The sequence below is a fragment of the Prosthecobacter sp. genome, from assembly GCF_044227185.1.
Lineage (GTDB): Bacteria > Verrucomicrobiota > Verrucomicrobiia > Verrucomicrobiales > Verrucomicrobiaceae > Prosthecobacter.
Map to the genome: position 1 here is coordinate 1 of NZ_JBGAFO010000018.1, position 57,287 is coordinate 57,287.

The 57,287-nt window shown below is 63.1% G+C and carries 47 protein-coding genes (1 of these 47 running past the window's edge); 19 read left to right on the top strand and 28 right to left on the bottom strand.

Annotated elements, in window-relative coordinates:
• Positions 1-695 precede the first annotated feature (695 nt).
• Positions 696-1,280, top strand: coding sequence for a hypothetical protein (locus ACILSQ_RS28980; protein WP_395747191.1), 585 nt, complete (start codon positions 696-698; stop codon positions 1,278-1,280).
• 957 nt (positions 1,281-2,237) lie between these two features.
• Here ACILSQ_RS28980 and ACILSQ_RS28985 read toward each other — a convergent pair.
• Positions 2,238-4,868 carry a protein kinase domain-containing protein gene (locus ACILSQ_RS28985; RefSeq protein WP_395747192.1) on the bottom strand — a complete coding sequence of 877 codons (2,631 nt, stop codon included), beginning with the start codon at positions 4,866-4,868 and terminating at the stop codon, positions 2,238-2,240.
• 147 nt (positions 4,869-5,015) lie between these two features.
• On the opposite strand from ACILSQ_RS28985, the gene ACILSQ_RS28990 reads away from it, so the two are divergent.
• From ACILSQ_RS28990 to ACILSQ_RS29010, 5 genes are all read left to right on the top strand, one after another.
• Positions 5,016-6,194 (top strand): Gfo/Idh/MocA family protein, encoded by a 1,179-nt coding sequence (locus tag ACILSQ_RS28990; protein ID WP_395747193.1) that lies wholly within the window; start codon positions 5,016-5,018, stop codon positions 6,192-6,194.
• A 24-nt stretch (positions 6,195-6,218) separates the two neighbouring features.
• Positions 6,219-6,812, top strand: coding sequence for a YfbM family protein (locus ACILSQ_RS28995; protein WP_395747194.1), 594 nt, complete (start codon positions 6,219-6,221; stop codon positions 6,810-6,812).
• A gap of 56 nt (positions 6,813-6,868) precedes the next feature.
• Positions 6,869-7,501 carry an ACP phosphodiesterase gene (locus ACILSQ_RS29000; protein ID WP_395747195.1) on the top strand — a complete coding sequence of 211 codons (633 nt, stop codon included), beginning with the start codon at positions 6,869-6,871 and terminating at the stop codon, positions 7,499-7,501.
• A 290-nt stretch (positions 7,502-7,791) separates the two neighbouring features.
• The gene (locus ACILSQ_RS29005; protein ID WP_395747196.1) at positions 7,792-8,178 is read left to right on the top strand and encodes a BlaI/MecI/CopY family transcriptional regulator; all 387 of its coding nucleotides are present in this window, start codon (positions 7,792-7,794) and stop codon (positions 8,176-8,178) included.
• Positions 8,175-11,438, top strand: coding sequence for a M56 family metallopeptidase (locus ACILSQ_RS29010; protein ID WP_395747197.1), 3,264 nt, complete (start codon positions 8,175-8,177; stop codon positions 11,436-11,438). The genes ACILSQ_RS29005 and ACILSQ_RS29010 overlap by 4 nt, the downstream gene beginning before the upstream one ends.
• A gap of 162 nt (positions 11,439-11,600) precedes the next feature.
• On the opposite strand, the gene ACILSQ_RS29015 is transcribed toward ACILSQ_RS29010, so the two are convergent.
• From ACILSQ_RS29015 to ACILSQ_RS29050, 8 genes are all read right to left on the bottom strand, one after another.
• Positions 11,601-12,743: a 5-(carboxyamino)imidazole ribonucleotide synthase gene (locus ACILSQ_RS29015; protein ID WP_395747198.1), complete on the bottom strand. Its 1,143-nt coding sequence runs from the start codon at positions 12,741-12,743 to the stop codon at positions 11,601-11,603.
• Entirely contained in the window at positions 12,740-13,261 is a 522-nt protein-coding gene (gene purE / locus ACILSQ_RS29020) for a 5-(carboxyamino)imidazole ribonucleotide mutase (RefSeq protein WP_395747199.1), read from the bottom strand. The genes ACILSQ_RS29015 and purE overlap by 4 nt, the downstream gene beginning before the upstream one ends.
• Before the next feature lie 326 nt (positions 13,262-13,587).
• The gene (locus tag ACILSQ_RS29025; protein ID WP_395747200.1) at positions 13,588-14,436 is read right to left on the bottom strand and encodes a transglutaminase domain-containing protein; all 849 of its coding nucleotides are present in this window, start codon (positions 14,434-14,436) and stop codon (positions 13,588-13,590) included.
• A 31-nt stretch (positions 14,437-14,467) separates the two neighbouring features.
• On the bottom strand, positions 14,468-15,523 hold the full coding sequence (locus tag ACILSQ_RS29030; protein WP_395747201.1) for an alpha-E domain-containing protein: 1,056 nt from the start codon (positions 15,521-15,523) through the stop codon (positions 14,468-14,470).
• Positions 15,524-15,532: 9 nt separating this feature from the next.
• Entirely contained in the window at positions 15,533-17,014 is a 1,482-nt protein-coding gene (locus ACILSQ_RS29035) for a circularly permuted type 2 ATP-grasp protein (protein ID WP_395747202.1), read from the bottom strand.
• Positions 17,015-17,175: 161 nt separating this feature from the next.
• Entirely contained in the window at positions 17,176-18,054 is an 879-nt protein-coding gene (locus ACILSQ_RS29040) for a transglutaminase N-terminal domain-containing protein (RefSeq protein WP_395747203.1), read from the bottom strand.
• Entirely contained in the window at positions 18,054-20,732 is a 2,679-nt protein-coding gene (locus tag ACILSQ_RS29045) for a circularly permuted type 2 ATP-grasp protein (protein ID WP_395747204.1), read from the bottom strand. The genes ACILSQ_RS29040 and ACILSQ_RS29045 overlap by 1 nt, the downstream gene beginning before the upstream one ends.
• 387 nt (positions 20,733-21,119) lie before the next feature.
• On the bottom strand, positions 21,120-24,527 hold the full coding sequence (locus tag ACILSQ_RS29050; RefSeq protein WP_395747205.1) for a DUF2126 domain-containing protein: 3,408 nt from the start codon (positions 24,525-24,527) through the stop codon (positions 21,120-21,122).
• A gap of 158 nt (positions 24,528-24,685) precedes the next feature.
• Between ACILSQ_RS29050 and ACILSQ_RS29055 the strand changes: the two genes are divergently transcribed.
• Genes ACILSQ_RS29055 through ACILSQ_RS29065 form a run of 3 tightly spaced genes read left to right on the top strand, consistent with a single transcriptional unit; the run spans position 24,686 to position 28,866 of the window.
• Positions 24,686-28,201 (top strand): pyruvate carboxylase, encoded by a 3,516-nt coding sequence (locus ACILSQ_RS29055; RefSeq protein ID WP_395747206.1) that lies wholly within the window; start codon positions 24,686-24,688, stop codon positions 28,199-28,201.
• Positions 28,202-28,210: 9 nt separating this feature from the next.
• Entirely contained in the window at positions 28,211-28,633 is a 423-nt protein-coding gene (locus tag ACILSQ_RS29060; RefSeq protein WP_395747207.1) for a putative toxin-antitoxin system toxin component, PIN family, read from the top strand.
• Positions 28,630-28,866, top strand: coding sequence for a hypothetical protein (locus ACILSQ_RS29065; RefSeq protein ID WP_395747208.1), 237 nt, complete (start codon positions 28,630-28,632; stop codon positions 28,864-28,866). The genes ACILSQ_RS29060 and ACILSQ_RS29065 overlap by 4 nt, the downstream gene beginning before the upstream one ends.
• Positions 28,867-28,892: 26 nt before the next feature.
• On the opposite strand, the gene ACILSQ_RS29070 is transcribed toward ACILSQ_RS29065, so the two are convergent.
• Together ACILSQ_RS29070 and ACILSQ_RS29075 are read right to left on the bottom strand one after the other, a co-directional pair.
• On the bottom strand, positions 28,893-29,567 hold the full coding sequence (locus tag ACILSQ_RS29070; protein WP_395747209.1) for a hypothetical protein: 675 nt from the start codon (positions 29,565-29,567) through the stop codon (positions 28,893-28,895).
• Positions 29,533-29,745 carry a hypothetical protein gene (locus tag ACILSQ_RS29075; RefSeq protein ID WP_395747210.1) on the bottom strand — a complete coding sequence of 71 codons (213 nt, stop codon included), beginning with the start codon at positions 29,743-29,745 and terminating at the stop codon, positions 29,533-29,535. The genes ACILSQ_RS29070 and ACILSQ_RS29075 overlap by 35 nt, the downstream gene beginning before the upstream one ends.
• Positions 29,746-29,871: 126 nt before the next feature.
• Between ACILSQ_RS29075 and ACILSQ_RS29080 the strand changes: the two genes are divergently transcribed.
• Together ACILSQ_RS29080 and ACILSQ_RS29085 are read left to right on the top strand one after the other, a co-directional pair.
• Positions 29,872-30,477 (top strand): fatty acid desaturase CarF family protein, encoded by a 606-nt coding sequence (locus tag ACILSQ_RS29080; protein WP_395747211.1) that lies wholly within the window; start codon positions 29,872-29,874, stop codon positions 30,475-30,477.
• 44 nt (positions 30,478-30,521) lie between these two features.
• Positions 30,522-31,574: a DUF5685 family protein gene (locus ACILSQ_RS29085; protein ID WP_395747212.1), complete on the top strand. Its 1,053-nt coding sequence runs from the start codon at positions 30,522-30,524 to the stop codon at positions 31,572-31,574.
• Between the two features lie 249 nt (positions 31,575-31,823).
• Here the strand turns inward: ACILSQ_RS29085 and ACILSQ_RS29090 are convergent, their stop codons facing one another.
• A complete protein-coding gene (locus ACILSQ_RS29090) occupies positions 31,824-32,294 on the bottom strand; it encodes a transcription elongation factor GreAB (protein ID WP_395747213.1) in 471 nt (156 codons plus the stop codon).
• A gap of 97 nt (positions 32,295-32,391) precedes the next feature.
• On the opposite strand from ACILSQ_RS29090, the gene ACILSQ_RS29095 reads away from it, so the two are divergent.
• Both ACILSQ_RS29095 and ACILSQ_RS29100 read left to right on the top strand, forming a co-directional pair.
• Entirely contained in the window at positions 32,392-32,592 is a 201-nt protein-coding gene (locus ACILSQ_RS29095) for a hypothetical protein (protein WP_395747214.1), read from the top strand.
• Positions 32,593-32,601: 9 nt separating this feature from the next.
• The gene (locus tag ACILSQ_RS29100) at positions 32,602-33,222 is read left to right on the top strand and encodes a type II secretion system protein (RefSeq protein ID WP_395747215.1); all 621 of its coding nucleotides are present in this window, start codon (positions 32,602-32,604) and stop codon (positions 33,220-33,222) included.
• 21 nt (positions 33,223-33,243) lie between these two features.
• On the opposite strand, the gene ACILSQ_RS29105 is transcribed toward ACILSQ_RS29100, so the two are convergent.
• From ACILSQ_RS29105 to ACILSQ_RS29135, 7 genes are all read right to left on the bottom strand, one after another.
• Positions 33,244-34,107 (bottom strand): hypothetical protein, encoded by an 864-nt coding sequence (locus ACILSQ_RS29105; RefSeq protein WP_395747216.1) that lies wholly within the window; start codon positions 34,105-34,107, stop codon positions 33,244-33,246.
• Positions 34,104-34,640, bottom strand: a complete 537-nt coding sequence (locus tag ACILSQ_RS29110; protein WP_395747217.1) for a hypothetical protein — start codon at positions 34,638-34,640, stop codon at positions 34,104-34,106. Before ACILSQ_RS29110 ends, ACILSQ_RS29105 begins: the two co-directional genes overlap by 4 nt.
• A 7-nt stretch (positions 34,641-34,647) precedes the next feature.
• Complete coding sequence (locus ACILSQ_RS29115; RefSeq protein ID WP_395747218.1) at positions 34,648-35,589, bottom strand: substrate-binding domain-containing protein; 942 nt, start codon at positions 35,587-35,589, stop codon at positions 34,648-34,650.
• A gap of 77 nt (positions 35,590-35,666) precedes the next feature.
• A complete protein-coding gene (locus ACILSQ_RS29120; RefSeq protein WP_395747219.1) occupies positions 35,667-36,074 on the bottom strand; it encodes a hypothetical protein in 408 nt (135 codons plus the stop codon).
• The gene (locus ACILSQ_RS29125; RefSeq protein WP_395747220.1) at positions 36,049-36,270 is read right to left on the bottom strand and encodes a hypothetical protein; all 222 of its coding nucleotides are present in this window, start codon (positions 36,268-36,270) and stop codon (positions 36,049-36,051) included. Before ACILSQ_RS29125 ends, ACILSQ_RS29120 begins: the two co-directional genes overlap by 26 nt.
• A 39-nt stretch (positions 36,271-36,309) precedes the next feature.
• Positions 36,310-38,565, bottom strand: coding sequence for an exo-beta-N-acetylmuramidase NamZ domain-containing protein (locus ACILSQ_RS29130; protein WP_395747221.1), 2,256 nt, complete (start codon positions 38,563-38,565; stop codon positions 36,310-36,312).
• A 37-nt stretch (positions 38,566-38,602) separates the two neighbouring features.
• Positions 38,603-39,964: a sulfatase gene (locus tag ACILSQ_RS29135; RefSeq protein WP_395747222.1), complete on the bottom strand. Its 1,362-nt coding sequence runs from the start codon at positions 39,962-39,964 to the stop codon at positions 38,603-38,605.
• Positions 39,965-40,089: 125 nt separating this feature from the next.
• On the opposite strand from ACILSQ_RS29135, the gene ACILSQ_RS29140 reads away from it, so the two are divergent.
• Together ACILSQ_RS29140 and ACILSQ_RS29145 are read left to right on the top strand one after the other, a co-directional pair.
• On the top strand, positions 40,090-41,004 hold the full coding sequence (locus ACILSQ_RS29140) for a hypothetical protein (RefSeq protein ID WP_395747223.1): 915 nt from the start codon (positions 40,090-40,092) through the stop codon (positions 41,002-41,004).
• 54 nt (positions 41,005-41,058) lie between these two features.
• Positions 41,059-41,661 carry a cyclic nucleotide-binding domain-containing protein gene (locus tag ACILSQ_RS29145; protein ID WP_395747224.1) on the top strand — a complete coding sequence of 201 codons (603 nt, stop codon included), beginning with the start codon at positions 41,059-41,061 and terminating at the stop codon, positions 41,659-41,661.
• A 142-nt stretch (positions 41,662-41,803) separates the two neighbouring features.
• On the opposite strand, the gene rlmN is transcribed toward ACILSQ_RS29145, so the two are convergent.
• Positions 41,804-42,928: a 23S rRNA (adenine(2503)-C(2))-methyltransferase RlmN gene (gene rlmN, locus ACILSQ_RS29150; RefSeq protein WP_395747225.1), complete on the bottom strand. Its 1,125-nt coding sequence runs from the start codon at positions 42,926-42,928 to the stop codon at positions 41,804-41,806.
• Positions 42,929-42,991: 63 nt separating this feature from the next.
• On the opposite strand from rlmN, the gene ACILSQ_RS29155 reads away from it, so the two are divergent.
• Positions 42,992-43,393, top strand: coding sequence for a hypothetical protein (locus ACILSQ_RS29155; protein WP_395747226.1), 402 nt, complete (start codon positions 42,992-42,994; stop codon positions 43,391-43,393).
• A 129-nt stretch (positions 43,394-43,522) separates the two neighbouring features.
• On the opposite strand, the gene ACILSQ_RS29160 is transcribed toward ACILSQ_RS29155, so the two are convergent.
• A complete protein-coding gene (locus tag ACILSQ_RS29160; protein WP_395747227.1) occupies positions 43,523-44,383 on the bottom strand; it encodes a helix-turn-helix domain-containing protein in 861 nt (286 codons plus the stop codon).
• A gap of 172 nt (positions 44,384-44,555) precedes the next feature.
• Between ACILSQ_RS29160 and ACILSQ_RS29165 the strand changes: the two genes are divergently transcribed.
• From ACILSQ_RS29165 to ACILSQ_RS29175, 3 genes are read left to right on the top strand one after another with little or no spacing between them, the layout of a single operon-like run.
• On the top strand, positions 44,556-44,876 hold the full coding sequence (locus tag ACILSQ_RS29165) for an FmdB family zinc ribbon protein (protein WP_395747228.1): 321 nt from the start codon (positions 44,556-44,558) through the stop codon (positions 44,874-44,876).
• A 32-nt stretch (positions 44,877-44,908) separates the two neighbouring features.
• Positions 44,909-45,481 carry a hypothetical protein gene (locus ACILSQ_RS29170; protein ID WP_395747229.1) on the top strand — a complete coding sequence of 191 codons (573 nt, stop codon included), beginning with the start codon at positions 44,909-44,911 and terminating at the stop codon, positions 45,479-45,481.
• Positions 45,478-48,075, top strand: a complete 2,598-nt coding sequence (locus ACILSQ_RS29175; RefSeq protein WP_395747230.1) for a hypothetical protein — start codon at positions 45,478-45,480, stop codon at positions 48,073-48,075. The genes ACILSQ_RS29170 and ACILSQ_RS29175 overlap by 4 nt, the downstream gene beginning before the upstream one ends.
• Positions 48,076-48,131: 56 nt before the next feature.
• Here the strand turns inward: ACILSQ_RS29175 and ACILSQ_RS29180 are convergent, their stop codons facing one another.
• From ACILSQ_RS29180 to ACILSQ_RS29210, 7 genes are all read right to left on the bottom strand, one after another.
• Positions 48,132-48,695 (bottom strand): YqgE/AlgH family protein, encoded by a 564-nt coding sequence (locus tag ACILSQ_RS29180; RefSeq protein ID WP_395747231.1) that lies wholly within the window; start codon positions 48,693-48,695, stop codon positions 48,132-48,134.
• A gap of 114 nt (positions 48,696-48,809) precedes the next feature.
• Positions 48,810-50,171 (bottom strand): Gfo/Idh/MocA family protein, encoded by a 1,362-nt coding sequence (locus ACILSQ_RS29185; protein ID WP_395747232.1) that lies wholly within the window; start codon positions 50,169-50,171, stop codon positions 48,810-48,812.
• 163 nt (positions 50,172-50,334) lie between these two features.
• Complete coding sequence (locus ACILSQ_RS29190) at positions 50,335-50,907, bottom strand: Uma2 family endonuclease (RefSeq protein WP_395747233.1); 573 nt, start codon at positions 50,905-50,907, stop codon at positions 50,335-50,337.
• A 61-nt stretch (positions 50,908-50,968) separates the two neighbouring features.
• Positions 50,969-53,683, bottom strand: coding sequence for a VWA domain-containing protein (locus ACILSQ_RS29195; RefSeq protein ID WP_395747234.1), 2,715 nt, complete (start codon positions 53,681-53,683; stop codon positions 50,969-50,971).
• Complete coding sequence (locus tag ACILSQ_RS29200) at positions 53,680-55,449, bottom strand: BatA and WFA domain-containing protein (protein WP_395747235.1); 1,770 nt, start codon at positions 55,447-55,449, stop codon at positions 53,680-53,682. The genes ACILSQ_RS29195 and ACILSQ_RS29200 overlap by 4 nt, the downstream gene beginning before the upstream one ends.
• The gene (locus ACILSQ_RS29205; RefSeq protein ID WP_395747236.1) at positions 55,446-56,330 is read right to left on the bottom strand and encodes a DUF58 domain-containing protein; all 885 of its coding nucleotides are present in this window, start codon (positions 56,328-56,330) and stop codon (positions 55,446-55,448) included. The genes ACILSQ_RS29200 and ACILSQ_RS29205 overlap by 4 nt, the downstream gene beginning before the upstream one ends.
• Positions 56,327-57,287, bottom strand: the 3' portion of a protein-coding gene (locus ACILSQ_RS29210; protein ID WP_395747237.1) for a hypothetical protein. 518 nt of this gene lie beyond the right edge of the window; the window shows 961 of its 1,479 coding nt (coding positions 519-1,479); its start codon lies beyond the right edge, outside the window; the stop codon is at positions 56,327-56,329. The genes ACILSQ_RS29205 and ACILSQ_RS29210 overlap by 4 nt, the downstream gene beginning before the upstream one ends.

A 57,287-nucleotide genomic window follows, 5' to 3' on the forward strand; every position in this document is an offset into this window, starting at 1 on the left:
GCTGTCTGGATGGGAACAACCTCAAAATGCGGAGCACGCAGTGTAACCTATGTTCCCGGTCAGAGTGTAACCCATGTTCCAGTTCAAACCCCTCGGGTGAATCTGCGGGGGAAATGGGGTCAGGGTGCAAATAATTGACAGAACTTCCGCGCAGGCCATCCCCCGAGAACACATCCAAAATCTCATCTCTGCGTTCTCCGAATCTCTGCCTGCCCTCCGTCATGTCCTACGTAGCTCGTAGAGCGAAGGGAGGAAGCTTTAGCGAAGGATGGGCGGTGCAAAACTCCGGCAGCACACCGCATGCAGAACAATCCTTCCATCTTCCATCCGTGCTGATCGTGTCATCCGTGGTTTATGTTCTTCTTCACTCAGCTCCTTGGCTGATCAACTCAGGTGCCTTGATCAGCGTCTCCTCAGCGTCCTATCAGCGGTTTAAAAATCTCCTCTCCCCGCACCCACTCACTCCTCCCCCCACGTCCCCAGGATCACCTCCCACCCCTCCGGGTTCCGTGTATTCCGTGTTTTCCGTGGTTAATCCGCTCGGGTGAATCTGCGGTGAACCCAAAGACGGATTGATACCGCATCAGTGTCAGTCAGGGGTTTCAAATCCTCCCGCCACGAGCTTCGTCCGGATCAGCCCCGCCCATGAGCATTTCGGCACTTCCAAAATGGCCGGCAACGATTACCCTTTCGCCATGAAAATTTTCAAAATGAGCCACACGCTTGGATGGCCTAGAGTCTTCGCGACACCCAGCCATGAATTGTTTGTGGAGGAATTTTTGGATCAAATACCTGCTGTTTCTCGTGATGCCAAAGTGCCGGCTTTTCAGCTTGCCGATATTGAGAAAAAAGGGCTGCCCTTTTATCAAATCAGTCCCTCCATTTTGTGTTTCAACAAAACGGTTTACCTTGGACCCCTGGGGCGCATTTTGAGCTTTTGCGGGGATGTCTTCGAAACAAGACTTAATGACACGGGAGAAGAAATTTTTCTCCTGAATGTCACTGCGATGTACAATTGCATTGATCACGCCAATACGATCTACAATGCCCGTCCTCCTCTGAGGCAGGAGCGCGGGGTGGACCATCAGATGGGCATCAAGGTTCCAGCCTTTTTCCCGGGCCTGATTGGCGATTCGAGTGTGTTTCGAATTCCTCAGCATCAACAATCGGCCATCTATGTCGCCAGCAGAGGACACGAAGATTCGGACGATTTTTATTACATGTACCAGCAGTCCGGCTTGAAGGGACTTGAGTTCCGGCAAGTCTGGGACGGTGACTGAAGCAGCAGGAAAAGCAAAGATGCCGCTCATGAATGGCACTTGATTAAGACGGGGCATCGTCCGCTTAGCATCCCGGTTTTGAGCACCAAAGGTGCGGCCTGTCGCAGCCCAGGGCAAGCGAGCCTCAGCGAGCGCCGCCCTGGGTATAGGCAAAGCAATCCGGGGCAGCAAACCCAGAGCCTTCTTCACACACCGCGATTACCAGCAGCGTTTACCCGTCACCCCTTTGCTGCCTGCGTGTCTCAGCTATCCCAAGACCCACGATCCCCTGCCTTAACCGAGTGCCATTCATGCCAGGCATTTTTTAAGCACCTCAACCCAAACTGTTGATTGGCAAACCCTGAGGTTCACCTGCCTGATCCGGCCCTGGTGCGCGATTGCCAAACCCGAGGTTGATTCACTCAGTTGCCTTGATCAGCGTCTCATCAGCGTCCTATCAGCAGTTAAAAACTCCTCTCCCCGCTGCCAGCTCCCCCACCCCAGGAGAACACATTCAAAATCCCATCTCTGCGTTCTCCGAATCTGCGGTGCAAATCTCCGGACCTTCCGCGTCTTCCGCTTGTTCCGTAGGCCATCTCTGAGATGCAAATCTCCGGCCATTCCTTTGCCCCTTCATTCCTTTGCCAAAAAACAGCGCTCCCTTTTTCGCACGGGCTTTCGACGTTACCCCCCGTCCCACAATCAAGCCCCCTTGAGTTCAGGTGCTTCGTAGCTTTAGCGAAGAATGGGCGGCAAAACCGAACATCCCATCATCCCCTCACTCGCCCAGCCCCTCTCTCCAACAACTTTAACTTTAAACTTTAAACCTTAAACTTAAAACCCTCCCCTCAACCGCAACCAGCTTGCAGAATTGCCGAATCCGACACACAAGTACTCATCTTTATCCTTAATCCACGAAATTCAAACAGCGCGCCAATAAACAAGCCTATTTCTTAAGATCCATCGCCCGCCAGCCGCTCACCCCTTCCCCTTCACCGCCGCCTCCCAGGCCCCCACTTCCTCCGGCACCGCCGCCATCGGGTCCGCCGCCTGGACGGCCTTCCAGGTCTTGAGCCCAAACTCGGCCATGTATTCCAGGTAGTCCGGCTCCAGCCGGGAGGAAGGCTCCGCCAGCGTCTGCCGCCAGGCGTCCCTGGCATGCGCCAGGGCGTCCTCAAAACGCTTCTGGCGCAGCCGGAGGCGGGCCATTTCCCGCAGATCATCCAGCCGGTTCTTGTAGCTGGCGTTGTGCTGGGCATGCTCCTCGTAAATCTGGTGATGAAGCTGCCAGGCCTCCTGCAGGTGGCCGGCCGACTCCTCCGCCCCCGCCAGGGCCGCCAGCGCCCGCGTCATGAGAATGTCGTTCCCGCCCTGCTGGGCCACCCGCAGGCCCTCCCGGGCCGCGCAGAGGGCGGCATCCGGCTGCTTCAGGCTGCGGTGGGCCGCAGCCTGCGCCTCATAGGCCTTGAACAGGTCCTCCCGCAGGGTGTTGGCACGCGCCTCGTCCGTGGCGATGGCCGCGGTGTGGGCCTGGACGAGGGACACCGTCTCCGCCGCGTGGGCGATGGCCTGGGCCGGCAGTCCGGCGCGGTTTTCGATCTCCGCCAGCCAGATGAGCTCATGGGGCAGAATCAGGGTGTCCGCCTGCGCTTTAATGCGCTGAACCACAGCCGCCTGCATCTCCGCCGCACGGGCAAACTTCCCCGCATGGACCTGCAGCTCCACCCGCCGCCGGTCAAGCTCCTGCTGGTACCGGGGCAGCTCCCCGCGCTCCGCCGCCATGGCGGCGCATTCCTCCATCTGCCTCTCCGCGCGCTCAAATTCCCGCGCTGACTCCAGCGCCGCCGCGTTGTCCATGAGGATGATGTGCAGCGCCAGGCCGCTGAGCTGCCTCCGGCGCGCCTCCGCCACGCTTTCCGCCGCCGCCTGCGCCGCCTCCCCGCCCCGGCGCAGCTTCATCCACACCCGCACCAGCAGGCTCTGCGCCCGGAACCAGTTCTCGCTGCCGCGCCCCTCATGCTGCTCGATGTGCTGGCGCAGCGCCTTGAGCTGCTCCACCGCCTGGATGCGGGTGCCGTGATCCACCTCCATGATGAGGTGCAAAAAAGCCGCCTCACGTGCCACCGGATGCTCCGCCCCGCGCCGTGCTGCCGCCATTTGCGCGCACCTGCGCAGCGCCACCAGGGAGAGCTTGCGGTCGCTCATCGCATCATACAGCCCCGCCACCTGGCGCATGAGGTCGATCTGCAAATCCGGGTCCTGCCGCATCTCCTCAATCCGCTGCTGGCTGGTGATGAGCGCCAGCCTCAATGCCTCCGGATTCCTCCCGTTGCGCACCTCATCCGCCACCTCCCCCAGCAGGCTGGTCAGAAAGCTGGACGTCTCACGGCTGCGCAGGGCCTCCGACTCCGCCCGCGCCCGCGCCTCCCAGGCGATCTTCGCCTGCCAGACCGCCACCCCCGCGCCCGTGACCAGTGCCAGCACGCTGACGCAAGCCGCAGCAAATGCCACCCGGTGCCGCCTGACCCAGCGGGAGGCGATGTAAGCGGCGCTGGGCGGGTGCGCGGAGACCGGCGCGCCCTCCAGAAAGCATTGAAGATCAGCGGCAAACTCCGCCGCGCTCTGGTACCGGCGCTGCGGCTCCTTTTCCAGCGCCCGCAGGGCGATCCAGTCGAGATCCGCCGGCAGCCTGGACACATCCATGCGCCTTTCCGGCACCGGGACGGACGCGGCAACGGTCCGGGTGGTGAAGCGGGTGGAGGGGCGCGGGGGATTTTTATCCCGGATGACGCGCCACAGCTCCTGGCGGGTGTGGCAGTGCTGGGTCTCCTTCGCAAAGGGCGGGCTGCCGGTGAGGAGCTCGTACATCACGGTCCCCAGGGCATAGACATCGCTGCGGGTGTCCACACTGCCGATGTCCTCCATCTGCTCCGGGGACATGTAATGCGGGGTGCCGAGGACGAAGTTTGCCTGGGTGGCGATGGTGAGGGCCTGGATGCCCCCGGGAGCGAGGACCTTGGCGATGCCGAAGTCGATGATCTTGGGCACCGGGCGGCCGTCCACCTCGGTGACGAGGATGTTGGAGGGCTTCAGATCCCGGTGGATGACGCCTTTCTGGTGCGCGTGCTGCACGGCGCCGCAGACCTCCCGAAACAACCGGATGCGCTCAAACAGCCCCAGATGCTGCTCCTCGCAAAACGCCGTGATCGGCCTGCCGCGCAGCAGCTCCATCACAAAGAAGGGCCGGCCGTCCGGCGACATCCCCGCATCCAGCATGGTGGCGATGGCGGGGTGCTCCATGGCGGCGAGCAGGCGGCGCTCCTGCTCGAACCGCCCCAGGACCTGGCGCGAGTCCATGCCGCGCTTCAGCAGCTTCAGCGCCACCTCCCGCCGCACCGGCTGGGACTGCTCCGCCCGCCAGACCACCCCAAAGCCGCCCTCGCCGAGCTTTTCAAGGAGGCGGTAGGGACCGAGGAGGTCCCCCGGTTTTTCATCGCCGGGTTCCAGCGGGCCCCCGGCGTCTTCCAGAGCGGCGGCGCTGCCGTCCATCCCACCCTCCAGGGGGGCCGCGGGGGCGGTGGGAAAGAAGGAGGGGGAGTCGGGAGGCATGGACTGGGGCCCAATATCCTTAAGAACCCACAGTAATCCAATGAATCGTCTCCGGAATGGCCCCCTTTGAGACCCTCGAAAGCGGCGCTAAAGACGCCGCAGTCCTGGATTGACCGGCGGGTTCCTCACGCTTCACTGGGGGGGCTCATGACTCCCCTACACCACCTTCGCGCCGGCGTGATCGGCACCGGCTTTATCGGACCCGTTCATATTGAGGCACTTAAGCGGCTGGGCGTGACGGTAAACGGCATCTGCGGCTCGACCAAAAGCGCGCGGCAGGTGGGGAACCTGTGGGGGATTCCGGAGATCTACGGGGACTACGATTATGAGGCGATGTATGCGAGCCCGAACATCGACGTGGTGCATATCACGTCCCCGAACAAGGTGCATGTGGAGCAATGCCTGCATGCGCTGGAGATGGGGAAGCATGTGATCTGCGAGAAGCCACTGGGGATGACGGCGAAGGACACGCAGCTGGTGGTGGATGCGGTGCGCAAGGGCGGGAAGAAGGGCCCGGTGTTTGCGGTGAACTACATGTGCCGCTTTTTCCCGGCGATTCTGCAGATGCGGGCGATGGTGGCGCGGGGTGATCTGGGCAAGATCATGCACGTGCAGGGCCATTTTTTCCAAGACTGGCTGATGTATGAGACGGACTACAACTGGCGGGTGCTGGCGAGCGAGGGCGGCAAGCTGCGCGCGGTGGGGGATGTAGGGACGCACTGGATCGATGCGGTGGGATTCGTGCTGGGGGCGAAGACGCAGAGCGTGTTTGCGCACGTCGAGACGTTTCACAAGACGCGCAAGCGGCCGAAGGGCGAGGTGCAGACGTTTGCGAAGGTGGACCCCAAAAAGATGGTGGACTACAAGGTGGACACGGAGGACTTCGGGAGCGTGCTGCTCAAGTTTGGCAAGGCGAAGCATGGCTTTGCAGACGGGGTGCATGCGAATGCGTTCATCTCACAGGTGGCGGCGGGGTGGAAGTGCAGCCTGAGCTTTGGCGTGTATGGGACGAAGGGGAGCGTGCGCTGGAGCCTGGATCAGCCGAATGAGCTTCTGGTGGGACGACGTGATGAGCCGAACCAGATCATGCACCGCGGGACGCCGGGGTTTCTGGAGGATGTGGCGAACTACACGGACTATCCGCCGGGACATGCGGAGGGCTTCAGCGATGCGCACAAGATGCAGTATCGCGCGGTGTATGAGCACATCGCCAGCGGGAAGCAGACGCCGGTGCTGTTTGCGACGGCGGAGGACGGGCACCACGAGATCCGGCTGTGCGAGGCGATGCTGGAGAGTACGGAGACGGGGAAGTGGGTGAAGGTGTAGAAACTGACGAAAGCACCTTCTGTTATGAGCATGATCGGGCATCTCGCGCGCATCCCGGACGATGTCCGGGTGCTGCTGCATGAGGAGCCCGAGAGAATTTATGAGCTGCTGTATCCTGACTGGGGAAAGATGACGGAGGAGAAGCCGGGGTTCTTTGCCCGCTTGTTCGGACGGAAGAATGCCGAGGATACGAAGGCAGAAAAAATAGCGATCAAGCTCATCGCTGAAGAGGACACTCTCGACATCGACAAGACCTGGCATGCCTTGCATTTTCTCTTCACGGGCTTTGCCTGGGAGGGAGGCTTTCCCGCAGGTTTTTTGGTATCGTGCGGAGAACCGGTGGGAGATGCTGACATGGGATACGGTCCTGCCAGATCGTTTACCGCGGCGGAGGTGAAACAGATCGCGGGATTTTTAGCGAACCTGGACAGGGCTGCTCTGCGAGGGCGGTTTAAGCCGGCGCTGATGGAGAAGATGGAGATCTATCCAAGCATCTGGGGAGACGGCGCGCACCTTGAGGACGAATGGGCTTACTTTGCGGAAGGGCTGAACAACACGATCGAGTTCGTTACGGAGGCGGCGGGGAAAAATCTGTCGCTGCTGGTTTATATTAGCTGAGGGGATGGAGAGGACTCAGATCAGACCCCTAACGGAAGCTCGATTTTGGGGGAGAAATGAGGCACTGTTTTGGCATGAACTGGCTGGCGCATCTTTATTTGTCGGAGGCGGAGGTGGAGTTTCGGGTGGGGAATTTGCTGCCGGACTGGTTGAGGCCGTGGGAGATGGCGGGGCTGGGGGAGGGGTTTCAGAGGGGGATTGAGCGGCATCGGAGGATTGATGCGTTTACGGATGCGCATCCGGTGGTGAGAAGGAGTGTGCGGAGGTTTGAGAGGCCGTTCCGAAGGTATGGGGCGGTGCTGACGGATGTGTTTTATGATCACTTCCTGGCAGCGGGGTGGTGCGGGCACTGTGCGGAGGCACTGCCGCTGGGGGAGTTCATCGGAGGGTTTTATGAGTCGGTGGAAGCGGTGCGGGAGAGCGTGCCGGCGCAGGCGTGGGAGGTGCTGGAACACATGCGGGCGGGAGACTGGCTGGGGTCTTATGCAACGCTGCCGGGGATTGAGACGACGCTGAGGCGGATGAGCAGGAGGCTGCGGAGGCCGTTTGATCTGGCAGCGGCGGTGGCAGTGCTGGAGGAGCAGTATGAGGGGTTCCGGGAGGACTTTGAGGCGTTTTTTCCGGAGGTGAGGCGGGAGTGTTTGTTTGGTCAGGGGGGATGGGGAGGCGCTGGGGAACCGGAGGATTGACGATTGAAGAGCAATCGATTTTTGATTTTCGAGGGGCCGATCCTGCGGGTGAGGAGGCGTGGCAGACATGGCGTCGTTTGAGGAGGAAAGAAGTGAGGGAGGCCGGATTTTGAACCACTAATCGGACACTAATGGAACACTAATGACGGAGGTGGGATCTGATAGTTATGGGAGGGCTTTGATGCGCTTTTGGAGCTGAGGAGGGAGGATTGGCGGTGGGATTTTATGTGTTGATATTTCAACACATAATGGTTGACGGGAGGCGGATGTGTTGAATTATCAGCACATCTATGTGGGACAATCTTGCTTCCAAAAATGTGAGCCGACGTGAGCGGCAGGTGCTGGAAATTGTGATGCGGCGGGGCCGGGCGACGGCGCGGGAGATCGAGGAGGACATGGCTGATGCGCCGACGTATTCGGCGGTGAGGTCGATCCTGAGGCTGCTGGTGGAGAAGGGGCTGCTGGTGAAGACGCTGCAGGGACGCACGGATGAGTTTACGCTGCCGCTGGCGCCGGAGAAGGCGCGGGCGCGGGCGCTGCACCAGATGGTGCGGGACTTTTTCTCGAACTCGGTGGGGGCGGCGGCGATGGCGCTGCTGGGGGACCGGAGGTCGAAGCTGTCGAAAGAGGATGCGGACCAGCTCATGAAACTCATCCAGGAGGCGCGTGAGAAATGAAGACGATTCTCGACTCCTGGCTGCTGGGCGGACTTTCTTATCCGGCGCTGACGTTTCTCATGATCACAGCGCTGAAGAGCAGCGGGATCGTGCTGCTGGCGGGTGCGCTGACGATGTGTCTGCGGCAGCGTGCGGCGCTGTTCCGGCTGTGGGCGTGGCGTGCGTGCCTGGTAGGGCTGGTGAGCCTGCTGGTGTGGCCGTTTGTGCCGATGGCGCTGGACTCGTGGCGGGTGCAGGTGGCGGCGGGCGGTGGCGCGGAAATGCAGGCGGTGGTGGCGACGGCCACGCGGCTGAATGTGGTGCAGGAGTGGCCGAGAGAGGTGGCACCGGAGGTGTTCCGCCCGGAGCGGAGTGCGGGCTTTACGCTGGCGGCGACGCCGGCGGTGCCGCTGGCGCGGATGCGGACGCCTTGGCTTTCTCGTGTGGAGCACTGGGTGTTCCGTGGCTGGTGGGGTGTGGCGGGGCTGCTGTTGGGGCTGCGGGTGCTGCGTGCGCTGTGCGGTCACTGGTGGCTGCGGCACCATGCGGAAGGTGTGCGTGGGGAGCAGGGCTGGCGGCTGGTGCGGGGGCTGAAGTCTCCGGTGGTGACGGGCTGGCGCAGGGCGCAAATCTGGCTGCCAAGCGAGGCGGAGGAGTGGCCGGAGACGAAGATCCGCGCTGTGTGCCTGCATGAGATGGCGCACCATGAGAGGAGAGACGGGGCATGGCAGTGGCTGGGGTGGGCGAGCGCCTGCATGCTGTGGTGGAATCCGCTGTGCTGGGTGGCGCTGAAACAGATGACGGCGGAAGCTGAGCGCAGCGCGGACGAGACGGCGCTGGGACATGACATTGCGGCGACAGATTATGCACAGGTGCTGGTGGAGATCGCTTCGGGTGGTGGGGTGAGGCGGCCTTCTGCGGGAGTGCCGATGCTGGGACGCAGCGACATCCGGCAGCGGGTGGAGTCGATTCTGAGCGGGGTGGGAATGCGCAGCCGGTTTGGCAAGAAGGGCCGCTGGGGGATCGCGATGCTGGGCCTGGCGGCGGTGGTGGCGGCAGGGGTGGAGGTGCGGCAGGTGCAGATGCCTGAACCGACAGGCCCGCTGACGCCGACGGAAAAGGAATGGGTGGAGCGCGGCCTGAATCTGCTGGAGGACCGGCTGGCGAAGCAGACCGGCGTGCACCTGAAAATGAAGCAGTCATGGACGATCGCGGGGCCGGGGCCGAAGACGGTGAGCAGTCCGCAGCCGAGCGTGATCGAGGCCTGGGTGAATGAGATGGGGCAGAGATCCCGCGTGGAATACCGGCCGCATGTGACGCCGTGGACGAATGGAGCTTCACCGTGGTACATCGAAAATGAAACCGAAGCCACCAACGGTCAGAAAGGCTGGAGGTATGACGGGGACGACGTGAAGACGCTTCGCGAGAGCCGGGATCCGAATGCGATGTTCTTTTCACCGTGGAAGCAAAACCAGGAAAGCCTGCTCATGGTGTGCCTGCGCCGGATGCGTGAGAGCGGTTTCAAAAACTTCGGTTTTGACCAAAGCACGGTGGAAGAGAAGGAGGGGCGGCTGATTGTGGAACGGCGGAGCACGCATTCGGGCGAGCTGGCGCGGTGGGAGATCGATCTGGCGCGTGGCTGGATAGCGCTGTACCGCATGGGGTTTCCAGGGCGTACGGATACTGTTTCACTCGTGTGGGAAGCGAAGGTGTGGCAGCAGATGGAGGATGGCATGAACTTCCCGATAATCTGGAGCTGGAGCTACACTTCAGGCAGCGAGGGCAAGACGACCGCGTATGAGAATGAGATCAGCCTGCTGGAGACGACTCGAGGAGTTGGGTATCAGCTGACAGATGCACCGGAGCCGAGCGCGGCCGCGTATGTGGCGGCTGACGGGAGGGCGGCGCATGGTGAGACGCTGGAGCTGAGGTTTGTCGAGGCGAAGGGGAGAAAGCCCATTCCCGATGTGGAAGTGCACTATGAGATCAATGGCGGCAAGCGGCAGAAGGTGATGAGCTCCCATGGGGGCGTGCTGAGCCTGCCGCTGCCGAAGGAGGAGGTGAAAAGCCTGCGGCTATGGGGCCTGAAGGCCGGCTATGTGATGCAGATGGTGCAGTGGCGGCGCTATGGTGACCCGCTGAAGCTGCCGGAGTCGTATGAGGTGAAGCTGACTCCGCAGGGCAAAGCGCTTGGAGGAATCGTGGTGAATGAGAAGGATGAGCCGCTGGAGGGCGTGGAGGTGATGGTGCTGCACCGGGGAGGTGCGACGAGCTGGAATGTGTTTGCGGATGTACATGACAGCGGCTACCGAACAAAGACCGACGCAAGCGGGCGCTGGAAGCTGAAGGGCTATGAGGATGACCTGAGCGGGGCGATGATCTTTGTGGAGCATCCGGACCACAAACGGGTGGCGATGGACTACCGCAGCGCCACGGGCCAGAACTATGAGGCGCTGCATGATGGCAAGAGCAAGGTGGTGCTGAAGGACAGTGAACTGATCGAGATGCGAGGGCTCGTGACTGATGAAGCTGGGAAACCGGTGGCGGGGTGCGGAGTGACGATTGGCGACGACCGCTGGGGACGTTTTGAGGAGCCGAATGCGAAGACGGATGCGGAGGGGCGCTACCGGGTGCGGCTGCAAAAGTCTCCCACCGATTGGATGACCTTTGAGGCGGCTGGTTTCCAACCGCAGATGCACTCAGTGACGGTGACGACGGGCAAGACGGGAATGCAGGACGTGAAGCTGGCCCGGAGCCGCCCGCTGCGACTGCGCCTGGTGGACGAGAAAGGAGCGCCCCTGCCGGACGCGCGGCTGTCCGCGAACCGCTGGCAGGACAAGCGGACGCTGTGGTTCGAGGCGGTCACGGATGCGGAAGGGCGCTGCGAATGGAACGGGGCGCCGGTGGACGAGGTGCAGTGGGACATCGTAGGCGGGATGGGAGCGCTGCGGGATGTGCGCATCTCCGCGAGTGATGAGGAGCAGACGATTGTGTTCCGGCCGGCGGTGCGGTTTGTGGGCAAGGTGCTGGATGCCCGAAGTGGCGAGCCTGTGAAGGCGTTTCAAGTGACACGAGGCGACACGCGGAGTCCGGACATCTACTGGGACAAGGCAGGCAGGCGAAGTTTCAGCGACGGGGTGTTCACCTCTGAAGCGTGGTGGATGCGCTATGACCACAAGCTGCGGATTGAGGCGGAGGGGTATGAGCCGTTTGAGACGGCGCTTTATCCGGCGAAGCAGCAGGAAGAGAGTGTGGTGATCAAGCTGGAGCGGAAGGGGTAGAAGATGCGCCGGAGAAGCCGGAGGTTTGGAGTGAGGGAAGACGACTCCAAGGACGTTCGGCTTTGCCGCAGAGGGGCGGAGAGGCAGAGGGGGCAGAGTTTTTGATTCAACAACTCTGGCTGCTGCTTTGGATTTATCGGACGCCGAGTGATTTCAAACGCTCTAGCCGATCCCCAACGCTTTGCGGATGGCGAGGGCGTCTTCGAGCGCTTTCTCGATGGTATCTCCGAGGACGGTGAAGTGGCCCATTTTTCGGCGGGGGCGGGCTTCGCGTTTGCCGTAGAGGTGGAGCTTGGCGCGGGGGTGATTGAGGACGGGGGACCAGTCGGGGTGGACGAGGGGGGCGGGCCAGATGTCTCCGAGGAGATTGATCATCACCGCCGGGGTGTGCTGGGTGGCATCGCCGAGGGGGAGGCCGCAGATGGCGCGGTGCTGCTGCTGGAACTGATTGGTGCGGCAGGCGTCGATGGTGTAGTGGCCGCTGTTGTGAGGGCGGGGGGCGATCTCGTTGACGATGACTTTGCCGTCAGTGGTGACGAACATTTCGACGGCCATGGTGCCGACGTAGTCGAGACCTTCGGCGACGGCCTGCCAGAGGGCGATGGCTTGTTCGGTGATTTTGGGATCGACGCGGGCGGGGGCGATGGTGACGTCGAGGATGTGATGGGTGTGCTGGTTTTCGACGCAGCCGTGGGTGGCCATGGTGCCATCGATGCCGCGGGCGCCGACGACGGAGACTTCGCAGTCGAAGGTGACCCACTGCTCGACGACGGCGCGCTGGCCGGTGAAGGTGCTCCAGGCAGTGGCGAGATCGGTTTCGGCGGTGACTTTGCACTGGCCTTTGCCGTCGTAGCCGAAGGCGGCGGTTTTGATGACGCAGGGGCGCCCGAGTTCGGCGACGGCGGCTTCGAGTCCTGGGAGGTCGTCGATGACGCGGAAGGGGGCGCAGGCGATGCCTTGATCGCGGAGGAAGTTTTTTTCGCGCTCGCGGTGCTGGGTGGTGATGAGGGCGCGGGAGCCGGGGCGGAGGGGTTTTACTGATTCGACGGCGGCGAGGCAGGAGCCGGGGATGTTTTCGAACTCGGCGGTGACGACATCGACCTGCTGGAGGAAGCTATCTAAAGAGGCGGTGTCGGAGTAGGGGGCGTTGATTTCGAGGTCGGCGAACTGGCCGGCGGGACAGCCGCGGGGTTCATCGGTGAAGATGGCGATGCGGTGGCCGGCGCGGCGGGCCTCGAGGGCGAGCATGCGGCCGAGCTGGCCGCCGCCGAGGACGCCGATGGTGGAGGGTGGGGGGAACTTCATGCCTTGGGTTCGGCTTCGAGTTCCTTCTGGCTTTCGAGTACTTTCTGGGTCTGGCGCTCGCGGAAGGCCTGGAGCTTGGCGGTGAGGCCGGGGCTGTCGCCTGCGAGCATGGAGACGGCGAAGAGTCCGGCATTGAGGGCGCCGGCATTGCCGATGGCGAAGGTGGCGACGGGGATGCCGCCGGGCATCTGGACGATGGAGTAGAGGCTGTCCACGCCGCTGAGGGCGCGGCTTTGCACTGGGACGCCGAGGACGGGGATGGTGGTCATGCTGGCGGTCATGCCGGGGAGATGGGCGGCGCCGCCGGCGCCGGCGATGATGCATTTGAGGCCGCGCTGGGAGGCGGTGGTGGCGTAGTCGTAGAGGAGCTGGGGGGTGCGGTGAGCGCTGACGACTTTCTTTTCAAAGGGGACACCAAATTCCTGCAGCACCTGGGCGGCATTTTGGAGGGTGGGCCAGTCGGAACTGGAGCCCATGATGATGCCCACGAGGGGCTTGGCAGAGGCGGAAGTGCTCATCGGGAAAAGGAGGGGTCACGATGGCGGGGGGTGGGACGGGGACAAATTTTTTCTGGATGAGATTTGGGCTTTATGGGCGTTCCGAAACGTGGGCCGGAACGGAGAGTTTTAACCGTTCATTTCATGCGAGGCTCTGGCCCCTTGAGCGCGATGTGCCTGATGAAGCTGGCACCCGCAACGTTGTTCTCGAACAAGGTGGCGCTCCAGCCGGTGATGAATTCGATGCGGAGACTCAGCCCTGTTTTCAACCGATCACGGCATGCGAGGCGGCAGGCTCATTGAATGGGGAAAGGGGAACTGCGGCGAGGGTGGGATGGAGGCGGTGGTCAGTCGAGGCGTTTGACCTCGAGCTCGACGTGGAGGGCGGAGGTGGCGCCGGGGGGGCCGTCGAAGTGGCCGGAGACGGGGGCGGCGTCCTGGTAGTCACGGCCGGTGGCGATCTTGATGTGGCGCTCGTCGGCGAGGGTGGCGTTGGTGGGATCGAGGCCGAACCAGCCTTTGCCGGGGATGTGTACCTCACACCAGGCGTGTGAGGCCTGGGCGCCGCGGAGGTGGGAGTCGGGGCCGTTGTAGAGATAGCCGCTGACGTAGCGGGCGGGAATGCGGAGGGAACGGCAGATGCCGATCATGAGGTGGGCGAAGTCCTGGCAGACGCCGTGTTTCTTTTCCAGGACCTCGCTCATGTGGGTGGAGGCGGTGGTGCTGTTGGGCAGGTAGGTCCACTCGCGGTAGATGTGCTGCATGACGGCCTCGGCGGTGGCGAAGATGTCGTCGCTGTCGTTGCGGATGTCGATGCCGAGGCGCCAGACTTCGGGGGTGACGGAGACGTAGTGGCTGTCTCCGAGGAAGGGTGAGACCATTTCGTCCGTCTCGGTTTTGAGGGCCTCAAAACGGACGCCGAGGGGGCGGCCGTCCTTGTAGGGGTTGGTGGTGTTGATGGTCGATTGCGACTCGATGACGAGGTCGGTGTGGGGCTCGGTGACGTCGAAGTAGTGGACGTAGTTGAGCCAGTTGTCGCGGAAGTGCTGGAGCCGCGCCGGGGGCTTGACGTTGAGGAGGAAGAACTCGAGGCGTGACTTGTCGTCCGTGACGGGACGGAGGCGCACTTCATTGTAGCTGTCGCGTACCGCGGCGCGGTACACGTAACGCGTGCGGTGGAAAACTCGGAAACGCATGGCTGGAACGGCAGGAGACGACTACGCGTGATTACTGCTGCTGTTGTTGCTGCTGCTGAATGTGCATGTCTTCGCCGGCATGCGCATGATACGCTCCTGGAGCGCTGTCCGGCGATGAATCGTCCGGAGGCATGGTGAGGTCCGCATGAAGCACGAAGGTCTGGAAGATGGCCTCGCCGATCTGATTGAGGCGGGTCTGGAGGTCATCGATGTACTCGTGGAGGCCGGTGGCGAGGACCTCCTCGACGGTGGTGTAGGCGAGATCCGCGCGGAGGCGGCCGACATGGCGGAGGGGGGCGGGCATGCCCTGGAGACCAGCGCCGGCGCAGAGGGCCTGGAGCGCGGTCTGCGCCTCCGCCACGCAGCAGGCGATGGAGCGGGGGAAGGTTTCGTCCAAAAGGAGGTACTCGATGATCTGGGTGGGATCGAGCTTGCTGCACTGGGCCTGAAAGGCGTGCCAGGCGGAGCAGGAGCGGAGGAGGGCGGCCCAGCGGAGAGGACGCGCCTGCGCGTGCGGCGGGAGCTCCAGGGAGAGGCTGGAGCAGGTGTCCAGCAGGCGGGACATTTTGTCCGCCCGCTCCAGGCAGGTGCCGAGGCGGAGGAAGTGCCAGATTTCACCGCGGGGGGTGGTGGAGTCCGCGATGCCCTGGAACTGATAGGAGCCGCGCAGGACGCGCTCGTAGTAGGCAGCGCTCTGGGTGCGGTGCATGGTCTTGCCCTCTGCGGACTCGACGAAGAGGCGCAGGGAGTTCAAGGACTCCCAGATTTCGTCGGAGATCTGGTCCCGCACGGTGCGCGCGTTTTCACGGGCGGCGCGGATGCTGTTGAGCATGGAGTTGGGATTGTCCGCGCGGAGGGCGAGGAACTCGGTGACGTCCTTGCCTTTGATTTTTTTGTGGTGGGTGAAGTAGGCCTCTTCATCGCCCGTGGTGGCGAGGAGGGGCTGCCAGAACTGGGCCTCATCGACACCGTCGGAACCGGCATCAAGGAGGAGATCCTGGGTGGAAAGCAGGAGGCGTGAGAGGTTTTCCGCACGCTCGACGTAGCGTGCCATCCAGTAAATGCTGTCTGCGACTCGGCTAAGCATGGCGTGTGATCAGGCGGCGGGTGAGGTTTCGTCTGCAGGCATGTCGAGGGGATCATCCCACAGCACCCAGGTGTCCTTGCTGCCGCCGCCCTGGGAGGAGTTCACGACGAGGGAGCCTTTTTTCAACGCGACGCGGGTGAGACCGCCGGGGACGACGCGCACGCGGTCGCCACAGAGCACGTAGGGCCGGAGGTCGATGTGACGGCCTTCGAAATGGTCGTCCACAAAGACGGGGTGGCGGGAGAGCTGCAAGACGGGCTGGGCGATGTAGTTGCGCGGGTTCTTCTTGATGCGCTCGCCAAATTCGGCGCGCTCCTTTTTGGAAGCGTGCGGACCCATGAGCATGCCGTAGCCGCCGGATTCGTTGACGGCTTTGACGACGAGCTTGTCGAGGTTGTCGAGGATGTAGGCGCACTCCTTTTCATCGACGCCGAGGTGAGTGGGCACATTCGGCAGGATGGGGTCCTGATCGAGGTAGTATTTGATCATCTTCGGGACGAGGGCGTAAACGGCCTTGTCGTCTGCGACGCCGGTGCCGATGGAGTTGGCGAGGGCGACGTTGCCTTTGCGATAGGCATTGATGATGCCGGGGACGCCGAGGAGGGAGTCTTTGCGGAAGACGAGGGGGTCGAGGAAGTCGTCGTCGATGCGGCGGTAAATGACGTGGACCTGCTCCAGGCCCTTCGTCGTGCGCATGAAGACGCGATCGTTGCGGATGATGAGGTCACGGCCTTCGACGATGGGGACGCCCATCTGCTTGGCGAGGTAGCAGTGCTCAAAGTAGGCGCTGTTGTAGATGCCGGGAGTGAGGACGACGATGGTCGGATCAATGACACTGCCCGGGGCGAGGTGGGCGAGGGTCTCCCGCAGCATGGAGCCGTAGGCGTCCACGGGGCGGACGGGCAGGGACTGGAGAAGGCCGGGAAAGGCGCGCTTCATGGCGTTGCGGTTCTCCAGCATGTAGGAGGCGCCGGAGGGGCAGCGGCCGTTGTCTTCGAGCACGTAGTAGTCGCCCTTGCCATCGCGCACGAGGTCGGTGCCGCAGATGTGGATGTAGATGCCGTGGGGCACCTTGATGCCGCGGAACTCGGGGCGGTAGTGGGAGGCGGAGAGGACGAGCTCGGCGGGGACGGCTTTGTCAGAGATGATCTTCTGGCCGTGGTAGATGTCGTTGAGGAAGAGATTCAGCGCGGTGATGCGCTGGATGAGGCCGGCCTCCACGGTCTCCCATTCACGCTGCGGGATGATGCGCGGCATGAGATCGAAGGGGAAGATGCGCTCGGTGCCCTGATCATCGCCATAGACGGTGAAGGTGACGCCCTGGCGGAGGAAGGCGGCGTCCACGGCCTTCTGGCGCGCGGAGTATTCGGAGGGGGTGAGGGAGCCTACACTATCAAGCATGGCTCCGTAGTGAGGACGTGCCTTTCCGTTTTTGGAAAACACCTCGTCGAAGAAGCTCTCTGGTTGGTAGTCGTTAAACAGTGACGACATGGGATAATGAGGCTAAGCAGGGGGTGTGCCAGGGTTGGGAAGTTTACGGTTGTTGACGGTGGTTGACCGTTGTTGACGGTGGTTTTGGGAGAGGCACCGGGGTCATGGCCGGTGAGTACTTTTTATCGAACGGTCGGGGAGATGCCGGATGTGTGCGGTTGCTAAGAGCCAACAGGTTCAACGTCCACCCCGACGCCGACGGTGTGTCTGCCGCCGCCGGTGATGATGCCGCGGACGGGGCTGACATCGGAGAAGTCGCGGCCGGTGGCGACGGTGATGTGATCCAGCGAAGTGAAGCAGTTGTTGGTGGGATCAAAATCCACCCAGCCAAAGCCGGGGACGAAGGAGGAGGCCCAGGCGTGGGAGGCATCCACGCCCTGCAGGCGCGGTTTGCCGGCAGGCGGATGGGTGCGCAGGTAGCCGCTGATGTAGCGGGCGGGCAGGCCCATGGCGCGGAGGCTGGCGATGGCGAGGTGGGCGAAGTCCTGGCAGACACCGCGCTTTTTTTCCAGCACCTCATTGAGCGGGGTGCTGATGGTGGTGGCCTTCGGATCGAAGGCAAACTCGCGGTGGATGCGACGGCAGAGATCCGCGGTGGCGGCGAGAATGGGACGGCCTTTGGTAAAGCTGGGCAGGGCAAAGTCACGCAGAGGCATTTCCGGGACCAGCAGGGGGCTGCCGAAGGCGAACTGGCAGGGATCGAGCAGGTCCACGGGGACGGGGTCGCGGAACATGGCGGCGACGGCTTCCCAGGGCGGTGTTTGCAAAGGATCCGGCTGCAGCACGGGCATGAGGGAGACGAAGCTGCGGGAGATGACCTCAAAGTGAGTGTGCAGCTTCTGCACGGAGAAGCAGGAGACCTGGTTGCCAAAGGAGTCGGTGTGCTCGGTGAGCAGATCGGGCTCCGGATCGAAGCTGAGGCTGAACTCAAGGCAGCGCTGGGTGTCGGTGTCGCGCGGACGCAGGCGCGCGGCATGGTGGGAGACCGCCACGGGCGAGCTGTAATGATAGGTGGTGCGATGGGTGATGCGGTAGTTCATCACGTGGTCGCTGATTCAGCAGGCGCGCCCTCGCTGCTGCTGATGGTGGAGTGGGCGAAGTAACCGGCGGTGAGGGCGTCATTGAGCACGGGCATGGCCTCGATGAGCTGGGTGAGCAGCCGGGCCACCTGGGTCTGCGCCCAGGTGCCGGGCTCGACGCGGGCGAGCTCGGTGGGATCGCAGAGCTGGAGGCGGGTGCTGTTTTCCAGGAACACGCGCATGGCGGGCGTGAGGAGGGCGGAGGTTTGCTCGTGGGGCAGGTGCTCGAACTGCTGGCGGATGCGCTCGAACTGGAAGCGCAGGCCGCGGGGGTTGAGCTCGTCAAGCATGAGCAGATCATACACGGCGGCGAGCTGGGGGAGGAGGCTGTAACGGTTGCGGTAAGTGATGGTGCTGTCTCCGACTTCGAGGATGGCTTCGAGCAGGCTGGGGTTTTCGGCATCAGCGCTGCGGAGGCCGGCGCGGAGGAGCTCGCAGATGTAAACGGTGCGCTCGATGCGGTGGCCCATGTCGAGGAACATCCAGCCCTGGGCGCGGGTCATGTTTTCCTTGGCGAGACCGTGGAAGGAGGCGAGCTCGAGAATGATGCGGGTGAGGACGTTCAGCGCGTCCGACATGGGAGTGACGCTGGGAGTGTTGTCGTAGGCGTCGAGGGCATCTCCAAGCTGGCTGATGACGCGCCAGGTATCGACGGAAATGCGGTCGCGCAGGAGGACACCGATGCGCTGGATGTGGGCGACGCAGGAGCGGATGCTGGTGGGGTGATCGGCGTCGAAGACGGCTTCAAGGAGGCGGGCTTCGAGCTGCTCCTGCTGGGAGGCGAGGGCGGCGGCATCAGGGACGTCATCGAGAACGGTGAGGCTCTTGAGGGCCTCAAGCAGCGGGAGCAGGAGGGGTGTTTCGCTCATGCCGCTTTCCGGGGAGCAGCGCAGGAGGGTGGAGCGCAGCAGGCGGGCGCTGGACTCCGCGCGCTCAGCGTAGCGGCCGAGCCAGTAGAGGTGATTGGCGACACGGCTGCCGAGATTGTGCCCGGTGCGGCGGAGCTCCACCGGGGTGCTGGTGTTGGAAAGGAGGGTGACGTTTTCCACCGGCCCCTCGCTGAGGACCCAGGTGTCCTTGCTGGTGCCGCCTTTCTGCATGGAGACCTGGGGGGAATCCAGCGTGGCGGCGACGCGGGTGAGGGCGCCGGGCATGACCATGTAGCCGTCCGCGGTGGCGACGAGATAGACGCGCACGCTGACGGGCTTGTGCACGAGGCGGCCATCGTCCCAGACGGGGGCGGTGGAGAAGGTGATCTTTTCCTGCGCCACCCAGCGGTCTGGCGCAAAACGCATGCGTTCGGCGAGGGCGGCGCGCTCCGCGCCGCTGAGGCGGCTGCCGAAGAACACCTCGCGCCGGCGCACGCGGAAGGCGTTTTTGATGACGAGGCGGCCGAGGTTCTGCTCCACCTCGTGACGAGGGCGCTCCTGGCCGCACCACCAGGTGGCCACGGAGGGCATGAGGAGGTCTGAGCCGAGGAGTTTGCGGCAGAGGCCGGGGAGGAAGGCCATGAGCGCGGGGGCTTCGGCGAGGCCGGAGCCGAGGGCGTTTCCGAGCGCCACGTTTCCAGCACGGACGGCGCGCACGAGGCCGGGAACGCCGAGCATGGAGTCGTTGCGGAGTTCCAGGGGATCGCAGAAATCGTCATCCACACGGCGCAGAATGACGTCCACGGGCTCAAGGCCGCTGAGGGTCTTCAGATAGACGCGGTCATCGCGCACGGTGAGGTCTTCACCCTCCACCAAGGTGTAGCCGAGATAGCGGGCGAGGTAGGCCTGCTCAAAGTAGGTTTCGTTGTAGGGGCCGGGGGTGAGAAGGACGACGCGGGGCTCCTCCACCCGGCGTGGGGCGAGCGCCGCGAGAGACTGCTGCATCTGGCGGAAGAAGCCGGCGAGACGGCGTACGCGCGCATCGCGAAACACCTCGGGCAGGAGGCGGGAGGTGATGAGGCGGTTTTCCAGGGCGTAACCGGCGCCGGTGGGGATCTGGGTGCGGTCTGAAACGACCCACCACTGGCCGTCTGGAGAGCGGGCGAGATCCGCGCCATAGACCTGGAGGGGCTTGGCATCCGGCACCTTGATGCCATGACAGGGGCGGAGGTAGGAGGACTGCGCCAGGACGAGCGCGGCCGGCATGCTGCCATCGCGGATGAGCTGCTGCGGGCCGTAGCTGTCGGTGAGGATGGCGTTGAGCAGGGTGGCACGCTGGATGAGGGCTTTTTCAATGCCCTCCCATTCGGCGGCGGAGATGACAAAGGGCACGGGGTCCATGTGCCAGGGGGTGTCGAGGCCCTTTTCATCGTAGATGTTGAAGGTGACGCCGCGCTCCGCGAGGAGGCGGCGGGCGGTGTCCGCGAGACGTTTGACGCCGGCGGTGTCACGGCGCAGGAGATCGGCCATGACGGGCTCGTAGTGCGGGCGCACCTTGCCGGAGGCGTCATGCAGCTCGTCATAGTGGCCGCCGCCGGGTGCGGCACCGTCCAAATGCGGACCCACGGCCCGCTGGGGGACGGGAGAGGCGGCGACGGTGGAGGATCTTTGAGATTGGAAAATCAATGCGTGGTCGGAGGTGGCTGGACGGATGGTGCCGACAGTAGGAACCGATCCCGCCAGTGCATCCGATTTGTCGGGTGGACGCAAGGTTTATGCCATGAATTGGGGATGGGGATTGCGGGCGCTGGGTGGTGCGTCCGGAACCTGCTAAAGCAGGTACTACAATACTTATGCTGCGGTGCTTGGGGTGCGTGCGGTGCGCTGGGCGACCGGATGCGCTGGGATGATGCGTGGGGACGCGTGCTGGTTGGGCGACGATATGTCACCCCGGGCGGCTACAATGTGTGGCAGACGGCGCGATGAGTGGCAAAGACGTTTTTAGAGCCTGCGAAAGCGGTAGCTGCGATGCAAGACTTGCGTCTTGCATCTTCGCGACCGCATTGATTCGCTTCGCTCACCCTTCGGGCAGCCTGCGGCTGTCTACCTCCGCTTCGCTTCGGTTCCAGGACGCTGGCGCGCATGCGGTGGCTCTATTCAGGCGTGGCGGAGGTCGAGGGTGAAGGGGAATTCGGGGTTGGGGGTGGCGGGGGCGGCTTTGATTTTTCCGGGGGTGTGTCCGTGGCGGAAGAAGCGGGCGTAGCGGCGGCTTTCGGCTTCGTAGGAATTGACGGGGAAGGTTTCGTAACTGAGGCCGCCGGGGTGGGCGACATGGTAGGTGCAGCCGCCGAGGGAGCGCTGGTTCCACTGGTCCACGAGATCAATCACCAGCGGTGAATGAACGCCGACGGTGGGCTGCAGGCAGTTTGGCGGCTGCCAGGCGCGATAGCGCACGCCGGCGACATATTCGCCATTGGTGCCGGTGGGGTGCATGGGTACGGTGCGGCCGTTGCAGGTGATGGCGTAGCGGCCTTCGATGAGGCCCTGGGCTTTGATCTGGATGCGCTCGAGGGAGGAGTCCACGTAGCGGACGGCGCCGCCGGCACCGGCGTCTTCGCCGAGGACGTGCCAGGGCTCGAGGGCCTGGCGGATTTCGACGTTCACATTGCGCGTGGCCCAGTCGCCGCTGAGGGGATAGCGGAACTCGTAGTGCGGGGCGAACCACTCGGGCTTGAGTTCGTAGCCGGCCTGCCGGGTGTCTTCACAGATGTCTTCGATGTCGCTCCAATTGAAGTGCGGGAGCATCCAGCGGTCGTGAATGTCGGTGCCCCAGCGCACGAGGGGGGCCTCGTAGGGCTCCTTCCAGAAGCGGGCGATGAGGGTGCGGAGCATGAGGGCCTGGGCGAGGCTCATGTGGGGATGCGGGGGCATTTCAAAGCCGCGCATTTCCAGAAGGCCGAGGCGGCCGGTGCTGCTGTCTGGAGAGAAGAGTTTATCAATGCAGAACTCGGCGCGGTGGGTGTTGCCGGTGGAGTCGATGAGGAGATTGCGGTAGAGGCGGTCCACGAGCCATGGGGGCACCTCACCGCCTTTGAGGACGGAATCTGAGGCGGCCTTGAAGGCGACTTCGAGCTCGTAGAGGGAGTCGTTGCGGGCTTCGTCGATGCGCGGGCTCTGGCTGGTGGGGCCGATGAAGAGGCCGGCAAACATGAAGGAGAGCGAGGGGTGATTCTGCCAGTAGGAGATGAGGCTGCGCAGGAGATCCGGGCGGCGGAGGAAGGGGCTGTCCTTGGGAGCTTCCGCGCCCATGACGATGTGATTGCCACCGCCGGTGCCGGTGTGGCGGCCATCGACCATGAACTTCTCGGTGCCCAGACGGGTCTGACGGGCTACTTCATAGAGCGACTCGGTGATATTCACCATTTCATCCCAGCTCTTGGCGGGATGCACGTTCACCTCGATGACGCCGGGGTCGGGAGTGACCTTGAGGACATGGAGGCGCGGGTCGAAGGGCGGCGGGTAGCCTTCGATGACGACGGGTTGATCCAGCGCTACGGCCACATCCTCCACGGCACCGAGGGCGGAGAGGTACTCCTCCAGCGTCTTGGTGGGGGGCATGAAGATAAAGAGCTTGCCGTCGCGCGGCTGCACGCAGAGGGCGGTGCGGACGATCTGATCGGCGGACTGGCCGAGAGCGGGCGGCTGCGCGGCGGGGTCGATGCCGAATTTGTGCTCTTCCTTCTCCAGATCTTCGTTTTCTGCGCCAAGTCCTTCGGCGCCCGAGGGGTCCGGGCGATGAGCGAACCTTTTCCAGAAAGAGGGCGGGATGCCGGCGATGCCGCGCACAAACTGCTGGCGCGAGGGGAGCGGATCGCGGTCCTCCATGGGGTCCTGCTCGTGGTGATAGGGGAAGTCAGTGGCCTTGACCCAGGGGTGGGAATCAAGCGGGAGACGCAGTCCGATGGGCGAATCTCCGGGCACGAGGTAGCAGCGCTCGGCGCGCAGAAACCAGGGGCCGGTGGCCCAGCCACTGTCCACAGGTTTGAGGGGCAGGACGTGGCCGATGATTTTGTCGAGCCCTTCCTCGAAGACTTTGGCGAGGCGGGTGCGCTCTTCTTTGTCTTTGAGGTTGGATTTATGGGGGTCCACGTTCACGGGCAGTTTGCGCTCGCGCCAGAGGTAGTAGAAGGCGTCTTCGTACGTGGGCATCACCCACTTGCCGCCGCAGCCGAGTCGCTCGGCCAGGGCGTGAATGAAGCGGGCGGAGTGGGTCTCATTGACGCCGTAGTCTGTCTGCATGTCGGCGTAGAGATGCGGGTGCGCCCAGAGGGGCTGGCCGTCTTTGCGCCAGTGGCAGCCGTAGGACCAGCGGGGGAGCGACTCACCGGGATACCATTTGCCCTGGCCGTAATGGAGGAAGGCACCGGGGGCGAAGCGGTCTTTGAGGCGCTTGATGAGCTCGTCTGAGAGCAGGGCCTTTTTGGGGCCGACGGCGGTGGTGTTCCACTCGGGGGCCTCGGGATCGTCGATGGAGACGAAGGTCGGCTCTCCGCCCATGGTCAGGCGGACATCATTGGCCTCGAGTTCCCGGTCCAGGGCGTGGCCGAGGGCCTCGATCTCCGCCCACTGCTCCGGGGTGTAGGGCTTGGTGACACGGGGGGACTCGAAGATGCGAGTAACCTTCATGTCGAAGTCGAACTTGGTTTCGCATTTCTCCCCGATCGTGCCGCTGATGGGCGCGGCGCTCTGGGGGTCTGGCGTGGCGGCGAGGGGGATGTGACCCTCTCCGGCGAAGAGGCCGGAGGTGGGGTCCAGGCCGACCCAGCCTGCGCCGGGGAGATAAACTTCGCACCAGGCATGGAGGTCGGTGAAATCGACCTCGGTGCCGCTGGGGCCGTCGAGAGACTTCACGTCCGGCTTGAGTTGAATGAGGTAGCCGCTGACGAAACGCGCGGCGATGCCGAGGCGGCGCATGAGCTGGACCATGAGCCAGGAGGTGTCTCGACAGGAGCCGGTGCGGGTGGTGAGGGTCTCCTCGGGCGTCTGGACGCCGGGCTCCATGCGGATGGTGTAGCCGATGTCCTTCCAGAGGCGCTGATTGATGGCCACGAGGACATCGATGGTGCGCGGGGGCCAGGGCGTCATGGCGAGGAGCTCACCCTCCAAAGCCGTGAAGTATTCGGTGAACTTCGGGGTGAGCGCGGCGCGCTTCAGGAAGGGGGCGAGCTCGTGATCGAGGGCGTGATCGTAGCTGAAGGGGAAGTTTTCGCCCTCGGGCTCCAGGAAGAAGTCGAAGGGATTGAAGACGGTCATTTCCGCCACGACGTCCACCTCGATGGAGAACTCGGTGGTCTTTTCCGGGAAGACGAGGCGGGCGAGGTAGTTTGACTGAGGGTCCTGCTGCCAGTTCAGGAAATGCTTCTGGGGGGTGACTTTGAGCGAGTAGCTGAGGATGCGCGTGCGGGAATGAGGGGCGGGACGCAGCCGTACGATCTGGGGGCCCAGCTCGACGGGGCGCTCATAGCGGTAGCTGGTGCGGTGGTGAAGGGCGACGTGGATGGACATGCGGGTGGCTGGGAAATCGGCCGGGACTCTAAGTCTGGCGGGATGGGATTTAGCAGGTTCACGGCCAATCTTGGTTCCGGGCACCGGAAAACTGCGCTCGCACCTTGCCTCGCTACGATTTCGCGGGACTATGGGCGCGCATTTCAACCAACCCAGCCATGCCCAAGAAAGCCCCAGCCCCCTCCACGATCCGCCCCATCAAGAAGCTGATGGTGGCGAACCGCTCTGAAATCGCCATCCGCGTGATGCGGGCGGCCACGGAACTGGGGCTGAAAACGGTGGGCATCTATGCGCAGGAGGACCGCTTCTGCCCGCACCGCTTCAAGGCGGACGAGGCGTATGAGCTGAACAAGGACAAGGGGCCGCTGGGCGCGTACCTGGACATCGAGGGCATCGTGGCGCTGGCGAAGGAGAAGGGCGTGGACGCGATCCACCCGGGCTACGGCTTCCTGTCCGAGAATCCCAAGTTCTCCCAGGCCTGCGAAGAGGCGGGGATCATCTTCATCGGCCCTGAGGCGAAAATTCTGGACATGATGGGGGACAAGACGGCGGCCCGCAATGTGGCGCGGAAGCTGAAGGTGCCGATCCTGGAGGGGACGGACGAACCGGTGAGCGACCGCAAGGAAGCGCTGGCCACGGCGAAGAAGATCGGCTTCCCGCTGATCATCAAGGCGGCCTTTGGCGGCGGCGGGCGCGGCATGCGCGTGGTGCGTGAGGCGAAGGACCTGGAGAAGCTGCTGGATGAGGCGCAGACGGAGGCGGAGCGCGCGTTTGGCAACGGGGCGGTGTTCCTGGAGAAATTTGTGGGCAAGGCCAAGCACATCGAAGTGCAGATCCTGGCGGACAAGCATGGCAACGTGCTGCATCTGCATGAGCGCGACTGCTCCGTGCAGCGCCGGCACCAGAAGGTGATCGAGCAGGCGCCGAGCTACGGCATCAAGCAGGAGATCATCGACGGGCTGTGCGAAGCGGCAGTGAAGCTGGCGCAGGCGGTGAACTACACGCACGCGGGCACGGTGGAGTTCCTGGTGGATCACGAAACGGGCGAGTGGTACTTCATCGAGATGAATCCACGCATCCAGGTGGAGCACACGGTGACGGAGGAGATCACGAGCATCGACATCGTGCGCTGCCAGATCCTCATTGCGCAGGGCTACAAGATTCATGAGGAGCCGCTGGCGCTGCCGCCGCAGCACAAGATCGAAAAGAGCGGCTTTGCGATTCAGTGCCGCATCACGACGGAAGATCCGGAGAACGGGTTCACGCCGGATTTTGGCAAAATTTTGACCTACCGCAGCGCGGGTGGCTTTGGCATCCGCCTGGACGGTGCGCTGGGAGCGACGAACGCGGTGATCACGCCTTATTATGACTCGATGCTGGTGAAGATGACGGTTTATGCGCGCACGTACCAGCAGGCGCTGGACCGCATGGACCGCGGGCTGCGCGAGTTCCGCATCCGCGGGGTGAAGACGAACATCCCCTTCCTCATGAACGTGGTGCACCACCCGGACTTCATGGCGGGGCAGGCGACGACGCGCTTCATCGACAACAACCCTGATCTGCTGAAGTTTGTGGCGCGCAAGGACCGTGCCTCCAAGCTGCTGAGCTACCTGGCGGACACGATTGTGAACGGGAATCCGCACTCGAAGGGGCACAAGATCAGCAAGGCCTTCAGCGCGCCGCCGATTCCGAAGTTTGACCACCGCGTGGCACCGGCCAAGGGCACGAAGCAGCTCCTGACGGAGATGGGGCCGGAGAAATTCTGCCAGAACTGGGTGGCGAAGCAGAAGAAGCTGCTGCTGACGGACACGACGATGCGCGACGCGCACCAGTCCCTGCTGGCCACACGCATGCGCACCTATGACATGCTGGCCGTGGCGGACAGCGTGGCACGCCGCACGCCGAACCTCTTCTCCCTGGAGATGTGGGGCGGCGCGACCTTTGACGTGACGATGCGCTTCCTGCGCGAAGATCCGTGGGAACGCCTGCGCGACATCCGCGCCAAGGTGCCAAACATTCTGCTGCAGATGCTGTTCCGCGGCTCGAACGCGGTGGGCTACACGAACTACCCGGACAACGTGGTGAAGGGCTTCATCAAGCATGCGGCCCAGAACGGGATGGATATCTTCCGCATTTTCGATTCGCTCAATTATCTGCCGAACCTGAAGGCGGCGATGGATGCGGTGCGCGAGGAGACGGACTCTATCTGCGAAGGCACGCTGTGCTACACCGGGGATATTCTGGACCCGAAGCGCGACAAGTATGACCTGAAGTACTATGTGCGTCTGGCGAAGGAGCTGGAGAAAATGGGTGCGCACATGCTGTGCATCAAGGACATGGCGGGCCTGGTGCGCCCCTTTGCGGCGAAGAAACTTGTCAAAGCGCTGAAGGATGAAGTGGGCCTGCCGATTCATTTCCACACGCATGACACGAGCGGCCTGAACGCCTCCAGCATTCTGGAAGCGGCGACGGCGGGCGTGGATGTGGTGGATGCGGCGATTTCCTCGCTCTCCGGCGGCACCTCGCAGCCGAACTTGAACTCCATCGTGGCGGCGATGCAGAACACGCCGCGTGACACCGGACTGGACAGCGAGGCGCTGCAGGAGTTCAGCGACTACTGGGCGGCAGTGCGCACCTACTACAAGCCCTTTGACACGGCGGAGCCGTATGGCACGGCGGAGGTGTATCTGCATGAGATGCCCGGCGGGCAGTACACGAACCTGAAGGAGCAGGCCATCGGCATGGGCCTGGGGCCACGCTGGCCGGAGATCGCGCATGCGTATGCGGAAGTGAACCAGCTCTGCGGCGATATCGTCAAGGTCACTCCCTCCAGCAAGGTCGTCGGCGACCTGGCGATCGAGTGCGTGGCGCGCGGCGTGAAGCCGAGCGATGTCTTCAACCTGACCGGGACAAAGTGGAGCAAGGACGTGACCAGCATGTTTGAAGGCTGGCTGGGCGAACCCTTCTATGGCATGGAGCCGGCGAAGGCGGCGGATTCCCGCAAGAAGTGGAACAAGCTGGCCGATGCCATCGTGGGCAAGGACGGAAAGCGCATCAAGGGCCGCCCCGGCACGCATGCGGCGAAGGTGAACCTGACTGAAGTGCGCGCCGAGCTGAAGGGCAAGCTGAAGAAGGAGCCGACCGACGATGATGTGTGGAGCTACCTGATGTATCCGGATGTGTTCCTGAAGTTTGCGGATTTCCGCAAGACGTATGGGGATGTGTCCGCGCTGCCGACGCCGGCGTACTACTACGGCCTGCAGGACAAGGAGGAAATCCACATCAACCTGGAGGAAGGCAAGACGCTCTTCGTGCGCCTGCTGAACATGACCGAGGCCGATGCCACGGGCCAGCAGACGGCGATCTTTGAACTCAACGGCTACCCGCGCCACACGACGGTGACAAACAAGGCGCTGGCGAAAAACGCGGTGACCAAGACGAAGGCCGATCCGGCGGACTCCACGCAGGTGGGCGCGCCTATGCCCGGCATGGTGGCGAGCATCGCCGTGAGCGTGGGGCAGAAGGTGAAGGAGGGGGAGACTCTGCTGACGCTGGAGGCGATGAAGATGTTCGCGGCCGTGGCATCGCCGATCGCAGGAACGGTGAAGGAGATCTGCGTGAAGATCAGCGAGAGTGTGGAGAGCAAGGATCTGATGGTGCGGCTGGTGAAATAACCGCGTGCCATGATTCGAGCTGTTCTTGATACGAACGTCATTCTGTCCGCCCTGCGGTCTCGGAATGGCGCTTCGTTCGAGATTGTCGCTCGTTACCGTCAGGGAGAGTTTCTGCTCTATCTGAGCCAGACCGTTCTCGCCGAGTATGAAGAAATTTTGAAGCGTGAGATGCTGCCACAAGGCTTGCCGCTGATGGCCATCGACCGCTTTCTGGACGCCATCTCTTCAAATGCGGTGCAATTTCGGACCTCGGCGCTCTGGAAACCGTCATTGCCTGATTCCGATGACGAAGCCCTGGCCCAGCTCGCCATGGAATCGAAGATCGACTATCTTGTGACCCACAACCTGCGCGATTTTCCAGCCGGGCGAATGGCTGCCGTGCGAGTGGTTGATCCGAAGACTTTTCTGGACATACTCCGCCAGTCACCATGACCACCATCACTGCCAGCATCCCGGATTTCCTGGCCCGCATTCTTTCCGATGCGGCTGAGAAAGAGCGCACATCAGTCGATCACATGGTCGCCCTGGCTTTGCAGGCGCAAGTGACTGCCTGGGAAGTGGGTGACACGCTGGAAGCCCGTGCCAAGCGGGGCCGGATTGAGGACCTGGACGAGATTCTCGCCATGGTTCCCGACGTGCCCCCGATGCCGGGGGATGAGAAGTAATACGCGGGAAGCGCCTGCGGCCCGCATTACTCCGGCATCGTCCACACGATCAGATCGATGGGGTACAACTGGCCGTCCACATCGCTCTTGATGAAGTTGGTTTCGTTGGCGTCAAAGGCGCCGATGCTGCCGCGGCGCCAGGCATGCTGGCGCAGGGTGACGACAATATCGGTCGTCTTCTCCAAGGATTCCCAGCCATGCTGAGTCATCCATGCACGGATTTCTTGTTCGGTGGGCGCGGAGCCGCTGATGAATGCCTGCGCGAGGAGCAGGCCTGAAACATCAGCGCCGATCACATCTTCGTACACGCAGCCGAAGCCGAGATGTTCCCAACTCAGGCTCTCGCGTTCCATCGCCTGTTCGAGAGTGCCGGGGCCGTAGTCGATCATGCCACGCTCATTGCGCAGGAGGATGCAGCCGAAGCCGGCGGTGCCGTAGCCGTTTTCTTCGCGTCCACGGAGTTTCACGATGCGATTTTTCAGATGACTATCCCAAAACAAAACCGCCTCGCCGCGGCTTCCCACGATTTGATAGCGTGAGCCTGCCGGGCCAAGCTCCTCCCAATCCAATGTGCCATTGACCCTGCGACTGAGAATCTGCGCCGCCTGCAGCCAGCCCCCGCCTTTTTTCGTGAGACGATCGACCTCACGATCCACCGACGGGCCATCAACGAGCCGTGCAAACTCGCGCTGGGTGAGCATGGGTGCCGTTGATCTGAGCTTTCATCTGCACTGACATGGCACCGCCTTCATCGTCCTTCAAATGACGGCGCACTTGCTGATAAACCTCCTCATAAGACGGCTCGCGCCGGTTCTTGGGGGGCATGCGGGTCGCAACTCCGGGGGGAGGAAGCTGGATCGATGCGGGATCAAATGACATGGGGGAAGATACGGGAATCCACGGAGGGCGCAAGCCGGAGTGCGGGCGATCCATTGACGGGCTCAATCGAAGCTTCAAGAGTATCAATGTCATGATCTGGCCTGGGTGAGGCAGAGGTGCGGGGTCATGAAAGACCTTATCTTACTCTCGATGCAGGTGGCGGGCGTGGTTCTCGCTGCGGATTTTGCGGCCGGGCTGGTTCATTGGTTTGAGGATGCGTACATCCGCGAAGATACGCCGGTGCTGGGGCGGCTGGTGGGGCGGCCGAACATGGTGCATCATCACCTGCCGCGGCACATGACGCACAACACGTGGTGGGAGAGCAACAAGGAGCTGATGATGGCGATGGGGCTGCTCGTCATGGGCGCGGCGTGGCTGGGATGCCTGAGGTGGCAGGTGTGGCTGTTTGCGCTGGTGGGTGGGAACGCGAACGAGGTGCACAAGTGGGCGCACCGCACGCGGCGGAAGAATGGGCGGGTGATTTCGTGGCTGCAGGATGTGCGAATTTTACAGACGCCGCAGCATCATGCGGTGCACCACACGAATCCGAAGGAGGTGCACTACTGCCCGGTGACGAACGTGCTGAACCCGGTGCTGGATGGACTGCGTTTCTGGGAGGGGCTGGAGTGGATGCTGGCGCATGCGGTGGGGCTGAAGCGGCAGCCGGATACGTCTGTGCCTGGGCAAGGGACGGCGCCGGGGTGGATCGCGGAGATGCGGCGGGCGGGGTGAGCGAAAATCATTCGTCGCCGCGAGTGTTTGCGCCATCTTCGGCGATGTTCGGCCATCTCCCGGGTCCCACGATGTGCTGCCAGAAGGCGGCGTCTTTGTATCGAGCGCACTTCTGCGGTCTCGGCACGAGCTTGCACCGACACTATGGCGCGTGGGCGCGCTGGCTGGTGAACAGGGACAGCGCTTTTCTGACGCTGCTGGGCTCCGCCCTGGGGGAAGCACCGCCGGAGCTGTGCCAGACAACCTGCTGCAATGCGTTCGGCACGCCGCGTGATCTGGTGGCGGACAGCCCGGTGCTGCAATACACCGCCGCTGTGACGGTCTGCGGCCTGAGCGCGAAGCTGGATGACGATGCTCAGGATGAACGGGGCTGGCGACGCCATGCGGCGCGTGTGGGATCTAGAGCGCTCGACAGACCCATCGGCGACGCGCTGGGCCTGCTGCACGCGATGCGCTTTCCTGTGCAAGACGTGCGCGCCTGGATGGCCGGGCAGGCTGACATTGAGCATTCATCCGCCAGTCTCCATGAATGCGCCGGGCCGACGTGTGCGGCGTATGGTGAGATCGTGGGGCACCTGGCGCAGGTGTCTGGTGCACCGGGTGCCAAACCGCTGCTGCATCAACTCGGTGAAAGCCTGGGCTTTCTGATCTACGCGCAGGATGCGTGGGAGGACTGGGCGCGGGACAAGAAGCGTGGCCAGTTCAACCCGCTGCATGCCTTTCCTGATCTCGCGGGACGTCGTGCCGCGTTCCTGCCTGCGCTTGAGCAAGCACTGGCCAGCCTGCGGCGTGCTTTTGATGCCCTGCCGCTGCGGCGACATCGCGATCTGCTGCAGACGGTGCTGATCGCAGGGGCGGAAGAGCGGGTGGTGCAGGTGGCGGGAGGAAGATGGAAAGGCACGAAGCATGCGCAGCCACCCATGGAAGGCACCGAGCGCAAACGCTCCTGCTGCGGTAAATGCGATGGGCGCTGTTGCTGCGAATGCTGTGACGTGGCGGGCTGCTGCCGCCCTGGATGGACCCGAGGCGGGAGTTCCACGGTGGACTGCAATCCCTGCGACGGCGACGGCTGTGGATGCTGCGGCTGTGACTGCTAGCGCAGGCTGTCATTGATTTGGCAAACCTCCAGGCATCCGTACAGCCTGAACGATGAGATGATGGGGCGAAAGCCCTGTTCCCGGGCCCATTCAGGGCCCTTCCTGAAGAGACGGTGCGAGTGGACCGGGTGACCCAGGGCTTGTCGCTGCGCTCCGGCGCCCTGGGCTGGCTCCGGGGGTCCTTCAGACCCCATGCAGTGCGACGCCTTGAGTCGTTGCGTTCCTCGTGGCGGGCTACATTCGCCGTGATCAGGCCACTGCGCACACCTTTGCGGAAAGGCCGGGCCGCAGTGCGATGGTGTCCCCTGCCCGCCTGGCGATGAGTTTCTGCCCCAATGCGGATGCGGGGGTGATGACGACGACTTCCTGGCCTTCATGCACAATCTCTGTACCGCCTGCGAATGGGCCGAGGAAATAGTGTGTTTGTTCGCCGGAGGTCTCCAAGGTCACGAGGGCTCCCAGTGTGAGGGCGGCACCTGGCGCCAGGGCATTTCCTGACAATGCGCCAAAGACACGCACGGCCTCCTGCAACTCTGCCACGCGCTGGGCCTGGCCGCGGGCCACGTAGGAGGCCTCCAGAGTGCGGGTGTCGTACTTGTTCTCCGCCTTGCTGTCCGGATCCGTGGCGGCGGCGAAGGCGCCCTGCGCGGCACGGGTGAGGGTGGCGAGCTCGGCGCTGAGCACGGAGACGATTTGATCAAGGACGGCTTGTTTGTTCACGGAAAAAGGAAGGGCAAGCGGTGCGCTGATCTGGGGGTGGATCAAGGAGGAAAAGACGGCATTGACCTGCGGCGGTGGTTTTTGATAAGCTTCCTTCGTGAACAAGCGCCGGTGTCAGCGTCCTCTGGTTTTCATCAGCTTTCCGTATCTTGCGGTGATCGTGCTTGTGGCGCTGCTGGCCAGCGGGACCCTGGCGGTGTTTAGCAAGATTCTTCAACGAAGCCGGCAGAACCCAAATACCGTCCGTGGTGCCGGCGTGGAAAAAGCAGCATTGACCCTCGGGCGCGATTTCAGGTAGAATTCAATTATGAAAACGCAACGGCGCCAGGCTCAGCGCGGGTTCACCCTGATTGAGCTGCTTATCGTGATCACCATCATCGCGATTCTCGCCAGCCTGACGGCAGCGGGAGTCGGCTACGCCATCGACCAGGCCAATCGTGTGAAAGTACGAACGGTGCTGATGGATTTGAGGAACGGCATCGACCAGTACCAGACGGACTACATCCGCTTCCCCCTCGACTCCAACGTGGCGGGGGCCAATGGCGAGGATGCGCCCGAGCTGCTGACGGATGGCAGCAACTTGCTGGTGGATGCGCTGCTGGGTGTTCCGCCGGCATCGAGCGGAACGACGGATCTGAATCCGAAGCGCACGCCTTACGCCAGCTTTCCGCCTGCAAACAATGGTCGCCATGGCCTGGTGGGCGCCACGCGTCCGTATAAGCTGACGGACATGTATGGGCAGCCCTACCACATCCTGCTGGACACGAATGGTGACAACCAGGTGAAGAACCCTGATGCCGGCAATGCGGACGCCAAAATTTCGGCGAACCAGCCGGCGCACCTGGCCTACAAGGTGATCGTTTACAGCAGCGGGAAGGACCAGATACCGCTGACGAGCGACGACATCACCTCGTGGCGGCCGAAATGAAAACAGCTGCGGGCTTGCGCTTTATTTATCCGCCGACTTGAAGACTTCGGGGTGGTCGAGGACCATTTTCCGCATGCGTTCCACCTGCGTGGAGGGACAGTCGGGGGGCATCCAGGTGGCGTGTTCGACGGCGTCGCGTCCGGCGATGGTGCCGGCAATGACGTAGGCGGCGAGCAGGGTGCCGAGGACGTCGGCATGGGTGCCGTCCTCGGCATAGAGCGAGAGGGCGGGATAGAGATCGTGCACCAGCCACCAGAAGTCGCCCACGGGGCTGACGAGGATCTGCGCGCCCGGCTCTTTTTCCAGCACTGCTTTCACGGCCTTTGCGTTTGCGACGTGAATGCGGGCGCGCGCCTCCGCGGGTGAAGCACCGGTGAGAAGAGCATCGGCGTCTTTTTCCTTCCAGAGCTTCTCATGCCGTGACCAGACCTGGAAAACGATGATGAGTGCTTTCGGATTCTGCTCGCGGGCGAGTTTGACGAGCTTGGAGAGGCCGTTTTCCATCAACTGTCTGGCGTCTGCATCCACGGCGGCGGCCGCGGAGATGACGCTCTGCTCCTGCACGACGACGATGTCCCAGGGCTTGCCATCATCCGCGCCTTTTTTCAGGAGCTCGAGGCCTTCGGTGTTGGTGGAGTGCCGTTCGAGCGAGTAGCTGCCCTGCAGGCTGCTGCCGATGTGCGGGGAGAGCATGCCGGAGGAGAGCAGCAGCTCCCCCACCATGCCGGGAAGGCGGTTGAAGGCGGTGTAGCTGTTGCCGAAAAACAGAATGCGGGCGTGCGGGGCTTCATCGGCTGCACGCGCGTGCGCATGACAGCCGCAGGCGGCGAGGCCCGCCAGGAGCAGCCTGCGTCTGGACCATGAGAGAAGCGTGAAAGGACTCATGGCTTGCACAGCTTGTCCGCGAGCGCCTCGGCCTTTTCATTGCCCTCCCTGGCGGCCAGATGGCCGACCACGCGCGACTTGTCCTTGTCGAGCCGGATGATGACGAGCGTCTCCAGGGGGGTCTGCTTTTCGTCATCGGCGCTGGAACGCATGCGGTAGATGATGGCGTAGGGCACGAACCTGCCGCCCTGACGGAAGCCGCGCCACTGCACGACGTTGTTCGCCTTGGCGGGGAACTGGCCGGGGCAGGCGGTGAGGGTGTCATTCATGAGGTCGGTCTTCTGGCCGTCGTAGATGAGATTGATCCAACTGCGCAGATCGCCGCCTTCATGAATGACCTGATAGCCTGCCAGGCCGGGACAGAGGTGCTTGAAATGGTCGATCTCAGGCTCTTTCTCGCGCGCGGAGTCCTCGAGGATTTTGACCTTCTTGGGGTCGGTGGTGGTGAACTCGGAATCAGGCTGGGGCTCCGCGGCGGGGGCGGAAGCGAGCAGGCAGGCAAAGGCGAGGAGAAACAAAGGGAGAGATTTCATGGCGAGATCATTTGAGCGCGGGGTCTGCCGCGCCATCGGCTTTGCGATAGAGACTGGTGGGGATGAGCATCTGCGGCGGGAGTTCCTCGCCTTTCGAATAACGCATGAAGGCGCGCACGACTTCCACGCCCATCTTGTCGGGGAACTGGATGGGGTCGGCGTAGATTTTGCCGTCTTTGATGGCCTGCTTGCCCTCCGGCTGGCCGTCAAAGCCGATGATGACGACCTTGTCTGTGCGTCCGGCTTTTTCCACGGCACCACGCGCGCCAAGTGCGCCGGGATCATTGATGGCGAAGATGCCGATGAGATCCGGCTGGGCCTGGAGCATGTCTTCGGTGGCCTTGTAGCCTTTGTCATTGGCGCCGCCGCAGTCGAGTTCGCTGACGATTTCGATCTTGCCGGCGGCGGTGGCATTGTGGGCGGCGAGCACTTCCTTGAAGCCTCTCACGCGGAGGATGCAGGACTCCACCTGCTTCATGTCGAGCACGCCGATTTTTCCACCGCGGCCTTTCAAGGCTTCGATCATGGCGTCGGCAGCCATCTTGCCGCCGCCAAAGTTATCCGTGGCGACCTGGGTGGCGATCTTCACGCCGGGTTCGTTGCAGGGAACGTCCACGGTGAAGACGGGAATGGTGGCTTCGTTTGCTTCCTGGATGACGGTGACGATGGCCTTTGAATTCGTGGGGCTCAGCACGATGGCTGCGACGTCCTTGACGATGAAGTCTTTGATCTGGTTGCTCTGGCGCGCCACGTCGCCGTCCGCGCTGACGATGAGGGTGTCGTAGCCGTGCTTCCTGGCCTCGGCCTCGATGTTGTCGGCGATGACCTTGAAGAAGGGATTTTGCAGGGAGAGCAGTGACACGCCGATGGTGCCCCGGGATGATGCCGCAGGTTTGCCGCAGGCGGCAAGCAGGAGGGTGCAGGCAAGAAGGAGGCGGCGGAGAGTCATTGGGGACATGCTAGCATAGGAACAACCGGAGGGTGCAAGTCTGGAGATGCTGTTATTGTGCAGCGCAGCATTCAACTTCATGCCCCAGGCAAGCGCTGCTCCATCGAACGAATCGCATCTCTTAACTCCTCAATGCCCTCCGTTCCTGCGACGAAATGGCCAATGACCGAGCGAAATTGCGCGGCCAGATTGGGATCGTCCGGAGCCACCTGCGCCAGAATTGGTTCGATCATCTGCCGCGCCACCGCCACGAATGTATTGCCATTGAAAAAACAGAATGGAGCCAGGCAATGGCATTCGTAGGCAATCAACAATGCACGCTCTAGGGTAAGGTCCTGGCCGCGATGCAGCTCCCATAAACTGCGTGCGGGTTCATAGCCGTCGGAAGTGGGCTTATGCACCACATTTTGACGCTGGCAGAGAGCGGCGTTCAGCCGTTCCACCATCTCCCAGGGGAAGTTATCGAGCCAGTTTCGTTTCCACACGGTGGTTGGAATATTTGGCCGCCAGTTCCGCCGCGTCCTGCTTCAAGCCATCCACACCACGGCTTTTCAGATGACCCGTTCCGGTCGTTTTGAGCTTTGGCTCAGCGACAAATCGGTCCTGGATTGCCAGCGCATCCGCCAGCAAATTTTGAAACACATCCGCTTCGCCATGCAGCCTTGGAGCATTGGAGGTCATAAAGTAAAATAATCGAAAGCTGTCCCGTTGCCAGACTATTTATTCCTCGGCATACCGCAAGAATACCTTCCGCCTTGTCGCAAATGCCTGCGTCTCTGCATTCCAGTCTGTCACGATCTTTTTCCACGAGTCGCCGCCGCGCATTTCTTTCACGCTGGCGGCGCGATTGAGGAGGGTGTTCACCAGATCGAGCTTGAACTGCTTTGGATAAAGACGGTGCAGGGTGCTGGCGATGGCGATGCCGGCATCGACGGCATTCAATGCGGTGCGGTCGGTGATGGCGATGCGCACGCCGCCACAGGGCTCGCCTTTGAAAATGCTGGTGGTGGGGGTGAAGCGGATGGGGGTGAACTGGACGCCGGAGAGGCCGAGCTTGTTCAACTCATAGGAGAGGCGCAGATCATCCACATAAGGTGCGCCGAGGATTTCGAAGGGGGTGTCGGTGCCGCGGCCGACGGTGATGCTGAACTCGAGCAGGCCAACGCCAGGATAGAGCAACGCGGCGTTTAAGGAGCGCATGTTCGGAGAGGGATTGATCCAGGGGAGGCCGGTTTGATCGAAGAGCATGTGGCGCTGCCAGCCTTCGACGGGGATCACCTTCAACACACAGCCGATGTGGCGCTCAAAGTTCATCATGGTGGCGAGTTCGCCGGCGGTCATGCCGTGGCGCAGAGGGATGGCGTGGGTGGCGGTGGGTTTTTCGGCGTCGATGACGGCGGGGCCCTCCACTTCGATGCCGCCGATGGGATTGACGCGGTCGAGGACATAGAAGGCTTTTTTGGCTTTTGCCGCGGCCTCCATGCAGAGGCGCATGGTGCCGATGTAGGTGTAGAAGCGGCAGCCGATGTCCTGGATGTCGAAGACGAGGGCGTCGAGGTCGGCGAGCTGTTCCGCTGTGGGCGCGCGCTGCTCGCCGAAGAGGCTGAGCACGGGGAGGCCGGTTTTTTTGTCGGTGGAGTTGCTGATCTTTTCCTGGTCGAGTTCGCCGCGGATGCCGTGCTCTGGGCTGAAGAGTTTTTTCAGTTTTACGTCGGATGCATTGGCGAGGAGATCGATGGTGCTGTGGCGCTGGGCGTCGATGCCGGTTTGATTGGTGATGAGGCCGATGCGGAGGCCTTTCAAATCGGAGAACTTCCGGCGGACGAGGACGTCGATGCCATTGAGCACGGTGGGCACTTCTTTTTCGGCACGGGGCCAGGGCGGGCCGCTGGCGGGGGTGAGGGTCAGGCATTTCGCGGCGGTGGTGCCGATCTCTTCATACAGTTCACGCACGCTGCCTTTGCCGTGGGGATGCAGGCGTGAGCTCATGAAGATGACGAAGGTCTTTGAGGGCGGATCGATCCACAGGCTGGTGCCGGTGAAGCCGGTGTGGCCGAAGGAACCGATGGGGAAGACTTTGCCACGCGGGCGGCTGAAGGCGGAGTCGATGTCCCAGCCGAGACCGCGGCGCTCATAGACGGTGGCGATGGTCTGCGGTGAGGTCATGAGCGTCACCGTTTCGGGTTTGAGGACGCCTGCGCCGCCCGCGAGGATCATGCGCGCGTATTTGGCGAGATCGCCAGCGGTGGTGAAGAGGCCTGCGTGGCCGGTGACACCGCCCATCTTGCGCGAGGTAGGATCGTGCACGACGCCGCGGAGCATGACACCGCTCTCGTCGTTTTCGGTGGGGGCGATGCGTGCTTTCCATTCCTCGGGCGGAAGGAAGCGGGTGGAGTCCATGTGAAGAGGCGCGAAGACATGCTGCGCGGCAAACTCATTGAGCTTCATGCCGCTGACGCGCTGCACGATCTCGCCGAGGAGGATGAAGTTGATGTCTGAGTAGCGGAAGAAGCGATCGGGCGGGCCGTCGGGTTCGGAGGCGATGGCGCGTGCAAGGCCGGTGGCGTAGCCGGTCCATTCGGGCTCCTTGGGGATGCCGGGCTTGAAGCCGGAGGTGTGGGTGAGCAGATGGCGGACGGTGATGCCTGGACGGAACTCGGGGAGGTAGCGGCGGACCTCGGCCTCGATGTCGATTTTACCCTGCTCCATGAGGATGAGCACGCTTGGCAATGTGGCGACGACTTTGGTGAGGGAGGCGGCATCGAAGACGGTGTCCTCGGTCATCGCTTCTTGGGCGGGCAGGAGGGCGCGCTGGCCTTCGACCAGCGTGAGCTTTTTATCTCCGCTTTCAAGCCAGAGCACGGCACCGGGCGGAGTGCCTTTGGCGACGGCTTTGCTCACGACCGCGCGCAGCGGATCGAACTCGTCTGCGTGTGAGAAGGAGAAGAGGAGAAGGAAGAGAAGCAGGCGCGGCATGAGAAATGGCATCCTGCCAGAAACGCGGCGCGGCCGCCTATTTCTTTTTCTTCTTGGGCGCGGGTTTGCCGGCACGGGGGCTTTCGAAAATGGGAGCGATGGTGCCTTTCTCCCAGTCGGCGATGGCGGCGACGAGCTCCTGAACCACGGCGGGTTTTTCGGCGGCGATGTTCTTGGATTCGCCGATGTCGGTGGAGAGATCGTAGAGCTCAGGCTGCGCGGTGCCGAGGCGCACGAGCTTCATGCTGCCGCGGCGCACGGCGTTGTTTCCGCCGGGGCCGCCGGTGCGCCAGAAGAGGGTGTCGTGCGGTGCACCGGTTTTTTCGCCGCTGAGGAAGGGCAGGAGGTTCACGCCATCGAGATTCTGGGGAGCGAGGCCGGCGGAGTCTGCGGCTGCGAGAGCGGTGGGCAGGAAGTCGAGCGCGATGACGGGCTGCTCGTATTTGCCGGGTTTGATTTTGGCGGGCCAACTCACGAGAAAGGGCACGCGCATGCCGCCTTCATAGACCATGCCCTTCGCGCCACGCAGGGGGGCGTTGTTGGTGAAGTTGCTGCCGCTCTTGGCCTGGAGATTGGGGCCGCCGTTGTCGCTGACGAAATAGACGAGCGTGTTGTCGCGCTGCTTTGACTCGTCCAGTTTGACAAGCACCGCGCCGATGGCCTCGTCCATGGCGCAGACCATGGCACAGTAGGTCTGGCGGCTTTTGTCCGGAATCTGGGAGAATTTGTCGAGCCACTTCTGCGGGGCCTGAAGGGGTGTGTGAGGTGCGTTGAAGGCCAGATAAAGCATCCAGGGTTTGGCCTCGCCGGCGTGATGGCCGATGAATGAGGAGGCTTCGTCGCCGAACTGCTCGGTGAGGTACTTGGTCTGGGCCTCGTCCTTGCCGTTGCGGTTCAGCGGGATGGTGTATTCCACGCCGCCCTTGTCCCCAGGGAAGTACTGATGCCCGCCGCCGAGGGCTCCGAAGTATTCGTCAAAGCCGCGCTTGTTTGGGTGGAACTGCGGGTGCGCGCCGAGATGCCATTTGCCAACCGCGCCGGTGGTGTAGCCGGCTTTTTGCATGAGCTGGGGGAAGGTCGTCTCGGTAAGGGGCAGTCCGGCCACGGTATCCTGCGGCAGCCAGGCGGGGTTGTTTTCATGGCCAAAGCGCTGCTGGTAGCGGCCGGTCATGATGCCTGCACGGGTGGGGCTGCAAAAAGGGTGCGAGACGTAGCCATTCGTGCAGACGAGGCTCTGCGCTGCGAGCTTGTCGAGGTTTGGCGTGGGGATCTCCGTGGAGCCCTGGAAACCGACGTCGTTGTAGCCGAGATCGTCCGCGACGATGAGCAGGACGTTGGGTTTGGCGGCAAAGGCGGATGCGGCGAGCAGCAGGGAGGCGAGGAGGAGGAACGGGCGCATGGTGGTGGCGCGAAAACGTCCATTTGCCGTTCTTGTTTCAGTTCAAGCTTGCAACTCAGGCTGAAATCCGGCATGCCCAGGGGATGAAGCCCAGCCTGCTCCTATCCCTTGTTTTGCCTCTTTTGATGACTCAGTGCGGCGATGAGTCCAAGAAACCTGCCGCGGCGGCGAAGCCGGTGGAGGAAAAGCCTGCGGTGGCGGCGGCTCCTGCTGCTGCTGCGCCAGCACCCGCAGCAACCGCGCCAGCACCCGCCAAGGACGCGCCGAAGAAGGTGTACTGGACGGAGCAGATGATGCACACGGAGATCAAGTACCACAACCCGGCCTACACAGGCGACGGGCAGTTCAGCATCGAGGCGGGGAACGTGGTGGCGCTGAGCTTGCGCGGGGCAAAGATCGAGAACGTGAAGTTTTTGGAACACATCGAGCCGATGGCGCTGGATCTGAGCGAGACGCCGGTCACCGATCTGAGGCCGATGCAGGGGAAGAAGGTGGTGGAGCTGTATCTTGAGGACACGAAGGTGAAGGATCTCTCCCCGCTGCGCGGCATGCCACTGCAAAAACTGTACCTGAGCCGCACGCCGGTGGAGAACCTGGCGGCGCTGGAAAACATGCCGCTGGTGGAGCTGAACGCGGTGGGCTGCCCGATTGGCGACATTTCGGGCATAGGCAAATGTCCGATCCAGATGCTGTGGCTGACGGACTGCCCGGTGGAGGACATCCGGCCGCTGAAAACGGTGCCTCTGGTGAGCGTGACGCTGCACCGCACGAAGGTGAAGGACCTGACGCCGCTGAGCGGCACGGCGCTGCAGCGGCTGCACATTGGCGAGACGCCGGTGACGGATCTGACACCTCTCAAGGGCATGAAGCTGACGCGTCTGGTCTTCACGCCGGCGAACATCACGGCGGGAATCGACGTGGCGAAGGCGCTGCCGCTGGAGAAGATAGGCACGCGTTTTGACGACGGCGGCAATGATCTGATGTCACCGGCGGACTTCTGGGCCGCGTATGATGCAGCGATGAAGGCGGCTGGAAAATGACGGAAATTTGTCTTGTCGCCGCCACCATCCTCCTGACAGAATCACCGCAATTCCATGAAAGAATTCGCTTATATCCACGACGAGAAGCACAGCCCGTCGCCTCTGCGAGCGGTGCCTGCGCTCGCCAGTTTCAGCGATGACCAGCTCGATGATGTGCTCAATTCCAGCAGCCTGCTGCAATGCGAGCCGGGCGACCACATCATCAAAGAGGGCAGCATCGACTCCCGCATCTACGTCCTGCTCAGCGGAGAGCTGGAGGTGCGGGTGGGCACCAAGAAAGTGGCTGCCATCACCCGCATCGGAGAAGTGTTTGGGGAGCTGGCGCTGGTGAATCATGACAAGCGGCTGGCGTCCGTGATCGCGTCCAGCAAGGCGGTGTGCCTGGCAGTGGACCAGAAGTTCCTGCAGGACATCCACCCGCGTGAGGAGGATCCGGATTTTCATGCGGCGCTGTATGAATTTGTGGCGCGGCTGGTGGTGCGGAAGCTGGAGGCCACCTCCAAGCGGCTGGCGGCGGTGGAGAAGGAACTGCGCGAGCTGAAGGAGGCCCAGGCCCACGCCTCCGCTGCGGCGAAACCGGCGGCTGTGCCGAAGCTGAAGCGGCCGGTGAAGCGTGCGCCTGCCGCGGCGGCGAGGAAGCCGGCGCGGGTGAGGTAGTGTGATTTTGCAGGCTCTGGGTGTTGCGCCCGGAGCCTGCTAAAGCAGGCACTACAATACGAGCGTTGAGGAACTGCGGGAAGGTTTGTGGGATGATGGGAGCGCTGGGCTCATCTCGCGGAGCGAGATGAATACTGTACTTTTACGCGCCGCCGCCGATCGTGATGCGTTTGGCGGGGATGGGTGACTCGATGATGCCGAGCTCGGTTTCCTGCTTGAGGCGGAGCTGGCCGCAGGCGGCGGCGATGTCGTGGCCTTTCTCGCGGCGCAGGGTGGCGGTGACGCCGGCGTTGGTGAGCACGGCGAGGAAGGCATCCTGCGCGGCTTCGCTGGGGCGCACCCAGTCAAGGCCATCGACGGTGTTGTAGGGAATGAGGTTGACCTTGGCGTTCGCAGCGCGGGCGCGCTTGGCGAGGGCCTGAGCCTGCTGCAGGCTGTCGTTGACGCTGGCGATGAGGATGAACTCGAAGGTGAGGAACTGCTTTCGCTTCTGGTTCCAGTAGTCGAGGGCTTCGAAGAGCTCCGCGAGGTGGTGCTTGCGGTTCACCGGCATGATTTTTTCACGCACTTCATCGGTGGCGCCGTGGAGGGAGATGGCGAGGCGGATTTGGAGCGGGAAGTCGGCAAGCTTTTTGATCTGCGGCGCGAGGCCGCTAGTACTGACGGTCATGTGCCGTGCACCGATGCCGATGCCCCACTCGGCATTGAGGATTTCGATGGCCTTGGTGACGTTGGAGAAATTGGCGAGGGGCTCGCCCATGCCCATGAAGACGAGATTGTCCACGCGCTCTCCGGCGTAGGCCTCCACCTGCACGATCTGCTCGACGATTTCCGCCGCGGTGAGATTGCGCGTGAAGCCGGCGAGGCCGCTGGCGCAGAATTTGCAGTCGTAGGCACAGCCGACCTGGCTGGAGACGCAGAGGGTGCGGCGGTCGGAGGCACCGCCGTAGAGGGCGGGATTGGCGGGGATGAGGACGGTCTCCACGTAGCGGCCGTCGTGGAGCTTGAGGAGGAATTTGCGGGTGGTGTCAGCCGAGCCGGTGACCTTGGCGACGCTCATCGTGCGCGTGACAAAGCGGGTGGCGAGGGCTTCGCGGGTGGCCTTGGGCAGATTCGTCATCGCCTCAAAGGTGGCGGCGCGTTTGGCGAAGACCCACTCGACGAGCTGTTTGGCGCGGAAGGCGGGCTGGCCGAGCTCCGTGAACACGGCGGAGATTTCCTCCGGCTTCATGCCGAGGAGTCCCTGGGGGGCGGGGGTCGTGCTCATGCGGTCACCATTGGCGATGAAATGAGGATTTGAAATTCGAGATTTGAGTTTGATGCTGTGGTCATGGGAATTCCCGCACTTATTGCCATGCTGGTCATGATCGTACTGATCGGTGTGGGCATCGGCATCGGGCTGTTTGCGTGTGTGATCGCGGCGGGGCTGGCGATGCTGGGGGTGGTTTCGAGTTCGGTGGCGCTGGGATTCTATACGAAACGACCGGCGACGGCGGTGCGTGCGCTGCTGCTGCAATGTGGCGTGCTGGCGGGCATTCCCGCCGGAGCGATCACGGCGTGGGTGGGGCGGGCTTTTTTAGAGAAGGTGGACGAGAGCTGGATGATCGCGGTGTATGGGGGGATCGGTGGCGCGGTGGCAGGCGCGGTGCTGGCGCTGATGCTGGATTTTATTTTCCGCCGCACGCATGCGTGGGTGGAGCAGAGGGTGAAGGGGAAGGCGGTGGTGGGGTAGCTCGGGACTGTGGTCGGCTCGCGGGGGCGATAAGCCCATGCCTTCGATGATTGGCATGCGTTTGATGGCTTGAGAATGATCTTTCCCTGAGAACGCGTCGAGTTCTTCTCGCGGAGCGAGAAGACTACTTTACGGCTGCTTTTCCTGCTCGCGGAACTGCGTGGGGGTGAGCTTGGTCATCTTCTTGAAGTCTTTGGAGAAGAAGAACTGATCATGGTAGCCGACCTGGCGGGCGATTTCTTTGACGGGGTCGTCGGATTCGATGAGGCGGCGCTTGGCCTGGTTGATGCGCTCGCGGCGGAGCCAGTCGATGGGGCTGGTGCCGATGGCGGCCTTGAACTGGCGGCTGAAGTGGCTCTCGCTCATGCCGCTGAGCTGGGCGAGCTCGATGACGCGCATGGGGAGATGGAAGTAGAGGCGCATGCGCTCGAGAGCCTTCGAAACGGCGGAGGGAAGCTCCGGCTGCACGAGGCCGGGCTCTGAGAGGCGCACGTGGAAGGCGAGGCCGATGATGGCGGCGACGGCGGCGCTGGCGAGAGCGGCATCACTGGGGCGGGTGCCGCTCATGTACTGAAAGGCGCGCTCAAACTCCGCTTTGATGGCCTGCTCATTGATGCCTTCGAGGACGGGCTGGGAACGCACCTGGAGGAGCTCGGCAATGCGGTCGAGAGATCTGCCCTCAATGCGCATCCAGTAGAGCTCCCAGGGATCTTTTTTCGCGGCGCCGTAGAGGTGGGGGTGGTGGCAGTTCACCCAGAGGAGAGCGCCGGGGCCGACCTCGTGGCGTTTTCCGGCGATCTGGACCCAGCCGTAGCCTTTGAGGCAGAGAATGAGCTCGTGGCCGGGGTAGGTCTCGCGCTCGATGCGGTGCTCGTATCCGGCCTTCAAATGGCCTGCGCGCACCACGGAATAAAACAAATCGCGCTGCCAGTCCGCCGGAGTGGCGTAAAGATTCGTCATGAAGACGGTTTCATGGAACAGCGAGGCCATGGCCGGATAATACATTCAACAGGCCCTGGGTGTCGAGCGATGATTGCAGACCCGGGAAGAGCGGGGCGGGGAAAATCCTTTTGCAGCAGAGGGGGCAAAGCGGCATACTGGGAGCCCGCCGCGCAGCTCATCCCATGCCTGCCTGCGTGCGTCTTTTCTTTTTCAGCACACCATGCCCACCTACGATTACGAATGCCAGACGTGCGGCCACCAGTTTGAGGCCAAGCAGTCCATGAAAGACCCGCATCTCACGGAATGCCCGATTGAAGGCTGTCCGGGACCGGTGAAGCGCAAAATCGGCATGGGGGCGGGGTTCATCTTCAAAGGCAACGGCTTTTACATCACCGACTACCGCAGCGACTCGTACAAAGCGGCGGCGAAGAAGGACTCTGAAAGCGCGGCGGCCTCCACGAGTTCCGCGCCAGCCGCCGCAAGCCCGGCTCCTGCCGCCAGCACCCCTGCCCCAGCCAAGACCTCCGGCAGCCAGGCCTGAGGTACGCCGCCCTTCCCCAACCCCATGCCGCCGTGATTCGTTCCCTTTTTAAGATCCTGCGGTTTCTCGGCGTGAGCCTGCTGGCTGGTGCCGCGTGGGTGGCACATCGTCCGGCCGAGCTGCCCAAGACCGCGGCACCCAGCGCGGCCAAGGCGGACGACCTGCTGGACTCCCTGCACCAGACGACGATCAAGCGAACGGCAGTGATTGAGATCAGCGAGGCGGACATCAACCGCCACCTGATGACGACGCTGGCAGGAAAGATCCCCGGCATGCTGGGCGGGTGGGTGGCCTTTGATGGAGCACGCGTGGATCTGGAGCCGGACAGCGCGCGTGTGGTGCTGATCTGGAAGATCCACGGCTACACGCGCACCGCCAGCGTGGACCTGGCGATTCACCGTGATGAGAAAAACTTCCGCGTGGAAGTGCTGCGCGGCGCCTACGGGCATCTGCAGATGCCACGTGGGATGATGCGGCCGCTGGACCCCTCTCTCCGGGCGCTGGCGGATGCGCTGGCCCCGGAAATCCGCGCCTTGTTTCAAATGACGCAGATCACCATCGCCAAGGACAAGCTCGTGCTTGATCCGCGCTTCCCTTCCGCATGAACCGTCATCTTCCATCCGCCCTCGCAGGGGTGCTCGCATTTGTCTTCTCCGCGCTGCTGGCGGCGGGGCAGACCCCCGTGCCGCCGACGCCAGCCCTGACGCAGGCACAGAAGGAAGCCGCGGCGGCGATCGAAGCGCCAAAGACGGCCGTGCCACCGCCGCTGCCGGGAGAGCTGAAGCCGGGAGAAGCCGCGAAGCCGGCACCTGCAACAGCGCCTGCGCCTGCGACAGCAGCACAGCCGCAGATGCCACCTGCCGGGCCTGCGGCACCGCCGGTTTCTGGCAACTCCGCCAGCAAACTGCAGGCGCTGGAAGCCGTGACGCAAAAGCCCGCGGTCACGAGCGCACCGCGTGTTTCGGCACCATCTGACAAGGTGCCCGTCACCAGCTCCACCAGCACCAGCCGGCAGTTTGTGGTGCATGGGAAGGTGTTTGAAACGCGCAGCGCCATGGCCACGCGCTGCGAGGAAATTTCACAGGATCTGCGCAAGGTGCTCAATGACAAGGAGCCGTGGGTGCTGCCGATCGTGGTGGTGCTGAACACTGGCGAGGACGCCGCGAAGACGCAGGGGCCGCCCATTTCCACGGCGATCACGGAGCTGAGCTTTGGGGGCTTTCATCTGCAGGTGACGGTGAACGAACGCCCGGGGCTGAAGGCGGAGGACCTGCGCAAGGAGGTGGTGCGCGCGCTGCTGGCGGAGCGCATCGTGCGGAATCATCAGAAGCTGGAGGTTCCTGAAGGCCGCCTGCTGCTGCCCGACTGGGTGATGACCGGCGTGCTGAAGGCGATGGACTACCGGAGCAGCGCCGCGCCCAGCAGCCTGTTTGCCACGCTTTTCCGCAGCGGAAAAATTTATGGCATCGAGGAGATCATCGAAGCCTCGCCGGTGGAGATGGACCACCTCTCCCGCACGATTTATGAGACCTCCTGCTGTGCGCTGGTGCTGGCGCTGGTGGACCAGCCGAACGGCCCGCAGCACCTGAACAAGTTTCTCAATGCTCTGGCGAATGATCCGCGCCCGGAGCGCCAGCTTCTCAGCGCGGCGTTTCCGAATTTTGCGGCCTCCGCCTCCAGCCTGAACAAGTGGTGGTCCCTGCAGCTGGCCACGCTGGCAAAGCAGGGGGTGGGCGAGCCCTACACTGCCGCGGAAAGCATCAAGGCCATCGAGGAGGCCATCACCATCCATTATGAGGCACCGCCTGCCGCAGTGCCGAAGAATGTGAAGTTTCATCCGTTCGTGCTGCCAGCGCCACTGGCGGTGGCCAGTGCCAGCGAACCGCGGGCGCCGGCATCCGCACCCACTGCGGATGCGCCGGCCGCCAGGCCTAGAACGCCAGCCGCTGCTGCTGAGGCCGTGGCCGGAGATGAGCCGCAAGGGGATGGCTCAAAGCCGAAACGCAGCCTGTGGCGGCGGTTTCTCTTCCTGGGGGATGGAACCGAAAAGCAAGCCGAGCCCAAGGCGGGTGACAAACCACCTGCCGAGACCGCAACTCCCGCCGCCACCACCGAAGCCGAGAAGAAAGCGGAGGAGGAAAAGAAACCGGGATTCATCGGCCGGCTCTTTGGCGCCGGTGGCGAAGAGAAGAAGGCGCCTGAAAAAGAAAAAGCCGCGGCCATCGAGAAGCCGAAGCTTCCGGCCAAAAAAGAGCCCGAGGTGAAGCCGGAGGCCAGGCCTGCGCCGCAGGAAGAGAAGGAGGAAAAGAAACCTTCCAAGCTCAATCCGCTGAACTGGTTCCGGGGTGAAAAGAAACCTGCCGAAGAAAAGAACGAGGAGAAACCCGCGAAGGAGAAGCAGGCCTTGATTTCTCCGCCGGAGCCTCTCGATGTGGCGCGGCTGATTTCGCCCGCGCTGGCGGATGCGTGGCAGCTTCTCGCTCCCGCCGCAGCACAGCCCGCCATCGAGCCGCTGTTTGGCTTCCGCAAATCCAAACCCAAACCGAAGACCGAAGAAGCGCCGAAGGAAGAGCCGCCTGCCAAAAAGCCTGCCGGCGATGACCGGCCTGCCGCCAAAAAGAGCAGCAAGTCGCGCACGAGCAATCCCAACGCCAAGCCGGCATCGAAGTCATCGGCGAAGACGGAGGACAAACCGCGCACCACCAATCCGAACGCCAGGCCCGCCACTGCGGAGCAGGCCAAAGCCATGGCGCCCGCCGCCACCGACCAGGCGGGACCCGCGCTGGTGCCGGTGAGCCTGCCGCTGGAGGAGTACCAGCACATCCTCAAGAACCCGGATCTTTCCAAGATCCTCTCGTACAACATCGTGTCGCTTCAGGCGCTGGAGCTGCGCGTGAGCGTGCTGTTCCGTCCGGTGGTGAGAGGGTACCTCGTGGCCGTGCATGACATTGAAACGGGGAAGACCAAGGACATGGACAAACGCCTGGCCACGCTGCATGAGTTTGCGTTGATCGCGTATCAGAAGTCCATCGCGGTGCGGGACTATCTGGACTGGTTTGAGGCCAGTGAAAGCGGGCGGCTGTCAGGCAAGTTTGAGGACTTCCTCAAGCTGCCGGAGACCATTCAGAAAGAGCTGCCGCCGCGCACGGATCCGATCTCGAAGTATCTGGATGCGATCGACAAGGAGTTCTCGAAGTAGGGCTGTTCGACCTGCCCTGAACTGCACATAAAATGTGCGGACCACTTCACGCTGGATCAATTCAAGCCCACATCCTCAGGCATGCCGGCCATGACTTGATAGACGGGGCCCATGTCCTTGAGGATGGCGGACCACATCTGGGTGGGCTTTTCGACGGTGAGAACGATGGGGCGCGCGGTGGTGGTGATCCAGGAGCGGACTTCGAGCTCGCTTTCGAGCTGGCCGCCGCTCCAGCCGGAGTAGCCGACGAAGCCACGCACATCGTGGCCGAGGCTCAGGGCGTGGAGGGCGTCCGCCACGGAAAGATGGGTCTGGCAGCGGAGGGTGCGGCGGCGCTTGTTCCAGTGCAGGGCGGCGAAGGCCAGCTTGTCAGTGGACACGGGGCCGCCGATGAAGACAGGGACCCCGCCGAGGGGGCCGAGATCCTGGTCTGGCAGGAGATCGGCCACGCACTGCTCCAGCGGGCGGTTCAGGATGTAGCCAAAGGCACCGTCCTTCGCGTTGTGCGCCGCCATGAAGACGACGGAGCGGGCGAAGTTGGAGTCACGCATGGCCGGTGAGGCGAGCAGGAGGCTTCCGCTGAGGGAAGACGATGATTCGTTCGAAGGTTCCGAATTCATATCGATGTCTGACGCAATAACTACGCCAGACGCTCGATTGCCATCGAAAAAAATGCGCGCTGAATTTTTTCAGTCCAGCGCGCGTCTGTTTAAGGTGGGAGAGCCGATGTCCCTTTATGCAGGCGCGACTTCGAAGCCCTGGCGATAAGTCTTCGTGAGCAGTTTGTCCGCCTCTGGTGCGTTGGTGAACTTGAGATTGGCGGCGTCCCACTCCAGGACTTTGTTTGCCTCCTCCATGCGGCCGGTGACGGGGTCAATCTTCGGAATGGCGAGGCGGGTGGCGACGTTGCCGAGCTGTACGGTTTCGGCGAGGGGGCCGGCGTAGTGGAAGCCATCGCTGGTTTTTTTGCCGGCAAGGCAGGCATCCACCCAGGTGTGCCAGTGGCTGCGGCCCTCTTCCTTCGGATATTTGAAGCCGGTGAACTTATCGAGCGGGTAGAGGCGCGGGCCGGCGACGTGGGCGAGGACCATGGTTCCGCCTTCGCCGATGAAGATGGAACCGCTGCCGGGGAGGTCGATGTCTCCGGGCATCTGCGCGAGCTTGTGGCTGGGCTTGAGGCCGCCGTCCATCCAGGTGAGTTTCATGGTCTTGCCGGCGGTGTACTGGGTGCCGGGGAAGACGTAGTTCACGGTCTCGTGCGTGGGCCAGATCTGGTTGTTGATGCCGCTGTTCTTGGCATGGACGCTGATAGGGGCGGTGAGATCGAGCGCGGTGAAGACGGGGTCCATGATGTGGCAGCCGAAGTCGCCGAGGCCGCCGCCGCCGAAGTCCTGCCAGTCGCGCCAGATGAAGGGGTGGTAGGAGGGGGCGTAGTCGCGCATGGGTGCCGCGCCGATCCAGAGGTCCCAGTTGAGATTGGCGGGAACGGGAGCGGAGGGCGGGGGCTGGAACATGCGGGTGCGCTCATTGCCAGTGACGCCGACCCAGGAATAAACCTCTTTGATTTTGCCAATGGCGCCTTCCTTGATGAGGCGGGTGCCCATGCGGTACTCGATGGACGAGTGGATCTGATTGCCCATCTGCGTGGTGAGATTTTTCTTCTCGGCCCAGAGGCGCATCTGGCGGGCCTCCCAGACGGTGTGGGCCAGGGGCTTCTGGCAATAGACGTGCTTGCCCTTCTGCATGGCGGCCACGGCGACGGGGGCGTGCATGTGGTCGGGGATGCCGACGGTGACGGCGTCGAAGCCGTCGCCAAGGGTGTTGAACATCTCGCGGTAGTCGGAGAAATGCTTCACGCCGGGGAATTCTTTGTCGGCCTTGTCGAAGCGGTTGGCATCGACATCACAGAAGCCGACGAACTTCACGGCGGCGTGGGAGCCGACGTTGTGGAGATCGCTGTAGCCCATGCCGTTGACGCCGACGCAGGCGACCTGAAGCTTGCTGTTCAGGTTTTGTCCGCGCACGAAGGCGGGGAAGGCGGCAGCGGCGGAGGCGAGGGTGGAGTTCTTGAGGAAGGTGCGGCGGGAGGTGGGCATGGCGAGCGACGATGGATTGGAATGTCTCCCAACGTACGCTGCCACGCCGGATTCTTTGTCTCCAAACGAGAAGAACGGCAGTTTAGTACCATGAGCGGTTGGAAAAGAATCTGGATCAAGGGCGCTGAGGCCTTCGTCTGATCAGTCCCAGGCGCGGGGGAGATCAGGCGCCGATACCCGCAAACAATTCGGCGGTGTCCACGCTCACTGCCGGCAGTGCGGTGCTCTGAAGGAGTGAGCCTTCGGTAATGCGGAGCTGTGTTTGATAGCGGCCGTCAACGGGGTCGCGATAGCATTCGATGCAGCGGTCCTGACCATTGACGATCCAATATTCGACCACCTGGTTTTCTGCGTACAGATCCGCCATTTCGCGATCTTCATTGATGCTGGAAACAGAAACCTCCACCACAAGAAGGGCCGTGGCCGGATGACTTTGAAAATCCTCTTCCCTGCCTGCGACCACCGAGGCATCTGGCTCGGGTTCTGAATCGGTCAAGGTGAGCGGATCCTCTTTGCGGACCCACACCTGAGCACCTGCCAGTTTTTGCAGCAGGGCGAAGATTCGCGCAGAGAGCTTCGTGTGGATGATGGACTTGCTCATTTTTTCGACAATCACCCCGCGAATGAGTTCAGCCCGCGCCGGGGCGAGACCGGTGGCGATCATTTGATGCCATGCCTGGATGGACAGCGGCATGGCACGCTGCTGAAAGCCTGGCAATGTCAGGATGGGGACCATGATTTATTCTAAATTCACCCTGAATGGCACGCAAGCCTTCATCCGGCCCGCCTCCAGCGCCTCAACGTTTCTTCGCGCGCTGAAAACGGCTCTGGCGTTCTTCGGCGGAGGCGGGTTCGGTTTTTGTTTCCGTGGCTGGCGCGGGTGCTTCCGGGGTCTCTGGCTTCGGTGATCGCTCCAGGCGTTTTTGATGGAGGAGGGTTTCCTGAGAGGGTTTGGCGATTTTGGGCCGCGGGCTGCCTTCGCTGCGGGCCAAGCGCGGCAGCTTCCAGCCGGTGCGGGTGACGAAGGCTTCGAAGAGAAGAAGGAGCAACGTTGCGATGAAGAGGTAGAGGCCGAGATCCGTGAAGCGCGGCAGGGCGGGGCTGCGCCAGGCCTGGCTCATTTCCAGCAGCTCGCGGCCGCCGCTGGTCTGTGAGACGCGGCGAAGCTCCTCCACGTGTGTTTCGTCAAAGGCCCACTCAGTGCTGGTGCCGACGATGGTGGGACCAAAGCTGATGGCCTGCCCGCCGACCTGTACGGCACCGCGCACCATCTCGCCTTCGGGGAGCTCGGTGCTGGCCTGGAAATGGCCGGGCGCGACACGCTCCCAGGCGAGCTCATGAGAGCCTTCGGCGCGGAGGCCGTGTGCGAGGACGACGCGCGGCGCCTTGGTGCGGAGCTTGGGCTCCCACTCTTCATCATAGAGGAGATCGAGGGTGAGAGTGTTGCCATGAATGCGATGCCGCACGCCGATGCCGGGCGGCATGGCTTCACCCATGAGCCAGCGTACCTGGGTCTGCAAAAAGTCGCCGTATTTCGGCCAGGCACGAATGCGCTGCGAGTGCTCGCCACCGAGAGGGAAACTGACTGCGGCTGTGCGGCCGGTGCCGCGGGCGCCGAAGGCCACGAGAGGGGCGGCGTATTCATCCTGGGTGATGAGCGCCTGGCTGGCCCAGTCACGCAGGTAGCTGAGGTTGAACCCATCCACTTCCTTCGGCCACTCGAAGGTCTGGCTGCTGATCTCAAACCACCCGCCGGCGGCCTTGGTGGGAACGGGTTCTTCGATGAAGGCGCTGCGCGCCACGGCGACGGTCTCCTGGCTGAAGATGCTGGGGAGCTCCTCGGCTTTGTCGGTGTAGAAGATGCGGCCTTTGCCACGCTTGGCGATGTCATCGAGGATCCAGGCATCCACATCCCTGCGAGTGCCGAGGGCGATGACACTGACGGTGCCGCCGTTCTTGATGATTTCATCGATCAAGTTCTGATAGTCGCCGGGCTGCTCCGAGTCGGCGGCGTCGGAGAAGAGGATGATGTGGCGCTGGCCTGCGGGCGCGGTTTTGAGCTGGTCCCACGCAGCCTTGAGGCCGTTATAGACGAAGATGCCGCCGCCGGTGCTTTCGATGCGGCGCACGGCGCTCTCCATCTTGTCGCGGTTTGGCCCCACCTGCTGCAGCGGCACCATTTGGTGAGCCTCGCTGTCCACGGCAAAGACGGTCAGCAGATCCTGCGGGCCGAGGAAGCGGATGGTGTTGGCGGCGCCTTCATCACCGAGCTGCATTTTGGTGAAGCCGTTCTGCACGGTCATGCCCATGGAGCCGCTGCGGTCCATGACGATGGCCATGGCGACCATGAGCTTGCGGTGCTCCTGCTTCATTTCCAGCGAGACTGGAAGCAGGGGATCGAGTGGCGACTCGAAATAACCGCCGGCCGCAAAGCTCTGCCTGCCGCCGGCCATGAGCACGCTGCCGCCCTGCTCACGCACATAGAAATCCATGGCGGGCAGAAACTCGGAGGGCAGCTCAAAGGCGGGGACGTTGTTGAAGATGACGCACTTCACACCGGCAAGCTGGCCGGGGCGCAGGGAGCGGAGTTCGCTGACGGTCTCGACGGTGAAACCCTGGCGCTGCAGTGTTTCCGCGACGGGATCGTTCGTGTATTTGGTGAGCAACAGAACGCGGGGGCCACCGGCGATCTCGATCATCGCCTCATGGCGGTTGTTTCCCACGTGGGCGTCTTTTGCAGGCTGAAGGATGGCCTCGTAATGCGCCACGCCCGCCGCGGGCAGACGGTCGGTGAAGCGGATCGTGCCGCTGCCGAGCTTCACGGTGACATCGCTGGTTTTGAGCTCGCGCCCATTGCGGAGCAGCGTGAGGGGGATCTTGCCATCGACCGTGCCGCGCACTTCGATCTCGATGAGGAAAGGCTCGCCCAACTGCGCGCGGGCGGGCAGGTTCATGGCGGAGATGCGGAAGTCGGTGGTCTCGCTTTCGCGGGCGAGACGGTAGTCCAGCTCCACGCCCTGCTGGGTGAGCTTGGAGGCCAGGCCTGTCAGCGGCTCCGTGGAATAACCGTCGGTGATGGCAAGGATGCGCGCCGGCCTGCCGGAGCCTTCACGCTGAGCGAAGGCGAGCGCCTGGGTGACGGCCTGGGCGGTGCGCGTCTGCGTCTGATTGCGCGCGTACATCTCCGCGCCTTCGGCGCCGCGCTTCATCACCTCCGCCGCGTAGTTGAGGTAAAAGATGCGGTCCTGCGGGCCGCGGCTTTTTTCCAGCAGCTTCTCCCATTCGGGAAGGCCGCGGGCCATGGGCTGCTCGGCGGAAACGGAGGCGTCCAGCAGAACCCAGAGATCCACGCCGTCCGCAAGGCGCCGCCACTGCGGCTGTGCCAGCGTGACGGTGATCAAAACGACAAGCAGCAGCCGCACCGGCCGCCACAGAGAGAGGCGCGGGAGCAGCCAGCCCGCAAGCAGGAGCACAGGCAGCAGCGCGAACCATTCTGGATGGCGGAAAATCATACGCGCGCCACCTCCCGGGCTTCGCGTTTGGAATTCGTGAACCACCAACTGCCGAGCAGGAGCAGCAGCAGAAGGAGAAGCCACAGGCGCCAGTTGGGATCGGCCTCATGCAGGGTTTCCACCTGCACGGCCTTGATCTTGTCGAGCTCATTGAAGGGTTTGGCCAGGGTGAGGTCGGCTTCGCGGGTGTCGGCGAAATGAGCAGCGGCGGTGAGCAGCAGGGTTTCGCCCTGGCGCACGGTGAAGTGACCTGGACGCGCGGGGGCGCGCAGCAGGCGTGCCTGGGCGAGCGGGATTTCCTGATCGCCGAGCTTCAGGGGGGCGGCCTCCGCACCTTGAAGATGGGCGACGGTGATGTGCTGGCGTACATCGAAGTTGGCGGCTTCGGGCGCGAGCTTGTCAGCACGCAGCTCTTCGAGAAAGCGATGCAGCAGCACGGCGAAGGCGGGCAGCTTGCGCGCATTGGAGCTCTGCAGATCAAACTGGCAGATCAACTGACGGCCGCCGGCGGGCATCACGCGCAGGGTGATCAACGGACGCTCCCCCTGCCACAGCAGCACGCGGTCCTGCGATTGACGCGGCAGGGTCTTGGACTCGCGCACCAGGAGGCCCTGCCAGTTCAGACCTTCCACCAATGGATGCGGCTCGGCGACGATGCCGCCTTTGAGATAAGGCGCTGTTTCGTCTGCCGGCGCCTGGAAGAAGCAGCCGTGACGCTGCTCCGGCAGGGCGAAGCTTGGCGTCATCACGGCGGCGACGAGATCTGACTCTCCCGGCACGCTGACGATGCGCAGGTGGGCGTAGCGGCTGAAGATCTCCGCGAGCACCGGCTCCTTGCGTTCCAGCGGACAGAGGGAGAGCACCTTGGGCTGCGGACGTACCAGCGGCAGAGCGTTGTCGAGCATCAGCGCATCATCGCTGAGGTGAAGCGTCATCTGCGGGACATCGCCGGAGGGGAAAGGACCGGAGAGCGTCTGAGTTTCGCCGGGCGCCAGCTTGAGCGGCTTCGATGGAGACTCCGCGGCGCCCGCCTGCGCGCGCCATTCGCGCTCCTGCACGGTGCGGCCGTAGTTTTTCACCAGCGCGTGCCAGAGCCACTGGCCGTCTTTTTCTTCCACGGTCACGCCGGCCCAGCCGACGTTTTCGGTTTCCTGACCGACGGAGATGACCTGCGCGGCAAAGAGCGGCGGCACCGGCAGCGGATGATCCGTGACAAGCACCACGACGCCCTGCGGACCGACGAGGCCGCGTGCCACGCGCAAGGCGGGTGTGAAATCATGCACGCCGAGCAGAGGCTCCCAGCGGGCGAGGGCCTGCCGCAGCTCGGCAGGCATGGTGCCGTGGTAGAGGCTGGGCGCCTCGGCATCTGAAGAGAGGAGGGTGAGCTCCGCGCGCGCCAGGGGTCCTTCGAGGAGGCCGAGCACTTCATCCGCCGCCTGCAATGCGGGTGCGCGAAAGGCCTGCATGCTGGCGGAGGCGTCCATGACGATGGCGATGCGCTGAACGGCGTCATGCTTCAGCCAGCGGGGCTGCACGAGCAGCCAGGTGAGCAGCAGGACCATGAGGAGCTGCAGCCAGAACGGGATGGAGGTGCGCAGGCGCTCAAAGCGGCTGCCGGTGCGGCTCTCGCGCTTCATCTGCTGCAGCAGAAAGAGCGTGGTGGCGGGCACGCGGCGGTTGCGCCGCTGGAGGAAATGAATGGCGATGACGGCCGGAAGACCGAGCAGCGCCCAGAGGCCCCAGGTGTTGGCGAGCGTGAAGTTCATGCGGTTTCCACGGCTCCACTGGAAAGGCCTTCAAGCTGCAGCGCCTTTTGAAAGTCCGGCTCCGCCGCCACACGGGCCAGCGCGATGCCGTGCTTCTGCGCGGCGGCTTTCCACAGTTCAAAGTGGCGGCGGTAGGCGGCCTCGTAGCGCTGCAGCAGCGCGGGCTCCACACGATGCTCGTGGGGCAGGCCGGTTTCGGGGTCGATGAATTCGTAGTTGCCATCCCAGCCGGGATCCGCCTCCTCCTGCGCCAGAGGCGCAAAGACGATGCCGCGGCCGCTGCGCGTGCTGAGGCAGGCGAGCACTGCCTCGGGTTCGGTGGGAAAGAGGAGGTCGCTGATGAAGATGCGCATGGCTCCCGCGCGCAGTGGCAGGCGGTTCAGGAGCGGAGTTTCCTGCGTGGGAATCAAAGTGCTGACGCGTGAGTGCCACTGGCCGCTGAGAATGACCTCGGGCTCCAGAAGCTGGTGCTGTGCTCCCGCCATGGCGTAGCAGCGCAGCGTGGCGCCGGACTGCAGCGCTGACTCGACGGTGTAGGCGAACAGTTCCAGCGCGCGCCGCTCTTTGGCAGGAAAGGCGAACATGGAGGCCGAGACATCGAAGATGACATCGACCAGGGGCCGCACCTCCTCGCGGTAGAGCTTCATGGAGTAGGTGCCGGTGCGGGCGTAGGCCTGCCAGTTGATCTGGCGCGGATCATCGCCGGGCAGGTAGAGGCGGTGGTCCTGGAAGTCGAGGCTGCTGCCGGTGCCGCCGCCCATGAACTCGCCGGCATGGCCGCGCCAGCGCTGCTGGCGGAAGGGCAGCTTCAGCACGCGCGCCCAGCCACGCGCGCGGACATGCAGGGTGCGCAGGGCGGTGGGATCTTCGAGCAGCGTCATGAGAGCGGAGGAGTTTTCCGGATGGCGACGGCGTCATGCATGTGGGCTTCGTCTTCGAGCCGGTTATAGACGTCAAAGTTGATCCGCGCACGCACCACGGCGGCGAGGAGCCAGATGGCGCTGAAGAAACAACCGTAGAGGATGATGCCGTCGCGGCTGGAGTAATCCACCGTCTCCACACCGAACAGGGCCGTGATGGGGGTGATGATGCCGATGACTCCCAGATCCCGCGCATTCATGACGTGGCAAAACATGGAGAGCATGATGCCGAGAATGACCGAGCAGAGCTGCACCACCCACCAGTTGGCAAAGAGGCCGGCGCGGCCGATGCGCAGGATCACCGGCACAAAGGCGGCGAGGAAGATGCAGAGGAAATACGGGGCGGGGCCATCATCCCAGTCCCAGTGGCGGTGCCGCGCGGTGATGCCGGCGAGAATGCTGAACGTCATCATGCACAAAAGGGCGGCGAAGAAAACACCGGAAGCCCAGCCGGGGTATAACAGGCGGCCCGCCATTCTGCCGAAAGACCCGCGCCGTGCCAGGGCCTCCACGGCCGTGGGGTAGCGCGGCATCTCCTCCGTAAGCACGTCCATGGAGACGATGAGCGTCATAAACATCAGCGGGATAAAGACGCATAGAGCCACATCAGGATCCTTGTTGAAAAAGCACAGCAGCAGGCCGGCGACCGTGAAAGCCCCATGCACGGCCAGCGCGACGAGGCGCTTCCGCGTGCTGTGGTTTTCCGAAGGCGGGGCGATGCGTGAAGAGCCCAGCGCCAGAAAATAATACACGACATACACCACCAGCACCAGGATGCCGCCGACGATGCTGTACTGCTCCCAGCGGTCCAGCGCGAAGAAATCGCGCACGACCGAATCCGCAGACGACACCGAAACGAGGAAGGCGGTGAAGAAGCCCAGGGGCACCGCGCCGGCGCCCACACCCAGCGCCAGAAAA

Bases quoted from the DNA above. Each gene is read 5' to 3' on its own strand.
- ACILSQ_RS28980 (WP_395747191.1), top strand. From the start codon at position 696: ATGAAAATTTTCAAAATGAGCCACACGCTTGGATGGCCTAGAGTCTTC.
- ACILSQ_RS28985 (WP_395747192.1), bottom strand. From the start codon at position 4,868: ATGCCTCCCGACTCCCCCTCCTTCTTTCCCACCGCCCCCGCGGCCCCC.
- ACILSQ_RS28990 (WP_395747193.1), top strand. From the start codon at position 5,016: ATGACTCCCCTACACCACCTTCGCGCCGGCGTGATCGGCACCGGCTTT.
- ACILSQ_RS28995 (WP_395747194.1), top strand. From the start codon at position 6,219: ATGAGCATGATCGGGCATCTCGCGCGCATCCCGGACGATGTCCGGGTG.
- ACILSQ_RS29000 (WP_395747195.1), top strand. From the start codon at position 6,869: ATGAGGCACTGTTTTGGCATGAACTGGCTGGCGCATCTTTATTTGTCG.
- ACILSQ_RS29005 (WP_395747196.1), top strand. From the start codon at position 7,792: ATGTGGGACAATCTTGCTTCCAAAAATGTGAGCCGACGTGAGCGGCAG.
- ACILSQ_RS29010 (WP_395747197.1), top strand. From the start codon at position 8,175: ATGAAGACGATTCTCGACTCCTGGCTGCTGGGCGGACTTTCTTATCCG.
- ACILSQ_RS29015 (WP_395747198.1), bottom strand. From the start codon at position 12,743: ATGAAGTTCCCCCCACCCTCCACCATCGGCGTCCTCGGCGGCGGCCAG.
- purE (WP_395747199.1), bottom strand. From the start codon at position 13,261: ATGAGCACTTCCGCCTCTGCCAAGCCCCTCGTGGGCATCATCATGGGC.
- ACILSQ_RS29025 (WP_395747200.1), bottom strand. From the start codon at position 14,436: ATGCGTTTCCGAGTTTTCCACCGCACGCGTTACGTGTACCGCGCCGCG.
- ACILSQ_RS29030 (WP_395747201.1), bottom strand. From the start codon at position 15,523: ATGCTTAGCCGAGTCGCAGACAGCATTTACTGGATGGCACGCTACGTC.
- ACILSQ_RS29035 (WP_395747202.1), bottom strand. From the start codon at position 17,014: ATGTCGTCACTGTTTAACGACTACCAACCAGAGAGCTTCTTCGACGAG.
- ACILSQ_RS29040 (WP_395747203.1), bottom strand. From the start codon at position 18,054: ATGAACTACCGCATCACCCATCGCACCACCTATCATTACAGCTCGCCC.
- ACILSQ_RS29050 (WP_395747205.1), bottom strand. From the start codon at position 24,527: ATGTCCATCCACGTCGCCCTTCACCACCGCACCAGCTACCGCTATGAG.
- ACILSQ_RS29055 (WP_395747206.1), top strand. From the start codon at position 24,686: ATGCCCAAGAAAGCCCCAGCCCCCTCCACGATCCGCCCCATCAAGAAG.
- ACILSQ_RS29060 (WP_395747207.1), top strand. From the start codon at position 28,211: ATGATTCGAGCTGTTCTTGATACGAACGTCATTCTGTCCGCCCTGCGG.
- ACILSQ_RS29065 (WP_395747208.1), top strand. From the start codon at position 28,630: ATGACCACCATCACTGCCAGCATCCCGGATTTCCTGGCCCGCATTCTT.
- ACILSQ_RS29070 (WP_395747209.1), bottom strand. From the start codon at position 29,567: ATGCTCACCCAGCGCGAGTTTGCACGGCTCGTTGATGGCCCGTCGGTG.
- ACILSQ_RS29075 (WP_395747210.1), bottom strand. From the start codon at position 29,745: ATGTCATTTGATCCCGCATCGATCCAGCTTCCTCCCCCCGGAGTTGCG.
- ACILSQ_RS29080 (WP_395747211.1), top strand. From the start codon at position 29,872: ATGAAAGACCTTATCTTACTCTCGATGCAGGTGGCGGGCGTGGTTCTC.
- ACILSQ_RS29085 (WP_395747212.1), top strand. From the start codon at position 30,522: ATGTTCGGCCATCTCCCGGGTCCCACGATGTGCTGCCAGAAGGCGGCG.
- ACILSQ_RS29100 (WP_395747215.1), top strand. From the start codon at position 32,602: ATGAAAACGCAACGGCGCCAGGCTCAGCGCGGGTTCACCCTGATTGAG.
- ACILSQ_RS29105 (WP_395747216.1), bottom strand. From the start codon at position 34,107: ATGAGTCCTTTCACGCTTCTCTCATGGTCCAGACGCAGGCTGCTCCTG.
- ACILSQ_RS29110 (WP_395747217.1), bottom strand. From the start codon at position 34,640: ATGAAATCTCTCCCTTTGTTTCTCCTCGCCTTTGCCTGCCTGCTCGCT.
- ACILSQ_RS29115 (WP_395747218.1), bottom strand. From the start codon at position 35,589: ATGACTCTCCGCCGCCTCCTTCTTGCCTGCACCCTCCTGCTTGCCGCC.
- ACILSQ_RS29125 (WP_395747220.1), bottom strand. From the start codon at position 36,270: ATGACCTCCAATGCTCCAAGGCTGCATGGCGAAGCGGATGTGTTTCAA.
- ACILSQ_RS29130 (WP_395747221.1), bottom strand. From the start codon at position 38,565: ATGCCGCGCCTGCTTCTCTTCCTTCTCCTCTTCTCCTTCTCACACGCA.
- ACILSQ_RS29135 (WP_395747222.1), bottom strand. From the start codon at position 39,964: ATGCGCCCGTTCCTCCTCCTCGCCTCCCTGCTGCTCGCCGCATCCGCC.
- ACILSQ_RS29140 (WP_395747223.1), top strand. From the start codon at position 40,090: ATGACTCAGTGCGGCGATGAGTCCAAGAAACCTGCCGCGGCGGCGAAG.
- ACILSQ_RS29145 (WP_395747224.1), top strand. From the start codon at position 41,059: ATGAAAGAATTCGCTTATATCCACGACGAGAAGCACAGCCCGTCGCCT.
- rlmN (WP_395747225.1), bottom strand. From the start codon at position 42,928: ATGAGCACGACCCCCGCCCCCCAGGGACTCCTCGGCATGAAGCCGGAG.
- ACILSQ_RS29155 (WP_395747226.1), top strand. From the start codon at position 42,992: ATGGGAATTCCCGCACTTATTGCCATGCTGGTCATGATCGTACTGATC.
- ACILSQ_RS29160 (WP_395747227.1), bottom strand. From the start codon at position 44,383: ATGGCCTCGCTGTTCCATGAAACCGTCTTCATGACGAATCTTTACGCC.
- ACILSQ_RS29165 (WP_395747228.1), top strand. From the start codon at position 44,556: ATGCCCACCTACGATTACGAATGCCAGACGTGCGGCCACCAGTTTGAG.
- ACILSQ_RS29175 (WP_395747230.1), top strand. From the start codon at position 45,478: ATGAACCGTCATCTTCCATCCGCCCTCGCAGGGGTGCTCGCATTTGTC.
- ACILSQ_RS29180 (WP_395747231.1), bottom strand. From the start codon at position 48,695: ATGAATTCGGAACCTTCGAACGAATCATCGTCTTCCCTCAGCGGAAGC.
- ACILSQ_RS29185 (WP_395747232.1), bottom strand. From the start codon at position 50,171: ATGCCCACCTCCCGCCGCACCTTCCTCAAGAACTCCACCCTCGCCTCC.
- ACILSQ_RS29190 (WP_395747233.1), bottom strand. From the start codon at position 50,907: ATGGTCCCCATCCTGACATTGCCAGGCTTTCAGCAGCGTGCCATGCCG.
- ACILSQ_RS29195 (WP_395747234.1), bottom strand. From the start codon at position 53,683: ATGATTTTCCGCCATCCAGAATGGTTCGCGCTGCTGCCTGTGCTCCTG.
- ACILSQ_RS29200 (WP_395747235.1), bottom strand. From the start codon at position 55,449: ATGAACTTCACGCTCGCCAACACCTGGGGCCTCTGGGCGCTGCTCGGT.
- ACILSQ_RS29205 (WP_395747236.1), bottom strand. From the start codon at position 56,330: ATGACGCTGCTCGAAGATCCCACCGCCCTGCGCACCCTGCATGTCCGC.